This window comes from Streptomyces sp. NPDC045956 (assembly GCF_056430705.1).
Window position 1 is genome coordinate 1 of sequence record NZ_JBWKKZ010000016.1, and the last position, 57,040, is coordinate 57,040.

Below are 57,040 nucleotides of genomic sequence, written 5' to 3' on the forward strand. Positions count from 1 at the left end.
CGGGGACCAAGGTCCTGCTGGGCAACGCGGTCAAGACCGGCAAGCTCGGGCCGATGAAGGACGCTCTCGCCGCCCGGTGGACGGCGCCCGGCAGCAACCCCGTCCTGAACTGGGCGGGCACCAAGCTGGGCAACTACAACCCGCCGATCCGGTCACTGTCCGCCCCGGGCAGCTGGTTCCCCGGCCAGCTCGGCAACATGGCCTCCCGGAGCCCGACGTACCAGCGGGTCGCCAACGTCCCCCTGAGCTCGGGCTTCCTCGGCGACCGCTGGGGCGGCGGATGGGACATGCTGCGCCGACGCGGCTTCATGAACGCCAAGCTGCTGGGCGTCACTCCCAACCAGGCCATCAACTTCTTCGCCGGGTCGGACGACCTGGCCCGCATGTACGGCGGGCTGACCCACTCCGGGCAGGCCGTCACCCGCGCGGGACAGGCCAGCCTCATCACCGTGGGCAAGGCGGGAGGGTTCGGCGCGGCGGCGAAGACCGCGGGACTGTGGCGAGGGGCCGGAATCGTCGGATCGGCGGGGGCGACGGCGTTCTCCGTGGCCAACATCGCCACCATGGACCACGGGAAGGAGTGGGAGAAGAGCAAGGCCGGTTACCTGGCCAACTACGCGGAGGTCGGGTTCAACGCCTCCCTGACCGCCGCGATGGTCGCCCCCACCCCCCTCACCATCGGCCTCGCCGTGGGCACCGGCATCGTCTACGGAGGACTGAAGGTCGTCGAGCACTGGGACGACATCACGGAAGGCGCCGACAAGGCCGCCGACTGGGTGGGCGACAAGGCGAGCGACATCGGAGGCGACATCGCCGACGGCGCCAAGAAGCTGGGCAGCGCCCTCAACCCGTTCGACTAGCCCCTACGAAACGCCACGTAACCCCACGTAACCCCACGTAACCCCACGTAAGAAACGAGCCCCCGCCGCCATGGAGACGAGTAGCGAACCCCTGACGTTCGAGCTGGCGCCGTGCACCGACCGGCCCAAGAAGGCGTTGCCCACGACCGGCCTCAGGGGAGACGTGGGCCGCTTCGGAGCCGTGGTGGTGGAGCGCTGCCCGTTGCACCGGCCGCAGGCGAAGGGCATGGACACCGTCCGGCTGACCGGCCCCGCCTTCCCGGAGACGGTCTTCCGCGGCAAGCGCAGGTCGGGGATGCCTTCCCTCTTCAAGGCCGAACTCACCCTGGACGGCGGCCCCGCCGAGCTCCGCTTCAACCCCCGGGCCCTGCGCAAGGAGGATCGGGCACTGCGCATCGCGTACGACGGCCGGGAATACGTCTACTCCTTGGAGGGCCTGGGCAAGGCGAAGATCCTTGAGAGGGAGGGCGTCCGGGTCTCGATGCAGCCCGGCCGGTTCGTCCCGTCGGCCGGAACCGGCACCGCGGGCACCGCCGCCGGACCGGCCGACGCCGTGGACCTGGCCATCGCCATCGTGCTGGAGCAGGTGGACACCGACGTCCTCACCCTCGGCGGCGCCGCGCTGTCCTCCCCGTTCGCCCTGATGCAGCACTTCTCGGACCGGGCGGAATAGGCCACCTGACGGGCGCGTGATGCCGCTCCCCAGCCGCTCCAGGACGGGCTGGGGGCGCGCACGGCTACCGACTCAACTCGGTTCTGGCCTCACTGCGAACTCTTCGGCGGCCGGAAGCAAGTCGGTGATCATCCGCCAGACCTTCTTGGGCTCTACCCGGGCAAGCCTGAGCGTCGTGCCGTCCTCGACCTGGCCGGGCAAGATCGGCTCGGCCGGCAGTTCACGGTGCCAGTAGCCGAGCGGCCCGCAGTCCCACACGGCGAAGCCGCGCACCTGCGGGGCGGGAGCCCCTCCGTCGAGCCCTCGCCAAGCGGCGGTCATCCGCCAACTGCTACGCATCCCGGCCATCAGTGCGGCGAGCGTACCGAGCTGTGGCTGACCCGTGAGCCCGGCGCTCCTCAGGGCCTCCGCGATGCGGCCGATCCCCTCTTCGGCAGACAGGCCTGGAAGGCTTTCCAGAGTGCCCAGCCCTGCGTCGAGCACGGCCATGGTGGTCTCCACCACCGGGGTGGCAACCTCCGTGGCCTCGTCCCCCTGGAGGTTGACCATCCGTGCCAGTGCCCATACGAGCATGTTCGGCTCCAGCCGGACGTACTCCGACTCCGAGGAGCCCGGCCAAGACTCATGGGAGTACGCGTAGCCGTCGCCGATGGTCACGCCGTGGTGAAGGGTGCCGTTCGCCGCGAGTGCTTCCACATGGAGGATTACGGCAGGTGCGCGCAGCGTGTCGAGCAGCGGGCCCAGCGAGAAGTCGGGGTTCCCGTCCTCGTCCGTCAGTCCGGCCTCGCGCAGAGCGCGGTCGGCCTCAAGCAACTCTGAGGGCACCGGAGTTCCGTCGGTTAGGTGACGGAGAACGGCAAGGTGGCTTTCGGCGAGCCGGAACCGGCCCCGGCTGCTGTCATACGAGGGCATGGCGCATCGCTTTCGTAGGCGGCGGGAATGAGGTGAAGCCTCGGGCAGGCCGGAGGCATTACTGGAAAATCTCCAGCCAGCCCAGTGACCTGCTGAAAAATGCTCGTACCGCTCCGCCTCGGGTGAGATTACGGGTGTTGACGCCGCACATGACAGCGGCGAGAGCGAGATCGGTGGCGTCGGCTGGACCATGGACGGTGAAGACGGCCTTCTTCCTCACGCCCTTGCCCTGTCGGCTGGATCGGATCTCCACCCCATCCCGGACCAGGGTGCGGTCGCGGTGCCGGGCGGTGGTGGCGAGATAGTGGTAGTCCCGACCGGCAACCCGCATCCGAAGGGCCCGCCCGGCTCTGGTCTGAGCCCAGCGGTTCCGTTTGAGACGGATGCCGTCGCGGCCGACGCTGAGCCGTCCGTTGAAGAGCGAGGGCTTGCGCCCGTACGCCCACCCGTCGAACGACGTCGTGGGAACAGCGTCTCCCCTGACCTCCGTCACGTGACGGTCCCCGTGTCGTCTCGCCGGGTAGACCACCTCGATCTTCCCGAACTCTCCCGCCGTACCCCGATACCCGAACTTCCAGGTCAGCCGGTGACCCGAACGGTCCTCCCAGTGATCGAGCGTGTACGTGTTCCGCTGCATGCTTACTTCCCCTCGTGCTGCTCGGCGCGGATGTGTCGCGGTCCGCCGTCAGTCGAACGGATTGAGGGCGCTGCCCAGTTTCTTGGCACCGTCGGCAATGGCATCGCCGGCCTTTTCTGCCTTGTCCCCCACCCAATCCGCAGCTTCCTCGGCGCCTTCGCTGATCGCGTCCCAGTTGTCCCAGACCAGAGTCCCGGCGTAGACGAGTCCGGTGCCGACGGCCAGACCGACGGTGAGGGGGGTCGGAGCGACCATGGCCATGGTCATTGAGGCGTTGAAGGCTGTTCCCGACCAGTTCGAGAGGTACTTGGCCTTGTCCTCTTCCCACGCCTTGCCGTGATCCATGGTCGCCAGGTTGGCAACGCCCCATGCGGTGGCGCCGACCGAACCGACGATGCCTGCACCGCGCATCCAGCCCGCAGCCTTCGCTGCGTTGGCGAGTCCGCCGCGTTGGGCAACATTGAGCAGGTTTGACTCGGTGGCGGTGGGCAGGTAGAACGCACCTTTGCGCATGTACCCGGCGAGCATCGCCGCCTCGTCCGAGCCAGCGATTGCACTCGTCGGTACCCGGGTCAACCAACTTCCCACTTTGGGAACCCTGGACAATTTGCTCCAGTGATCGTTGATCAAGCGAGAAGTAAACGTGCCCGGCGCATTCAGCACCTTGGACTGTTTGAAATAAGAGATCAGGGATTTCCCGCCAAAGATCGCTGTCGTCGATGCGGTGAAGAAGGCGGAGAGGTTCGCTGCCCCTTCCACGTAGGACGCGACTGCCTTTCCCAGATCCTCATTTCCGGTGAGCTGCGTGACGGCATCGCCCTGAACCCTGACGAGCCAGTCGTCGAGAGTCTCACCGTCTTTCTTCTTCAGCCAGCCGTCGTCGAGTTCTTTGTTCGACGCGGTGGCGTTGGCGACCAGCAGGATGTCTGGAGGAAGGTCTTTGTTCTTGAGCTGCTCAGGGGTGAATCCGGCGAGCAGCAGGCCGGCCAGTGGATCGCCGTTCTCAAGGCGGGCATAAGCGGCCTTCTTGCGCAAGTTCGGCGCGGTATCCGCTATCCAGGACCGCATGGGCTGAATCGGGCTCAGTTTGTCCGACACCCCGAGGGTCGATGCCCGTGTGAGTGCCTCACCGAACCTGTCCTCCAGCCCGCCCCGCCCGTCGAACAACTTGGCGAGCTGTTCCAGGTCCTGTGGGTTCACCACTCTGTCCGGTTTGCCTGCCACGAAGCTCCTTCTGGTCATGAGAGTCGGCTCGTCCTCCGTGGGGATAGCACAGACGTGCGGATACCGTATCGGGGCCGAGGCGGGACTTGGAAAGCAGATGCCCTTAAATCTGCCGGGCTCGCGTTAGTGCATCCAGCAACGCCCTGCGGTCGTGGGTGGCGATCAGCAGCGATTCGCCCTGCACCGTCTCGACGACGATCTGGTCCATGCCCATAGGTACCGACCATCCGCCACCCATGAGCCGCGGCGGCTTGGTCGTACGGCTCTTGCGCCGCAACTCGGTGAGTTCCTCGCTCGACCGGGCAGACAGCGATGCGACGAACTCCGCGTCAGTCGGCTGCTCAGTGGCCTCTCGAATGGAATCGATCGTCAGTGAATCCACCGTGATCCTCTCCCTGCCCACCGTCAACCGCCCGTCCAGCAAAGTAATTCGCTGGTAGATACGCTTGGAGATCGGTACAGCGTTGAACACGATCGCCAGAACAGTCGAAAAACCGAGAATGACGAACCAGACCGTGCGGTCCTGGGGCAGTAGGACACTGCCCTGGTAGGCAACCCAGGCGACCAGGATCGCCGAGGTGGTGATAGACCAGCGCTTCGGCAACCTTTCCCGGTACACCACCGACCGGCCGAACGCGGCGTGCGTCGCGCCCGTTCCGGAACCGTCAGTACCTTTCATGGCTACTCCCTCAGGTCGTACCAGCCTCCGCTGGCGGTCAGGCTACCCACCAGCCGCTACGGGGCATGGGGCGGCAAGGTGCCCACCCAGGCCAAATCCTTGAGACGGGTGCTGCCGAAGCTCCTGGGCGCGTCTTCCTGCCTGGCCACTACTACCGTGCTTACCGGTTGACGGACTGGATCTCCTGGACCGTGACCGCCTGGGCGTTCCCGAAGGTCCCGTCGGGCAGGTCGCCGCCCGCGCCCCCGGAGCCGGTCCACGCGATGTCCCAGGTGATGGTGGCCTGGAGGTTGTAGGTCCCGTCGCCGGAGGAGCGCAGGTACTTGATTCCGCAGGGCGGGGTCTGGTCGGCCTTGCCCTTGGCGTACGGCTCTCCGATGGAGTCGTCGGCGTTGATCGTGCATTCGCCGGAGGCGGGGTAGGTCTCGGCGTCGGGTGTGCCCGGTTCCAGCTTCAGGGACACCGGCCTGGCGGTCGTCGTGGCCGTGAGGTCGAAGCCGGGAGCGGTGATCGAGGCGGTGGCCTGGACCTCGTCGAAGACGGCCTTGTCGAGCCACGCCCAGGTCGGCAAATTCACCTTCGTGGCCTGCTCGGGAGCGAGGCTGATCTTGGTGTCCGGCAGCTGCATGTGCTGGTAGGCGAGGGCGGCGAGGATCTCCGGCGTGATGGCTTCCTCGTGCTGGGGCGGCGGGGCCTCGCCGTTCTCCACCCAGAAGGGGAGGTCAGTGCAGGCACTGCGCTTGAGGATGTCCGGTTCATCGGGGTTCTCTACGCCGGCCCAGAACATGCCCTCGCCGTCCTTCTCGACGTTGTAGTCCTTGTAGCCGGGGGTGTCGGTCCAGCCGAACTCGTCCTCGTAGTGACTCTTCGTCTGGCCGATCGCCGCGCCCGCGTGTCCGGTCATACCGGGAGCGCTCGCTGCCTTCTCGAGGTCTGCGGACATCTTCTTCTTGAAGTCCTTGGCGCCGAGGTAGGGGGCGTACCAGCAGGGCGGAGGCGTCCAGTCGACGTCCGTGGATGTCACGTTGCCCTTGCCGCCGCCCTTGGCGACGGATCCTGAGTACTGGATGCGGGCGGCGGCGTAGATGCCGGTGTTGTCGCTGCCGGCCGTCTGTTCCGAGCCTCCGCCCTTGCCGGTGTCCACTGGTTCGGCGGCGGCGGTGGAAGCGGCAAGGAAGACGGCGGCAGAGGCCAGAGCGAGGGCGGTGGAGCCGCTGGTCAACAACCCCCGTCGAGCTTCATTCACTGGCACTTCTCGGCCTCCGTCTCGACGAACACCTGAGATGCCTGCCACAAGCTCTCACTGGTCGGGTACTTGACCATGATGATCTTGTAGTAGTTGAAATCCTTGAGGCTCGGTGACGTCTTGAGGACCTTGCCGGTCTCGACCTCTTTCCCGAAGAACTTTCCGGTGTCCGCGCAGAAAGCGACCTCCACGGACTTCCCGTTAGGGGTGGACCGCGTGGTGGCGTCGTAGTGACGTCGAGTGCCCGAACCGGTCCAGCCGCCCTTGATCCACTCGTTGATCTGCGTCTCTGCGTACTGAAGGCCCCCGCCCGTGGCGTAGGCACTCAGGGCCGCGTCCTGGGCCGTACGCTTATGCACCCCCCGGTAGATGGCTCGGAGATAGTTCGCGGCATCTTCCATCGCCGCGGCCTCGTTCTTGTTCTTCGGCTGCTCCCAGTCGAAGACAAGGTTCATGTCCTTGGGCAGGGAGACGTCCACGCCGTCCGGCTTGTCCGCGGCCGGGGCGCCCGACGGGCTGGGCGACTTCGTCGGCTGAGCCGAGTTCAGGTCCGCACCGTTGATCTTGTCGTTCCCGCCCGAGTCGTCGTCCCCTCCTCCGCAGGCCGTCAACAGCAGGGCTGCCGTCGCGGTGAGTGCGGCGGCAACGGGCAAAGAGCGGCGCTTCACTGTGGGCTCCCCGTGAGACAAAGGTTCAGTCAAGAGAACAGACGCTATCGGTGGGGTTCGTGGTTTCGCCAGAGCGAATCGTCCGAGGCCGGAGGCCGCCGTACGCGTTCCCGGCCCGGACCGGGAAAGGGGTCGGCGCGCGTCACCCCGGCCCGGGCCGGGAGGTGGACCGGCGTCCGTCACCCCGGCCCGGGCCGGCAGGTGCTCCGCGCGCCTCACCCCAGCTTGCGGTTCTGTGCGGTCACCACCGTGGGTGAGAGCTTCGCGTCGCTCGGACTGCGGTTGGCGATCGCCAGGCCGTCGACCGAGAAGTGGACGGCGAGGACGTCGCCGCCGCGGACGACCTCCGTGTGCAGGACGTGCGGGACACCCAGCGAGGTCATCGTGGCCCTGAAGCCGAGCGACTCGTCGCCGGCGGGCGTGACCTGCTCCGCGGTGACGGAGTCGTAGGGGGTCTTCGCCCCGTTCGCCTCGGCCGTGAAGCCGGCGCCGCACGACTGAACGGCCTTGCGTACGCCGGCGAAGGCGGACTGTGCGCCCCCGGCCCGGTAGGTGGTGAGGGTGATGTACGTGAAGCCGATGCCGTTCACCGTCTCGGTGCCCGGCGACCCGGTGTCCCGCTGTCCCGAGACCACCCGGGTGAGGTCCGCCTCGGGGTCGCCGAGCGGCAGTTGGTTCATGGCGAGGGCCAGCGGTGCGCAGACGGACTGGTCGAGCGTCACCTCGTCCGGGGTCCGGGCGAAGCGGAACTCGTCGTCGGGCTCCGCCACCCTGAGCCCCTTCACGTCGGACGTCGTGACCATAGTCCGGGCCAGGCGCTCCGCCGCAGTGGGTGCCTTCGTCGAGGGCGCCTTCGTCGCCGGGTCCGTGCCGGAGGCGGCGTCGTCCCCGGTGCCGGCGCAGGCGGTGAGCGCGGCGACCGCGAGCAGGGTCAGGGTGGCGAGCGCGGCCGAAGTGGCGCGATTCATGCGGGCGGCTCCTGCGTGGGGGGTGTCACTGGTCCGAGCGAAGATCTTGGCACGGTCGATCCGTTCCCTCGTGAGTGATTCGTGCAGGCATGATGGCGGCACCGTGACGGACCGCACGCCCGGAAGGCTCCCGGGACCCGTTCCTGAATTCGCACGCGCACAGTCGGACTGGTCGTACGCGGAGCGGTGCTCAACGGGGTTGCGGCCCTGCGAAGTTGCGGACGGGTAACGCCGGGTGGGGAGCGGTCCGGCGAGGTGGCCGTGCCTTGAGGGGCTTATGTGCTGCTGATACGGTGCCATGGCTTGACACTCGCCCCAGCGCTGGATATTCGCCCAGGTCGGACGGGTGCGTCAGGGGATGTCCCTGGACGTCACCGACCGGGCGGCGCGGGTGAAGTGTCCGAGAATGCAGGCGATTCAGATGATTCCGTGCGCCGAGTAGTGCGCGGAGACGAATCTTGGGTGTACGGGGAGCGGTTGCGTGAAGATCCAGGAGCGTACGGGGGCGGGCGCGGGACGTTCCGCGGCTCCGGCTCAGCCGTCGGTCGGTGACCGGCTTCCCAGCCCCCCTCGCGAGCGCAAACCGGCGCTGGCGGCGCTGGCGGTGCTGCTGATCCTGGTGGGTTCGCTGGGCGCCACGATGCTGGTTCTGCGTGCCGGGGACCGGATCGAGGCGGTCCAGGTCACCGCCGACGTCAAACCCGGTGAGTCCCTCACCGAGAAGAACATCACGGCCGTCATGGTCAACGAAGACTCCGGCGCCGACTTCGTGCGGTGGGAGCAGCGCGCGGGTCTGATGAAGCTCCAGGCGAAGTCCACGATCTACAAGGGCACGGTCGTCGTCGGCCAGATGTTCGCCGACAAGACGGGCATGGAGCAGGGCAAGGCCACGGTCGGCGTCTCCCTCAAGGAGGGGCAGTACCCGGCCGGCCTCGACTCGGGCGACAACGTGGCCGTCTACCGCGTGGGCAGCAAGGCCTCCTCCGGTGGCAGCGGGCAGAACGGCTCCTCGGGCTCCTCCGGCTCGTCCGGCGCCGACAGCTCCCTGCTGGTCGAGCGCGCGGTCGTCGTGTCCGCCGGGTCGTCCGACAGTGACGCGATCAGCAGCACCGCCCTGCCGGTCACGCTGACCGTGGACGCCGGCGACGCGGCCACCGTCGCGCAGGCCGCCTCCGCCGGCGAGGTCGCCGTCGTCCTCATCCCCGGCAACTAGAAGGCGACCCGCATCCCATGGCCCTCATCGCCCTCGCCGCCGACAAGGGTTCCCCCGGCGTCACCACCGCGGCCGTCGCCCTCGCGGCGGTCTGGCCGCGCCGTGTCCTGCTCGCCGAGACCGACCCGGCCGGCGGCGACCTGGTGTACCGCTCCGCAGCCGCGCACGGCGGACCGCTCAACCCGAACACCGGCATGCTGTCGATAGCGGCCACCGCCCGGCGCGGCCTCGTCCCCGACCAGCTCTGGGACCACGTGCAGCCGCTGAGCGGCGGTCTCGAGGTCCTCGTCGGGCTCGGCATCTCCGAGCAGGCCGCCGGTCTCGCGGGCCTGTGGCCCACCCTCGGCCGGGCCTTCGCCTCGCTCGCGGACTCGCCGAACGCCCCCGCGGACGTCATCGCCGACTGCGGCCGCATCAGCGGTGACTCGCCGGCCACCGAGCTGTTCCCGCACGCCGCGCTGGTGCTCCTCGTCTCCCGTACCGAACCGGAGGCCATCGCCCGGGTCCGCGACCGTGCCGCCGCCCTGTCCGCCAAGCTGCACGGCGGCCCGCGCGGTGCCGCGACCCTCGGTATGCCGATGATCGGCGTCGTCCTCGTCGCCGACACCAACGACGCGGCGAAGCTCTCCGGCCAGGTCAACGACATGCTCGTGCACGCCCAGACCGGCGCCCGCGTGGTCGGCACCATCGCCGACGACCCGGCCGGCGCCGACCAGCTGGCCGGCCGCAGGCGTGGCCGGCTGGAGAAGTCGCTGCTCATCCGCTCGGCCCGCAAGGTCACCTCCGACCTGTACCAGCAGTTCGGCGCGGCCTGGTCCGTGCCCGCCGGACCCGCCGGCACCGACCTGTCCGGTCACGCGGGGGCCGGCCGATGACCGCTGTCGACCACTCGCTGGTCAAGCGGTTCCGGCAGGACGCCGGCGACCGCATCGCCGAGCAGCGCCGCCAGGACCAGGTCAGCGGCGTCACGCCGATGTCCACCGAGGACGAGCGGCAGTACGCGCGCGCCGTCATCGCGCAGATCCTGGAGGAGTACGCCCGCGCCGAGATCAACGCCGGGCGTACGCCGCTGGACGCGGAGACGGAGGAGGCGTACGCCGCCGCCGTGCACGCGGCCCTGTTCGGCGTCGGGCGGCTCCAGCCGCTCCTCGACGACCCCGAGGTCGAGAACATCGACATCAACGGCTGCGACCACGTCTTCGTCGGCTACTCCGACGGACGCGAGGAGCGCGGTGAGCCGGTCGCCGAGACCGACGAGGAGCTGATCGAGCTGATCCAGATCCTCGGCGCCTACTCGGGTCTGTCGTCCCGCCCCTTCGACTCCGCCAACCCGCAGCTGGACCTCAGGCTGCCGGACGGTTCGCGTCTGTCGGCGGTCATGGACGTGGCGCGGCGCCCGGCGCTGTCCATCCGCCGCGCCCGCATGGGCAAGGTCTTCATCTCCGACCTGGTCGGCAACGGCACCCTCACCCCCGAGCTGGGCCACTTCCTGGCCTGCGCGGTCCGGGCCCGCAAGAACATCATGATCGCGGGCGCCACGAACGCCGGAAAGACGACGCTGCTGCGCGCCCTCGCCAACGAGATCCCGCCGCACGAGCGGCTCATCACGGTGGAGCGGGCGCTGGAGCTGGGGCTCGACACCTTCCCCGACCTGCACCCCAACGTGGTGGCGTTCGAGGAGCGGCTGCCCAACTCCGAGGGGCAGGGCACCATCAGCATGGCGGAGCTGGTCCGCCGCTCCCTCCGTATGAACCCCTCCCGCGTCATCGTCGGCGAGGTGCTCGGCGACGAGATCGTGACCATGCTCAACGCGATGTCGCAGGGCAACGACGGCTCGCTCTCCACGATCCACGCCAACAGTTCGCACGAGGTCTTCAACCGCATCTCGACGTACGCCCTCCAGGCCACCGAGCGGCTGCCCATCGAGGCCAGCCAGATGCTGGTGGCGGGCGCCGTCAACTTCGTCGTCTTCGTCCAGCGGCGCAACGACTTCCAGAGCGGCGGACGTCTCCAGCGCATGGTCACCTCGGTCCGCGAGGTCAACGGTGTCGACGGACGCGTGCTGTCCAGCGAGGTCTTCGCCGAGACGCCCGACGGCCGGGTGGTGCCGCACGCCCCCATAGCCTGCCTGGAGGAACTCATCGCCTACGGCTACCGGCCCAACGGAACCTGGGGGTGAGGGACATGACCACGCACCCGGCCGGTGTGCCGCTCGCGGCACTGGACTCCCTCGGCTCGATGGGCGGCCTGTTCTCCACCACCGTCCTGTACGCGCTGGGCTGCGGTGTCGCCGTCGGCGGCGGCCTCGCCCTCCTCCTCGTCGCCGTCCGCGGACTGCCCGCCAAGCCCGAGCACGAGAAGCGGCAGGCGGCCGAGCGGGCGAACGAGCTGATCCGCTGGGCGGGTCAACGGGGTTCCCTCGCCGCCATCGTCGGCCTCGCCGTGCTGCTCCTGACCCGCTGGGCGGTGCTGGGCATCGCGGCCGGCGTCCTCGTCTTCTTCTGGGACCGCCTCTTCGGCGGCGCCGGTGAGGAACGGGCCGCCATGAAGCGCGTGGAGGCCCTCGCCTCCTGGACGGAGTCGCTGCGCGACACCATCGCCGGCGCGGTCGGCCTGGAGCAGGCCATCCCCGCCTCGGCCCGTGCCGCCGCCCCCGTCCTGCGCCCGCACCTGGACGCCCTCGTCGACCGGCTGCGCTCGCGCACGCCGCTGCCCGAGGCGCTCCAGCACCTCGCCGACGAGATCGACGACGCGTCCGCCGACATCATCGTCGCGGCGCTGATCCTCAACGCGCGGCTGCGCGGCCCGGGCCTGCGACAGGTCCTCGGCGCGCTCGCCAAGTCGGCGCGCGAGGAGGTCGACATGCGCCAGCGCGTCATGGCGCAGCGCGCCTCGACCCGCCGGTCGGTCCAGATCGTCGTCGCGGTGTCGGTGCTGTTCGTCCTCGGCCTGTCCATCTTCAACCGGGACTTCGTCGAGCCGTACGGCTCACCCGTCGGCCAGCTCGTCCTGGCCTGCGTGTGCGGGCTGTTCGCGCTGGGCTTCTGGTGGCTGCGCAAGCTGTCGACGATCGAGACGCCGGAGCGCTTCCTGGTCCGGGACGGCTCCGACGTCCAGTTCGTGCGCCCCCGCACCGCGGAGCGCACGGGCGCCCAGGGCCAGCCCGCGCAGCGCCTGCCGCAACCGTCCCAGCCGTCGCAGGCGTCTGGGGACGAGGGGGTACGACGATGAACCTGACAATGCCGGTCCTGGTCGGCGCGGTCATCGGCCTGGGCGTCTACGCCCTGGTCCGCGCCCTGATGCCGAGCAGGCGCAGCCCGGTCCAGCAGGTCGCCCGGATCGACGCGATGCGCGCCCGCGGGACGGCGTACGAGTCGGCCCGGACGGTCCAGGACTCCGGCCGCCTCGGTTCGCTGCGCGCCCAGGTCGGCGCACGCGTCGCCGAGCTGTACATGCAGCAGGGCTGGGAGCAGCGCTCGCTGCGGGCGGACCTGGCGGTACTGGACCGCAGCTGGGAGAAGTTCCTGGCGACCAAGGCGCTGCTGGCGGCGGGCGGCCTGTTCTTCGGGCCGTTCCTGTTCGCGATCGTCTGGACGCTGGGCTTCGGCGACAGCCCGATCATCCCGGTCTGGCTGGCGCTGCTCTGCGCGGCGCTCTTCTTCTTCCTCCCCGACCTGGAGGTGCGCCGGGACGCGGCCGAGAAGCGCCGCGACCTGCGCCGCGTGATCGGCGCCTACCTGGACCTGGTCTCCATGAGCCTGGCCGGCGGGCGCGGTCTGCCGGAGGCGCTGATGGCGGCGGCGGAGGTGTCGGACGGCTGGGCCACCCACCGCATCCGCAACGCCCTGGCCGACGCGCGCATCACCGGCATCAGCCAGTGGCAGGCGCTGGGCCAGCTCGGCGAGGACCTCGGCGTCGAGGAACTCAAGGACCTGTCCGCCTCGCTGGCCCTGGTGGCCGACGACGGCGCCAAGGTCCGCGAGTCCCTCGCCTCCCGCGCCGAGACCATGCGCCACCGCGAACTCTCCGAGATCGAGGGCAGCGCGGGCGAGAAGTCCCAGTCGATGCTCGTGGCCCAGCTCCTGCTGTGCGCCGGGTTCCTGGTGTTCCTCATCTACCCGGCGGCGATGCGGGTGTTCCAGGTGTGACGCTCCGTCCCCGCCTACGCCTCCTTCGCCCCCTTCGACCCAGCAGCTCCGAGCCGCTTCGACCACAGAACTGATACGAGAGGACACAAGCCACCATGAACGGACGGAACCTCCGCACCGGCACCACGGGCATCGTGCCCGTGGACTTCCTGATCACCTTCCTGCGGGCCCGCGTGGACCGCGCCCGCTCCGGCGAGCTGGACCGCGGCGCGTCCGCGGTCGAGTGGGTCATCATCTCCGCGGTCGTCGTCGCGATCGTCGGCGTGGTGGCCGCCATCATCAACGCCGCGCTCAGCGAGGGCGCCAACAAGGTCGGCGACTGCATCAAGGGTGCGGACGCGGGCAGCACCTGCTGACCGCGGGCACGGGTTCCGCCGCGGCAGGCAGTACGGGAAGCAGGGGGATACGGGGTGTCAGTGCGCGTACGTGGCTGGGTGCGCCGACGCGTGGAGGCTGCCTCCGCGCGCGGTGACTCCGGCATGACCGCGATCGAGTTCGTGCTGCTCACGCCGGTCCTCTTCTTCATGATCTTCGCGACCGTGCAGTTCGGGCTGTACTTCTTCGCCGACCACGTGGCGCAGGCGGCGGCCCAGGCGGGCGCGCGCAAGGCCCGCGCCACGGCGCACGACCAGCCCGGAGGCTGGCGGGGCGAGGCCCAGGACGTGGTCGACAGCTACATCCGCCAGCTGGGCCCCCAACTGGTCCTCTCCCCTGACGTGAAGCTGCTCCAGCCGGAGCAGGACACGGTCGGTGTGGAGATCACGGCCCGCATCCCCACCGTCTTCCCGGGCCTGGACCTGACGGTGCACGCCCAGTCGATGGGGCCGGTGGAGCGGTTCGTCCAGGAGGGGGAGAACTAGATGGACGACTCCCGTCCGACCACCGGTGACGAGGGCCTGTCCACCATCGAGGTGGTGATCCTGGCCCCGGTGATGATCCTGTTCATCCTCGTCCTGGTGGCCTTCGGCCAGCTCGTGGACGGCCGCGGCGCGCTCGACGGAGCGGCCCGGGACGCCGCCCGCGCGGGCTCCATCCAGAAGGACCACGGCACGGCCCTCGCCGAGGCGAAGAAGGCGGCCGAGTCCAACCTGTCGGACGTCTGCGCCGGCCCGGTCTCCGTCGTCCAGAAGAGCGCGGGCTTCGAGCCCGACACCCTCTTCACGGTCGAGGTGAGCTGCGAGGTGCGGGGTCTGGCCTCCATCGGCCTGAACATCCCGACGACGCTGACGGCGAGTTTCAGCTCCCCGCTGGACCCCTACCGGAGGACGGCGTGAGGACCCCCGTACGCACCTGGCTCACCGACCGGCGCGCCCGCCTCGACGACCGCGGCTCGGGCGCCGGCGCGGTGATCATCTTCGCCCTCGTCTTCCTCTCCCTCTCGGCCTTCGTCATCGACGGTGGCATGTCCATCTCCAAGCGGGAACGCGCCGCGGACATCGCCGAACAGGCCGCGCGCTACGCCGCGCAGGACATCGACCGCGAGGCCCTCTACGACGACGTGGGCGGCCCCGCCCCCATCAACTACGAGAACTGCGACGCCCGGGTCAAGTCCTTCGCCGCGGAGATGGACATGACCGGCCAGGACATCGCCGCGACCCACTGCGTGACGGCCGACGTCGCCCAGGTCGAGGTCGAGGTCCAGCTGACCTACTCCCCGGTCTTCACGGGGATGTTCTACGGCGGCGACGTGGTCGTCCACGGGCAGGCGGTGGCGGAGAACGAGGTGGGCTGACCCGACGCCCTCCCTCCCCTCCCGCCCCGCGCCCCATCCCCCCACCGACGGAGGTACCACTCCCATGCGCACACGCCCGACCACCACCACCGCGGCCGCCGCCCTGACGGCCGCGGTCGCCCTCATGCTGTCCGGCTGCGGCGGCTCCGACACCGGGGACTCCGGCAAGGACAAGATCACGGGCGCGGACACGGGGGCTTCGTCCTCGGCGTCCCCGACGGCGTCCGCCGGCGGGGACGACATCGAGCGGCCGAAGATCACGCTGCCGTCCGATGTCGAGAACGTCTTCGAGGGCGGCTCCACGGGCGACGCGAAGAAGGACGTCGTACTGGCGGACAACGAGAGGCGCGTCAACTCGATCGACGAGGCGATCGTCGTGGATGCGGACAAGCATCCGGCGCTGGAGTTCTACTCGAAGGGCGACGCCCTCATGTCGGCCGCCACCTACATCAAGTCGTTCTACGACAATGACCGCAGCTTCACGGGCAAGACCCGCTACTACGACCGTGAGGTCACATTCGCGAAGGACGGATCGGCAACCGTCACGTACTGCATGGACGCGACCGGCACTTACCCGAAGAATCGCAAGACTGGCAAAGTGGACCGTTCGGTCGAGGCGTCGCCCAGCGACTACACCTTCTACAACACCCGGTTGGAGAAGAACGCCCAAGGCGTGTGGCAGACGACGAGTGTGTCCTCGACCGAGGCGGCCAAGAGGTGCATGTGATGCGAGCTGCCTTCTCCACGCGCCTGCTCCTGGTCCCCGTCCTCACCCTGGGAATCAGCGCTGTGCCGTCCGTGGCCGTGGCAGGTGGCGGCCGCGACGCCGGAGGTGGCACGGAGGCCAGCTCCAGCGCGTCCTCCCAGGACGGCGTCATCAGGGCGGAGACCAAGGTCACGACCACCGTGAACGGCAGTTCGCGGACTACCGGCACGGGGACACTCACGCCGGACAACAGCAACTGGACGCCGCCGGCCTGCTGGTACGAGCCCGCCTTCTCACCCAAGGAGATCGAGAACACCGTAAAGCTGTGGCGGAGTATTGACGGCTTGCCGTTCCTTGGCGGCGTCGGTGACTTCGTCGGTGACTCTCTGGATGCGTACTACAAGGACGGAGAGCCCTACAAGGACTACAACCTCGACAAGGAGGGCGAGGGAATGTTCTGGGCGGCGGTGAAGAACCCCAACCGCAAGGACGATCCCGCGGCCAACTCCTGCAGCAAGCAGCCCTTCTGGGTGGACGAGGGCGAAGTCCCCGAGGAGCCCTTGGCGCTCACCCCCAAGGTGCTCGCCGAATACGCCTACGACGAGTTGCCCGTCCCCGGCACCGAGATCACCATGGCCCCGGCCGGCTCCACCAAGGTGAACCTGCCGACCTGGATCTGGCTGGACAAGGCGAAGTTCAAGAAGGTCTCCGTCACCGCCGGCCTCCCCGGTACCGGGCTCTCCGCGACCACCACCGCCGAGCCCGTCTCCCTGCACATCGACCCGGGTACCGGCGACGCCCAGACGTACCCGGCCTCCGGCGACTGCGAGATCAACGGGGACGGCAGCATCGGTGAGCCCTACGCGGCCGGAAGGGCCGACGACACCCCGCCCTGCGGCGTCACCTACCTGCGCGCCTCCGGCGCCGACGGTGCGTACCCCCTCCAGGCGACCCTCACCTGGAAGATCTCGTGGACCAGCACCACGGGCGAGGGCGGCAACCTCCCGGAGGGCACGTTCGGCGCGACGCAGGACGTGACGGTCCAGGAGATCCAGTCGGTGAACCGCTGAGGCCGGCCGGCGGTCGGGGTGGTACCGCTCCGTCCGCCCCCTCCACGCTGTCGGTGCGAGTCCATAAGATCTCTGTAGGCTCAGCACACCCACATACCTGACGCACCGGTCACCCCTACCACCCCTGCCCACGCTCACACACGACCCAGGAAACCCGCCATGCCGCGACGCCGCACCCCCAGCTCGTCAAGCTCGACGGGAAGTTCGCCGGCCCCGAGAAACCGGACGCCTCAGCCGGTGCGGGTGCGGCGGCGGTCGTTCGGGGACTTCGTCAAGGCGTTCCTGGCCTTCGTGGCGCTGGCGGGGCTGGTCGTCGGGGTGCCCCTCGGGCTGGCCGTGACCGTCGGGTGGCCGTTCCCCGACGGTGCACCCGGTCTCGACTGGCTCCAGCGCGAGATCACCGTCGACACCTTCCTCAGCATCCTGACCGTCATCGTCTGGTTCGCCTGGGCGCAGTTCGCCGCCTGCGTGCTCGTCGAGGTCAAGGCCGCGCTGTCCGGCGTGGGGGTGCCGGGGCGGGTGCCGGGGGCCGGGCCCAGTCAGCTGCTGGCCCGGCAGCTCGTGGCCGCGCTGCTGCTCGTCGGCGCCACCGCGGCGAGCCTCACGCCGGGGCTCTCGCAGCTCGGGCACAGCCTGGAGGGGAACCAGAAGCCGTCCGTGGCGGCCGCCCAGCAGACGCCGGGGCTCTTCGCCCAGCAGCAGGAGCAGGCCGCCGGTGCCGCCGGCGCCCTCGCCGAGCAGGCCGGTCAGGCCGCGGCCCGCGCCGACGGAGCCTCCGCCGCGCACGGCGACACGAAGTACTACCGCATCCAGCCGCCCGAGGGGCGTCACCACGACTCCCTCTGGGAGATCGCCGACCGGCACCTCGGCGACGGGCGCCGGTACCACGAGATCTTCGAGCTGAACAAGGACCGCGTCCAGCCGGACGGTTCGAAGCTGTCCGAGGCCTCCCTGATCCGGCCCGGGTGGATCATGGAGATGCCCGGCGACGCCCGCGGTGGCGAGCTGGTCGAGATGCCCGACGAGGCACCGAAGGTCTCCGAGCAGGTACAGCAGCAGATCCAGGACTACGCGCGGACCGGGGACCAGGCGCAGGGGAGCGGCGGCGCCCGGGGCGGCGACGCCCACGTCTCCCTTCCCGAGCAGCGACCCGCGCCCGCGCCCGCCCCGAGTGCCGGGCCGGAGCACACCACCCCCGCCGAGGCCGGGCCGGGCGCGCAGGACGGCCGGTTCGGGGACTCCTTCGGGCTTCCCGAGTCCCTCCTCGCCGCTCCCCTCCTCGCCGCCGGCCTCCTCGGCGCCCTCGGCCGCCGGCGCCGGCAGGCGCTGTGGCAGTCGGCGCTCGGCGGCATCGGCGGACGGCGCGGCATGGAGCCGCCCACGCCGAGCGGCGACGCCCTGGACGTGCACGACGCGCTGCTGGTGGGCGCCGACCCGGAGGGCGTACGCCTGCTGGACCGGTCCCTGCGCGGGCTGGCCGGCGCGCTCGCCGCCGAGTCGCGGCCGCTGCCGGTCGTCTACGCCGCCTGGATGGGCGGCAACGGCGACCTGCACCTCCAGCTCGCGCAGCCCGCCGGGAAGCCGCCGGCGCCCTGGCAGGCCGGGCAGGACGAGACCTTCTGGCTGCTGGCCCGCGCCGACGCCGAGCGGTACGAGGACGTCGACACCGCGGCGCCGTACCCCGGGCTCGTCAGTCTCGGCACCATGGACGACTCCCGGCTGCTGCTCAACCTGGAGTCGGTGCCCGGCCTGGTCTCGCTCAGCGGTACGCAGGCCGACCGGGCCGCCGTCCTCGCGTCGGTCGCCGCCGAACTGGCCACCAACGGCTGGTCGGACCGCATGACCATCACCCTCGTCGGGTTCGGCGACGACCTCACGCCCCTCGCTCCCAACCGGATCCGGCACCTCGACGGCTTCGACGACCTCTTCGAGACCATGTCCGCCGAGACCCGGCAGCGCCGCGGCGCACTGGGCGCGGCCGGGCACGACTCCGTCCTCACCGGCCGCACCGGCCCCGCCCAGCACACGCGCTGGGCGCCGCACCTCGTGCTGCTCGCCGCCCAGCCGTCCGACGAGGACGCCCTGCGCCTGGCCGAACTGGCGGCCGACGCGAGCCGCCTCGGCATCGGCTACCTGGTCGGCACCGAGGGAGCGGAACTGCCGGGCGCGGCCTGGGAGATGGAGATCACCGTCGAGGGCAGGCTGCTCGCGCCGCTCCTCGGCCTGGAACTGGAGGCCCAGTTGCTGCCGGCCGCCCAGCAGCGGGCCGTCGTCGAGCTGTTCACCGACGCCGACCCGGAGCACGGTCCCGGGGGCCCCGGCGGGCCCACCAACACCCCGCCGTTCCTGGTCGACATCAGCGAGCAGGGCCGTCCGGCGGTGTACGCCCGCCTCGTCGGGTCATACGAGATCATCGGCCTGGAGGCGCCCGACGGCGAGCGCAGCGCCCAGCTGCACGAGGCGCTCGCCCTGCTCCTGCTGCACCGCGAGGGCGTCCACCCGCGCGTGCTGGCCTCCGCGCTCTGGCCGCGCGGAGTCACGCCGGACGTGCGCGACGCGCTGCTGGAGCGCCTGCGGGCGTGGCTGGGCACCGACCCCGACGGCACGCCGCGGCTCGGCACCGACGCCACCGGGCGGCTCACCCTCGCCCAGTCCGTCGTCTCCGACCTGGACGTGCTGCGCTCCCTCTACTACGAGGCCACCCAGGGCCGGGGTGTCGGCAGCCGCCAGGTGCGCGGCCGGCTCCTCACCGACGCGCTGGTGCTGGTGCGCGGGCCGCTGCTCGCCGACCGGCCCGAGGGCCGCTACCGCTGGCTCACCCACGAGATCGTCGACGCCCAACTGTCGCTGCTCGTCGCGGACACCGGGCTGGCGCTCAGCGAGTTCCACCTGGAGAAGGACCGCGCCGAGAAGGCGATCGAGGCACTGAACGCGGCCCTGCGCACCGCCCCGGCCGACGAGCGGCTGTGGCACGAGCTGCTGCGCGCCACGCACGCCACGGGCGACCCGGACCGGCTGCACGCCCTCGCCGCCGACCTCGTCGGGCGCAGCGGCGCGCGCGGTCTGCCGCCGCGCACCGAGGCGCTGCTCGACGAACTGCTGCCGACCTGGCGCGAAGGCGTCGCCGCCGCCGGATGAGCATCGACCTGCTGCTCGTCCTCGTCGCCGCGCTCTGGGGCGCGGCGACCGGCGCGCTCCTGCCCCGCGCGGCCTACCGCTTCTCCGCCCCCGCGGGGGAGGCGTGGCGCGAGCGCTGCCCGCGGGAGCACCCGGTCGCGGGCTGGCTCGGCCGCGCCCGGTGCGGGCAGTGCCCGGCGGGGGCGGCGTCCTACGGTCCCCGGGCGACCTCCCCGGCCACCGTCACCGCCCTCGTCTGCGCCGCCCTCGCCGCCGCCACCGGGACCCGTCCCGAGCTGGCCGTCTGGCTGCTGCTCGCGCCCGCCGCCGTCCTGCTCGCCGTGGTCGACCTGCGGGTACGGCGGCTGCCCGACCCCCTCACCCTGCCGCTCGCCGGCGCCGCCCTCGCCCTCCTCGGCCTCGCCGCGCTCCTGCCCGAGCACGCCGGCCACTGGACCACCGCCCTGCTGGGCGCCCTCGCGCTCGGCGCCGGCTACGGCGTGCTGTTCCTCGTCAACCCGGCCGGCATGGGCTTCGGCGACGTGAAGCTGGCCCTCGCGGCCGGCGCCGCGCTCGGCTGGTACGGCTGGCCGGCGGTCATGCTCGGCACCCTCGCCGGGTTCCTGCTCGGCGCGCTCTACGGCGGGGCGCTCGTCGTCGCCCGGCGGGCCGGCCGCAAGACCGCCATCCCCTTCGGGCCGTTCCTGCTCGCGGGCGCGTTCCTCGGCGTCCTGGCCGGGGCCGGTGCGGCCTGAGCGCGGAAGCGTGAAAGGCCTGGCGTACGCTGGGTCGCGTCCGTCCACAACCCTTACGAACTCTGCGAAAGGGACGCCGGTGACCGAGAAGGCCGACCTTCAGCCCATCCTCGACCGCGCCGCCGCCGGTGGGCGGATCACCCCCGAAGAGGCGCTCGACCTCTACCGGGACGCGCCGCTGCACGCGCTGGGCGCCGCCGCCGACGCCGTACGCAGGCGCAGGTACGCCGGTACCGAGCACATCGCGACGTACATCATCGAGCGGAACATCAACTACACGAACGTGTGCGTCACGGCGTGCAGGTTCTGCGCCTTCTACGCCGCGCCCAAGGACACCGCCAAGGGCTGGACCCGCGACCTCGACGACATCCTGCGCCGCTGCGCGGAGACGATCGAGCTGGGCGGCACCCAGATCATGTTCCAGGGCGGCCACCACCCGGACTACGGCGTCGAGTACTACGAGAAGCACTTCGCCGCCATCAAGAAGGAGTTCCCCGAACTCGTCATCCACAGCCTGGGGGCGAGCGAGGTCGAGCACATGGCGCGGATCTCGAAGGTGTCGGTCGAGGAGGCCATCACCCGCATCCACGCCGCCGGGCTCGACTCCTTCGCGGGGGCCGGCGCGGAGCTGCTGCCCGAGCGGCCGCGCAAGGCCATCGCGCCGCTGAAGGAGTCCGGCGAGCGCTGGCTGGAGATCATGGAGATCGCGCACAACCTGGGCGTGGAGTCCACCTCCACCATGCTCATGGGGACCGGCGAGACCAACGCCGAGCGCATCGAGCACCTGCGGATGATCCGGGACGTGCAGGACCGCACCGGCGGCTTCCGCGCCTTCATCCCGTACACCTACCAGCCCGAGAACAACCACCTGAAGGGCCGTACGCAGGCCACGCTCTTCGAGTACCTGCGGATGATCGCCATCGCCCGGCTGTTCATGGACAACGTCGCCCACATCCAGGGCTCCTGGCTGACCACCGGCAAGGAGGTCGGCCAGCTCTCCCTGCACTACGGCGCCGACGACCTCGGTTCGATCATGCTGGAGGAGAACGTCGTGTCGTCGGCCGGTGCCAAGCACCGCTCCAACCGGCTGGAGATCATCGACCTGATCCGCAAGGCGGGCCGCGTCCCCGCGCAGCGGGCCACGACGTACGAGCACCTGGTCGTGCACGACGACCCGGCGAACGACCCGGTCGACGAGCGCGTCGTCTCGCACATCTCGTCCACGGCGATCGAGGGCGGCACGGCCCACCCCGAGCTGAAGCTGCTCGCCTCCAACTGAGGCCGCCGTGCTGACGATCCACGTCTGTGAAGCCTCGCCCGAGGCGGCCGTCGTCGTCGACGGCGCACTGCTCGCCGCCGTCGGCCCGTACGAGGCGCTGGCCGCCGGCCACCCGCGGGCGCGGGTGCGCCGGTGGCCCGGCATCCTGACGCCCGGCCTGCTCAACCCGTACGGTCCGGAACTGCTGGAGCAGGCCTACCACCCCGACCCGCGCGAGGCGGACCGGCTGGGCACCGAGCCGGTCTTCGGGCAGCGCGCGCTCGCACTCCTCGGCGCGGATCCGTCCGCGCGGGGCGCCAGCGCGCGCCGAGGGGTGCAGCGCATGCTGGCGCACGGCACGGTAGCCGTCGCCGGAGAGCTGCGGAGCCGCGCCGTCCTGGACGCGGTGCGCGGCGCGGGGCTCGCCCTGGCGGGGCGTCCGGCAACCCTGCCCGGGCCCGCGTCCCTCTCGCCGAAGCCGCTGGTGCTGCTCCCCGGGCTCGCTCCCGGGAAGCCCGCCCGCTTCGCGGTGTTCGACGTGCCCGACCGGGCCGCGCTCGTGCGGGACGGCGCGGCCACCTGCGTGGCCACCGTCGTGGGCGGCCGCCTGGTGTACCGGGGGCGCTGAGCGCGCGGATCCGGGGGCGCCTCCGGCCGGTCCTACGCGCCGAACGCCGCCCCGAACGCCCCGTCCTCCTGCTCCACCCCGCTGCACGTGGTCAGCGCGTCGGCGGCCGACGCCTCCTCCCCGCACCGCCGGTCCCGGAAGGCGGCCCACACCGACACCCACGCGAGGCCCTTCTCCTCGGCGAAGGCGCGCACCTCCGCCGCGTCCGCCAGGGTGAAGGTCTCGCCGGCGACGTCGTTGACGCCGAGCATCGAGGTGAGCGCCATGCCGCGCCAGGCGCCCGCGTCCGAGGTGCCGAAGACCTCGCGGAGCTGCGGGTGCGCGGCCCGGGCCGAGGCGAGGGCGTACGCGCCCATGTCACCGTCGTACGACTCGCCGTAGTTCATGGTCATGAGGTTGACCGTGGAGACCCGGGCGCCGTGGTCGTTGGCGGAGGCCAGCAGGGCCAGGCCGTCGGTGTCCAGGCCGGAGGGCATCACCGGGAGGGTGAAGGAGACCTCCAGGTCGCTCCGCTCCTCCTGGAGCAGCGCGATCGCCGCCGAGCGCAGGGCGACGGAGTCCGCGTCGGTCAGGTCGTCGCCCTCGATGTCGAAGTCCGCGCGCGTGGCGCCGGCCGCGTCCAGGGCCGCGCCGTAGGCGTCCGCCAGGTCCGAGGCGCTGTCGCAGGCCGCCGCCAGCTCCGTCCCGGAGGCGCCGCCGAAGGAGACGCGGACGTCGGCGCCGGACTCCGTCAGCCGCGCGACGCGCGAGGCGACGGCGGGGTCGTCGATGTCCTGGACCCCGTTCCAGCGCGGGACGCAGTCGTCACCGGAGGAGAGGACGAACGCCAGGTTGTACGTCGCCGGGGACCCGCCGGAGTCGGTCGCGGAGGCCGTGGTGGCGCTGACGTAGGGGGCGTAGGCGGTGACCGGCGCGGACGACCCGGAGGGTGCCGTGCCGGCGCCGTCGTCCGTGCCGCCCGCGCCCTCGTCCTGTCCGGCGCAGCCCGCGGTGGCCAGGGCGAGCAGCAGGGCGCACCCTGCCGCCGCCTTCCGGTATGCCCTCATGTGCGGCACGCTCCCGTTCTCGTCGTCGGACGAGTGAACGTCTCACGCGTTGCTGGGACTTTCCTGAGGAAAGGGGCCGTGCTCCCGCCCTCCCACAGGACGCGCACAGGCTGCGGCGCCTTTCATCGGAATCCCACACCGCGGTCCGAGCTCGCGCCGGGCAAAGCTCCCTAGCGTCCGGGGAATGCACACCGAGCCTGCCCTCCCCTCCCGCGCCGCCCCCCGCGGTCGCCGTCGCAAGCGTGGCAGCGGACCCGCGCAAGGGCCCGTCTTCGTCGACGGTTCCGGACGCCGGGCCCGGCTGCTGCGCCGGCTGGGCCTCCTCGTCGGGGCGGCCTGCCTCGGCTACGCGGCCGTCCTCGGCCTGGCCTTCATGGGTGTCGGCACCTCGGTGAACCCGTCCTCGCTGCTGCCCTTCGGAGGCGGACAGGACGCCGGTCCGGGACCCGACGGCGGCACGCGCCCGCAAGGCGGCCCGGCCTCCACGGGGGCCCCGCCCACCGGCACGGCCGGGGCCCCCACCGCCACGTCCGGCGCCACCGCTCCCGGCGCCGCCACCACCGACTGACCGGGAACGCCCTCACCCCATGACCACGCCCCCACCCCCCTCCCCGCCCGCCCGGCGCCGCCGCCGCGCCCCCTCCCGCATCGAGCGGGCCGCCGGCCGGGCCGCCGCGCTGCAACGCCCGCGCGTCCTCCTCGCCCTGCTGCTCCTGCTCGCGCTGACCTGCGTGATGCTGCTCGACGGCTATCTGCGCGCCGAGGTCGGCGGCGACCAGCGCGTCCGCACCGGCGCCAGTGCGAGCGACGTACCCGAGGAGGTCCTCGACGGCGGGCCGATCCTCACCTTCCCCGGCGGACAGGCCACCACCGTCTCCGTCCCGGACAAGACGATCGCCCTGACCTTCGACGACGGCCCCGACCCCACCTGGACGCCGCAGGTGCTGGAGATCCTGGAGAAGTACGACGTGCCCGGCACGTTCTTCCTGGTCGGCTCGATGATCGCGCGTTACCCGGGCATCGTCGAGGACCTGGTCGAGCAGGGCAACGAGGTGGGCGTCCACACCTTCACCCACATCGACCTCTCCTACCAGAGCGAGTCCCGCGTCACCCGGGAGATCGAGCAGACCCAGCTAGCCCTCGCGGGCGCGGCCGGCATCACGACCACCCTGTTCCGGGCGCCCTACTCCTCCCAGACCGACGCCATCGACAACTACAGCTGGCCCGTCTACGAGCAGCTCGGCGAGGACGGCTACACCAGCGTCTTCATCGACACCGACAGCGACGACTGGAAGCGCCCCGGCGTCTCGAAGATCGTCGAGTGGGCGACTCCGGAGGACGACGAGGGGGCCTCCGTCCTCTTCCACGACTCCGGCGGCGAGCGGTCGCAGACGATCGAGGCGCTGCCGAAGTACATCGAGAAGATGCAGGCGAAGGGCTACACCTTCACCACCATCAGCGGCGTCATGGCGGAGCAGCAGCCCGCCGCCGGGCCCGCCGGGCAGGCGGGCGGCGCGTCCGGTCCCGGGGGCGGCGGCCTCCAGGCGGCCCACCACGAGGCCACCGGCACCACCCTCTACGAGGGCAAGGCGCTCGTCGCGGCCGTCGCCGTCGCGGAGTGGGTGGTGCCGGCGCTGTCGGCCGGACTCGTCGTCGTGGGCGTGGCCGTCCTGGGCCGCTTCGGGCTGATGCTGCTCCTCGCCCGCCGCCACCACCGGCAACGCAACAGACGCCGCTTCAGCTGGGGCCCGCCGGTGACCGGTCCGGTGAGCGTGATCGTGCCGGCGTACAACGAGAAGGAGTGCATCGCGGCCACCCTCCGCTCCCTGGCGGCCAGCACCCACCCGATCGAGGTCGTCGTCGTGGACGACGGCTCGACGGACGGCACCGCCGAGATCGCCGAGTCCCTGGGCCTGCCGGGCGTGCGGGTCGTCCGGCAGGCGAACGCGGGCAAGCCGGCCGCCCTCGACAACGGCGTGCGGCACGCCCGGTACGACATCGTCGTGATGATGGACGGCGACACCGTCTTCGAGCCGGACACCGTACGGCACCTCGTGCAGCCCTTCGCCGACCCGGCCGTCGGCGCGGTCGCGGGCAACGCCAAGGTCGGCAACCGGCGCACCCTCATCGGCGCCTGGCAGCACATCGAGTACGTGATGGGCTTCAACCTGGACCGGCGCATGTACGACCTTCTGCGCTGCATGCCGACCATCCCCGGTGCGATCGGCGCGTTCCGTCGCGAGGCGGTGCTCCGGGCCGGCGGCATGAGCGACGACACCCTCGCCGAGGACACCGACATCACCATCGCCCTGCACCGCGCCGGATGGCGGGTCGTCTACCAGGAGCACGCCCGGGCCTGGACGGAGGCGCCGGGCTCTTTGAAGCAGCTCTGGTCGCAGCGCTACCGCTGGTCCTACGGCACCATGCAGGCGCTGTGGAAGCACCGCGGCTCCCTGACCGACAAGGGGCCGTCGGGCCGCTTCGGGCGGGTCGGCATGCCGCTGGTCGTGCTCTTCCAGGTCGTCACGCCGGTCTTCGCGCCGCTCATCGACGTGTTCACCGTCTACTCGATGCTCTTCGTCGACTTCCGGGCGGCCCTGCTCGCCTGGCTGGCGGTCCTCGCCGTGCAGCTCGGGTGCGCGGCCTACGCCTTCCGCCTCGACCGGGAGAAGTACCGGTACCTACTGATGATGCCGCTCCAGCAGCTGGCGTACCGGCAAATGATGTACCTCGTCCTCATCCACTCCTGCGTCACCGCCCTCACCGGCGGCCGGCTGCGCTGGCAGAAGCTGAAGCGGACGGGCGAGGTGGGGACGCCGGCCGGGCCCTCGGGAGCCCGGTGATGGGCGCGCACGGCAAGGGGGCGGCCCGCCGCGCCCCCGCCGCGGACGCGCCGCCCGCCACCGACGTAGGGCAGACCGTCGTACCGCCGACCGCGACCGCCGTGCGACCCCCCGCGACCGGCGCCCGGGACGGCTGCTTCGACGCCCTGCGCGCCCTCGCCCTCGTCCGGGTCGTCGCCTACCACGCCTTCGGCTGGCCGTGGGCCGGGCTGGTGTTCCCCTCCATGGGCGTCATGTTCTGCCTGGCCGGCACCCTGATGGCCCGGTCGCTCCGGCGTCCCGCCGCGACGGTGGTCCGGGCCCGGCTGCGCCGCCTGCTGCCGCCGCTGTGGTGCTGGGGGGTCTTCGTGGTGGGCGCGATGCTGGTGCGCGGCTGGATGCCGGGGTGGCAGATCGTCTTCTGGGTCGTGCCGCTCGGCGACCCGCCGGGCAGCGCCTGGGCCGAGCAGGCCTGGGAGATCCTCTGGTACCTGCGGACGTACCTGTGGCTGGTGCTGCTCTCCCCGCTCCTGCTGCGGGTGTTCCGGCTCGCTCCGGTGCCGGTGCTGCTGCTGTCCCTCGCCCCGGTCGTCGCCTTGCAGTGCGTGGGGCGGCCGCCGGACGACCGCCTCGGGACCGGGCTCCTCGACCTCGCGACGTACCTCTTCTGCTGGCTCCTGGGCTTCGCGCACCACGACGGGGTGCTGGGGCGCCTCAGGCCGGCCGCGGTCGTCGCCCTGTCCTGCGCCGCCCTCGCCTGCGGCGGCTGGTACGCGTTCGCCCACCGCGCGGAGTACGGCACGTACGACCTCGACGACATCCCGCTCGCCCAGGCCTTCTGGTCGGCCGGGTTCGTGACGCCGCTGATGTACGCGAGGGCCCGCCTCGGCACCCGCCGCCGCGCCCGGCTCACCCGGTGGCGGTGGCGGTGGCGGTGGCCCGCCCGGCTGGTGGGGCTCCTCAACGCGCGGGCCGTCACGGTCTACCTCTGGCACGAGATCGCCCTGGTGGCCGCCGTCCCGCTGATCGACCGGCTCTGGGACGTGCCTGCCTTCGAGGCGTACCTGCCCCTGGACAGCCAGTGGTTCCTGCTGGGGGTGGCCTGGGCCCTCATCGCGGTCTTCGTGCTGCTGTTCGGCTGGGTCGAGGACGTCGCCGCGCGGAGGAGGCCGCGCCTGCTGCCCTGAGCCCGTGCTGCAACAATGGGCCCGTGACCCGCGCTTCCCTGAACAAGCAGCCGCACGAAGTCGCCTCGATGTTCGACCACGTCGCGCAGCGGTACGACCTGACGAACGCCGTGCTCTCGCTCGGCCAGGACCGGGCGTGGCGCAAGGAGGTCGCCAGAGCCGTCGACGCCCGCCCCGCGCAGAAGATCCTCGACCTCGCGGCCGGCACGGCGACGTCCTCCCTGCCCTTCGCCCGCACGGGGGCCTACGTCGTCCCGTGCGACTTCTCCCTCGGCATGCTCCAGGTCGGCAAGGAGCGGCACTCCTGGCTGCCGTTCACCGCGGGCGACGCGACCCGGCTGCCGTTCGCGGACGACGCCTTCGACGCGGTCACCATCTCCTTCGGGCTGCGCAACGTGCAGGACACGGACGCCGCGCTGCGCGAGATGTACCGGGTGACGCGGCCGGGCGGCCGGGTCGTCATCTGCGAGTTCTCGCACCCGACCTGGACGCCGTTCCGGACCGTCTACACCGAGTACCTGATGCGCGCCCTGCCGCCGGTGGCCCGCGCGGTGTCGTCCAACCCCGACGCGTACGTCTACCTCGCCGAGTCCATCCGCGCCTGGCCCGACCAGCCTGCACTCGCCCGGCTCCTGGGCGAGGCCGGCTGGTCCAGGGTGGCGTACCGGAACCTGACCGGCGGCGTGGTGGCGCTGCACCGCGCCTTCAAGGAGAGCTGAGGCCGCGCGGCGCGGCGGGCCGGCCACGCCCCTGCTTCAACTGCGACGCTGTGACACGCCCTGCGGCAGGTCACCGGCGTCGTCCGTCCGCGGCAGGGGCAGCCGGTAGCAGTGCCCCTGGCGCGCGGAGACCGGCGTCGTGAAGACCTCGGAGAGCCGCATGCCCAGCCGCTCCGTGACCGCGATCGACCGGGCGTTGCGCGCGTCGACCATCGCCACGACCTCGGCCACGCCCGCGGCCCGCACCCGCTCCAGCGTCTGCCGGGCCGCCGCCGTGACGTACCCCTTGCCCCAGTGCTCCCGGCCGAGGCGCCAGCCGATCTCGATCTCGCCCTGGGGCCCCCATTCCCCCGGCCACGGCTGGGCGCCGGTGAAGCCGACCACCCGGCCGTCCTCGTCCACCATCGTCCACAGGCAGAAGCCGTGCTCGGCGTCGTGCCGGCGCTGGCGGGCGGTGAGCTCCTCGTAGACGGACAGCTCCGCGGACCTCCCGCCGTGGAACTCCATGACGTCCGGGTCGTCGAAGATCCGGTGCCAGGCGAAGGCGTCCTCGTCGGTGGGGACGCGCAACCGTACAACGGGCAGAGCTCGGTTCACTGGGCAGCCCTTCAGCCGGGTGATCGGTGACGCTGAATAGACTGCCCATGTCCAGTGCCCGCCGGCACGCAGATTCCGAATCTCTGGGGAGATCCCGCCGTGACCGAGCCCCTCTCCGACCACACCGCCGATGTGATCGTCGTGGGCGCGGGGCCAGCCGGCTCCACGACCGCGTACCACCTGGCCAAGGCGGGACTCGACGTCCTCCTGCTGGAGAAGACCGCCTTCCCACGGGAGAAGGTCTGCGGCGACGGCCTCACCCCGCGCGCGGTCAAGCAGCTCGTCGCCATGGGGATCGACATCTCCGAGGAGGCCGGCTGGCTGCGCAACAAGGGCCTGCGCATCATCGGCGGCGGCTCCCGCCTCCAGCTCGACTGGCCGGATCTGGCCTCCTTCCCCGACTACGGGCTCGTCCGCAAGCGCGACGACTTCGACGACCAGCTCGCCCGGCAGGCCCAGAAGGCCGGCGCGCGTCTGTACGAGCGCTGCAACGTCGGCGCCCCGATCGTCGACGACCGCACCGGCCGCATCACCGGCGTCCACGCCAAGCTCGGGGAGGAGAAGCGCGAGGCCACCTTCCACGCGCCGCTGGTCGTGGCCGCCGACGGCAACTCCACGCGGCTGTCCCTGGCGATGGGCCTGCACCGCCGCGAGGACCGCCCGATGGGCGTCGCGGTCCGCACGTACTTCACCTCGCCCCGCCACGACGACGACTACCTGGAGTCCTGGCTGGAGCTGTGGGACCGCCGGGGCGCACAGGACCGCCTCCTGCCGGGCTACGGCTGGATCTTCGGCATGGGCGACGGCACCTCGAACGTGGGCCTCGGCGTGCTGAACACCTCCTCGTCCTTCAAGGAGATCGACTGGCGCGAGATCCTCAAGGCCTGGTGCGCCTCCATGCCGGAGGACTGGGGCTACACCCCGGACAACATGACCGGCCCGATCCGCGGCGCCGCCCTGCCCATGGCCTTCAACCGCCAGCCGCACTACACCAAGGGCCTGCTGCTCGTCGGTGACGCCGGCGGCCTGGTGAACCCCTTCAACGGCGAGGGCATCGCCTACGCCATGGAGTCCGGCCAGATCGCCGCCGACGTCATCGTCCAGGCCCACGCCCGGGCCACGCCGGCCCAGCGCGAGATCGCCCTCCAGCGCTACCCGCGCGTCCTGAAGGACACCTACGGCGGCTACTACACGCTGGGCCGCGCCTTCGTGAAGCTCATCGGCAACCCGAAGGTCATGCAGATCGCGACCCAGCGCGGCCTCACCCACCCCATCCTGATGAAGTTCACCCTCAAGATGCTCGCCAACCTGACCGACCCGACGGGCGGCGACGCGATGGACCGCATCATCAACGGGCTGAGCAAGGTCGCGCCGAAGGCGTGATCAGCCCCGGGGCGGGCGGGGCCGGGTGAGGTCCCCGGCCGCCCCGTCGAGGGCGCGGGCGTGGGCGGCCCGGCGGGCGAGGACCTCCTCGCGCCGGTCCGCCGACTGCCGCAGCGCCGCCTTCCGGTCGCGCGCGGAGAGCCGGTCCACGTAGACGTGCCCGTCCAGGTGGTCGGTCTCGTGGGCCAGGCAGCGCGCGAAGTACCCGGTGCCCTCGACGAGGAGCGGGGCGCCGTCCCTGTCGAGGCCCCGGACGACGGCCCGGTCGGGCCGCGGGACGCTCATCGTGGCGCCCGGCACCGACAGGCAGCCCTCGCCCTCGTCGAGCAGCCGCCGCGCGGCGGGACCGAGGGGGTCCGGCACCGGATTGACGATGTGCCCGACATGTCGGACACCGTCGTCGTCCAGGCAGTCGTAGACGAACAGGCGCAGGCCGACGCCCACCTGATTCGCCGCCAGGCCGGCCCCCTCCGCCACGTACATCGTGCGGAACATGTCGTCGACGAGCGCGGCGAGGTCAGGACCGAACTCGGTGACGTCCCGGCACGGCTTGTGCAGCACCTCCTCGCCGAACTCCGTGATCCGCCGCACCGACCCACGCAGGGCCTCCGGTGCGAGCGGGGGACAGGACGCGACGGGCCGCCCCTGTACGAACACACTGGGCATGACGTTCTCTCCTTCGGCTCGCGGACGGGCCGGGGGGAGCCGGCCCGCGCCGAGCATGCCAGGAGAGCCCGAAGGGCCGCAGCCCCCGAGCGGCTGCGGCCCTTGCGGTACGTGCTGTGCGGCGTCCGGCTACAGGACGCGGACCGCGCCGCTCGGCGGGTCGTACGACAGCGACGCCTTGACGACGCCGGTGGAGGAGTTCTGCGCGCCGACGAACATGCCGTCGCCGACGTAGATGCCCACGTGGTACGCGCTGCCCGCGCCGCCCCAGTAGAGGATGTCGCCGGGCTGGAGGTTGTCGAGGCCCACCTGGGTGCCGGCGGTCGACTGGTCCTGGGAGACCCGCGGGAGGCTGATGCCCACCTGCTTGAAGGCGGCCTGCACGAGACCCGAGCAGTCGTAGGCGGACGGCCCGGTGGCACCGGAGACGTACGCCTTGCCGACCTGGGCCTGCGCGAACGCGACGACCGCGGCGGCGGAACCGGTGGCCGTGGACGTGCTGGTGCTGCCGGCGCTGGTGCTGCCCGTGCTGTCCGAGGACCCGGTGTCCGCGGAGGCGCTCAGGGTGGCGCGCTCGGCGCTGCGGGCGGCGCGCTCGGCGGCCGCCTTGCGCTCGGCCTCCTCGGCCTTCTTCTTCTCCTCCGCGGCCTTCTTCTTGGCCTGCGCGAGGTCCGCCTTGGCCTGCTTCGCCGCCTTCGCGGCGGCCGCGTCGCGCTCGGCCACCAGCTCGTAGTTCGCGGCCGCCTGCTGCGTGGCGTCCGCGGACTGGGCGACCTGAGCGGCCAGGTCGGCCGTCAGGGTGGGCAGTTCGAGGGTCTGCGTCACCGGTTCTGCCGCGTGGGCCGAACCCGACGCCCCGGCCACTGCCAGGGTGCTGAGGACGCCACCGGCAACTCCGGCCCGCATCGCGATGGTCGACGCGCTGCGGCGGGGCTTCCGGTGGCTGCGTATGTGAGCGGTGTGGGACATAGGGACAACCGGTATCAGGAGCTCCTCCATACCTTCAAGAAACGTGGGCTGCGCCACAGTTGTTCAATCGGGCCCCGAATCCCGGGCGTGTCGCTCCTTATTGACGCCCTAACGGACATTGCGGGCGGTCCGTAACCGGCCTGTGATCACGGCCTTTGATCGTTACGCCCGAATTGCCCCGCGCTTACCACTGGTTGAGGCAGTTGGCCAAGCCCGGTTCTCAGACGCCTCTCATGGATGTGGCACAGGTCACGGAACGGTTGCCCCGCCTGCCGCGTCCGTGGCGCGCGTCTCGCGTGTCGCGGAGTTCGTGAACGCGTGCACGTGTCCACATCGCACCGGCTCCTCCCTCTCATGTGTGAACGCGTCCTCTATCAAGTGATCGTGTCCGGCGCCAGTTTGCATGCAAGGGAAGCATCTTGATATGGAGACGCCCACTCGCGCACCCCTCTGGCCAGCGGCGACGATCGAAATTGTCACCTCTGGTGATCACCTGAACGCTTCTTGTGTGAAGATCACCGCTCATCCGACTTCATGATCCTTCGTCAGGTGGTGGAGATCACAAAGCTTGTGCAATACCCCGTGTCGCAGATCACAGAGCGGCAGGCATAGGATGCGAGGCAGTTGGGCTTGTGACCTGCTTCACATGTTCGCGATCTTCGCCGGGACGGGCGGGGCTCGTGCGGCTGACGGGGCGGCTGTGAGTCCAGTGCAACCGCCAGCAGTCAGTGCCGACTGAGAGGAGCGAGGAGCGGTGAACGCGTATGCGCCCATCCTCGTACTGGGAGCCCTCGGGGCAGGCTTTGCGATCTTCTCCGTGGTCATGGCCACGCTGATCGGTCCGAAGCGGTACAACCGGGCGAAGCTCGAGGCCTACGAGTGCGGCATCGAGCCGACCCCCACGCCGGCCGGCGGCGGGCGCTTCCCCATCAAGTACTACCTGACGGCGATGCTCTTCATCATCTTCGATATCGAGATCGTCTTCCTCTACCCCTGGGCCGTCACCTTCGACGCCCTGGGGATTTTCGGGCTCGTGGAGATGCTGCTCTTCGTGCTCACCGTCTTCGTCGCGTACGCGTACGTATGGCGGCGCGGCGGCCTGGAATGGGACTGAGGGGCCATTGACATGGGACTCGAAGAAAAACTGCCGAGCGGCTTCCTGCTGACCACCGTCGAGCAGGCCGCGGGCTGGGTGCGCAAGTCGTCCGTCTTCCCCGCCACGTTCGGCCTCGCCTGCTGTGCCATCGAGATGATGACCACCGGCGCCGGCCGCTACGACCTGGCGCGCTTCGGCATGGAGGTCTTCCGCGGATCGCCGCGGCAGGCGGACCTGATGATCGTCGCGGGCCGGGTCAGCCAGAAGATGGCGCCGGTGCTGCGGCAGGTCTACGACCAGATGCCGAACCCGAAGTGGGTGATCTCCATGGGGGTCTGCGCCTCCTCGGGCGGCATGTTCAACAACTACGCGATCGTCCAGGGCGTCGACCACATCGTCCCGGTCGACATCTATCTCCCCGGCTGCCCGCCGCGGCCCGAGATGCTGATGGACGCCATCCTCAAGCTCCACCAGAAGATCCAGGGCTCCAAGCTCGGCGTGAACGCCGAGGAAGCGGCCCGGGAGGCGGAGGAAGCGGCGCTCAAGGCCCTGCCCACGATCGAGATGAAGGGGCTGCTGCGGTGAGCGACGCGAACAACACCGCGGGTGACGCGGAGGGGGTCAACCCCGAGAAGGAGCTGTCCGCGGAGAACCTCCCGGGCCAGCGCGGCCAGGGCGGCGAGGAGATCCGCGTCCAGCGCGGGATGTTCGGCGCGGACAACGGCGGCGACACCTCCGGCTACGGCGGCCTGGTCCGCTCGGTGCGGCTGCCCGGACCGGCGAGCAGGCCCTACGGCGGCTGGTTCGACGAGGTCGCCGACGAGCTGGAGGGCGCGCTGGAGGAGCAGGACCTCCTGCCCGCCAACGCGATCGGGAAGACGGTCGTCGACCGGGACGAGCTGACCTTCCACATCGAGCGCGAGCACCTGGTCCGCGTCGCCCGCACCCTGCGCGACGACCCGGCCCTGCGCTTCGAGCTGTGTACCGGCGTCAGCGGCGTCCACTACCCGCACGACAAGGGCCGGGAGCTGCACGCCGTCTACCACCTGCGCTCGATCACCCACAACCGGCTGATCCGCCTCGAAGTCAGCGCCCCCGACAGCGACCCGCACATCCCGTCGCTGGTCCCCGTCTACCCGACGAACGACTGGCACGAGCGCGAGACGTACGACTTCTTCGGCATCGTCTTCGACGGTCACCCGGCCCTGACGCGGATCATGATGCCGGACGACTGGCAGGGCTTTCCGCAGCGCAAGGACTATCCCCTCGGCGGCATCCCCGTCGAGTACAAGGGCGCCCAGATCCCGGCTCCGGACCAGCGGAGGTCGTACTCGTGAGCAGCACACAGTCAGCGTCCGCGGCCTCGGCGCGCGAGACCACCGAGGGCACCGTCTACACGGTCACCGGTGGCGACTGGGACGAGGTCGTCCAGTCCGCGGCCCGCGCCGACGACGAGCGCATCGTCGTCAACATGGGCCCCCAGCACCCGTCCACCCACGGCGTGCTCCGCCTGATCCTGGAGATCGACGGCGAGACGGTCACCGAGGCCCGCTGCGGCATCGGCTACCTGCACACCGGCATCGAGAAGAACCTCGAGTACCGGACCTGGACGCAGGGCACCACGTTCGTGACGCGCATGGACTACCTGACGCCGTTCTTCAACGAGACGGCGTACTGCCTGGGCGTCGAGAAGCTCCTCGGCGTCGAGGACCAGATCCCGGACCGGGCCTCGGTCATCCGGGTCCTGCTGATGGAGCTGAACCGGCTCTCCTCGCACCTGGTCTGCATCGCCACCGGCGGCATGGAGCTGGGCGCCACCACAATCATGATCTACGGCTTCCGAGACCGCGAACTGATCCTCGACATCTTCGAGCTGATCACCGGCCTGCGGATGAACCACGCGTTCATCCGGCCGGGCGGACTCGCCCAGGACCTGCCGCCCGGCGCGGTGGACCAGATCCGCGAGTTCGTGAAGACGATGCGGAAGAACCTCCCGGAGTACGACAAGCTCGCCACCGGGAACCCCATCTTCAAGGGCCGCATGCAGGACGTCGGCTACCTGGACCTGGCCGGCTGCATGGCCCTCGGCGCCACCGGCCCGGTCCTGCGCTCCACCGGCCTCCCGCACGACCTGCGCAAGAGCCAGCCGTACTGCGGCTACGAGACGTACGACTTCGACGTCCCGACCGCCGACACCTGCGACTCCTACGGCCGCTTCCTGATCCGGCTGGAGGAGATGCGCCAGTCGCTGCGGATCGTCGAGCAGTGCCTGGACCGGCTCCAGCCCGGCCCGGTCATGGTCGCGGACAAGAAGATCGCCTGGCCCGCCCAGCTCGCCCTGGGCCCGGACGGGCTCGGCAACTCCCTCGACCACATCAAGAAGATCATGGGCACCTCCATGGAGGCCCTGATCCACCACTTCAAGCTGGTCACCGAGGGCTTCCGCGTACCGCCGGGACAGGCGTACACGGCGGTCGAGTCGCCCAAGGGCGAGCTGGGGGTGCACGTCGTGTCCGACGGCGGCACCCGCCCCTTCCGGGTCCACTTCCGCGACCCGTCCTTCACCAACCTTCAGGCCATGGCGGCGATGTGCGAGGGCGGCCAGGTCGCCGACGTCATCGTCGCCGTGGCATCCATCGACCCCGTGATGGGAGGCGTCGACCGGTGACCACCTCTTCTTCGGAGCGGGGCGTCAGCCTGGGCATGCCGGAACTGCCCGCGCCCGCCTACCCGGACGACGTCCGGGCCCGGCTGGAGACCGACGCGCGCGAGGTCATCGCCCGCTACCCGGACTCCCGGTCCGCCCTCCTGCCCCTGCTGCACCTCGTGCAGTCGGAGGAGGGCCACGTCACACGCACCGGCATGCGGTTCTGCGCGGACGTGCTCGGCCTCACCACGGCCGAGGTGACCGCGGTCGCCACCTTCTACTCCATGTACCGGCGCCGGCCGAGCGGCGACTACCAGGTCGGCGTCTGCACCAACACGCTCTGCGCGGTCATGGGCGGCGACGCGCTCTTCGAGTCCCTCCAGGAGCACCTGGGCGTCGGCAACGGCGAGACCACCGAGGACGGCAAGGTCACGCTGGAGCACATCGAGTGCAACGCGGCCTGCGACTTCGCACCGGTCGTGATGGTGAACTGGGAGTTCTTCGACAACCAGACCCCGGCGAGCGTCCGGCGCCTCGTCGACGACCTGCGCGCGGGACGGACGGTCACGCCCACCCGGGGCGCACCCCTGTGCACCTTCAAGGAGACCGCCCGCATCCTGGCGGGCTTCCCCGACGAGCGGGACGGCGCCGTCGCGGCCGGCGGCAGCGCGGGTCCCGCCTCCCTGGCCGGGCTGAAGCTGGCCAGGGGAGAGGCGACCGCCGCGCGCGTGGTGCACCCGCGGGACGGCGGGCCGCACGACGCGTCGCAGGACCGTGCCCCGCACGACCCGTCCCCGACGGAACACCTCAGCTCGCACGACGCGCCGCAGGACACATCGGCGTCCGACCCTTCCCACCCGGCAGGGCCCACCGCCGAGGAGGGGGAGTGATGACCGTGGCAGCCGAGATCAAGGACACCAGCCCGGAGAAGCTGCTCGCACCCGTGCTGTCGGCCTTCTGGGACGAGGACGAGTCCTGGACCCTGGACGTCTACCGGAGGCACGAGGGGTACGAGGGGCTCCGCAAGGCGCTGGCGATGTCGCCGGACGACCTGATCGCGTACGTCAAGGAATCAGGTCTGCGCGGACGCGGCGGCGCCGGCTTCCCGACGGGGATGAAGTGGCAGTTCATTCCCCAGGGGGACGGCAAGCCCCACTATCTTGTTGTCAACGCCGACGAGTCGGAGCCGGGGACCTGCAAGGACATCCCGCTCCTCTTCGCGAACCCGCACAGCCTCATCGAGGGCATGATCATCGCGTGCTACGCCATCAGGTCGTCGCACGCCTTCATCTACCTGCGTGGCGAAGTCGTCCCCGTACTGCGGCGGTTGCACGAGGCCGTGCGCGAGGCCTACGCGGCCGGCTTCCTCGGCGAGAACATCCTGGGCAGCGGACTCGACCTCGACATCACCGTGCACGCGGGCGCGGGCGCGTACATCTGCGGTGAGGAGACCGCACTGCTCGACTCGCTCGAAGGCCGCCGGGGTCAACCGCGGCTCCGTCCCCCCTTCCCCGCCGTGGCCGGCCTCTACGCCTGCCCCACTGTGGTGAACAACGTCGAGTCGATCGCGTCCGTTCCCGCGATCCTCAACAAGGGCAAGGACTGGTTCAGGTCGATGGGCAGCGAGAAGTCCCCGGGCTTCACGCTCTACTCGCTCAGCGGCCACGTCGCGGGCCCCGGCCAGTACGAGGCGCCGCTCGGCATCACGCTGCGCCAGCTCCTCGACATGAGCGGCGGCATGCGCCCCGGCCACCGGCTGAAGTTCTGGACCCCGGGCGGCTCCTCGACGCCGATGTTCACCGACGAGCACCTCGACGTCCCCCTCGACTACGAGGGAGTGGGCGCCGCGGGCTCCATGCTCGGCACCAAGGCGCTCCAGTGCTTCGACGAGACGACCTGCGTCGTGCGCGCCGTCACCCGCTGGACCGAGTTCTACGCCCACGAGTCCTGCGGCAAGTGCACGCCCTGCCGCGAGGGCACCTACTGGCTCGTCCAGTTGCTGCGCGACATCGAGGCCGGCAAGGGCGCCATGTCCGACCTCGACAAGCTGAACGACATCGCCGACAACATCAACGGCAAGTCCTTCTGCGCCCTCGGCGACGGTGCCGCCTCGCCGATCTTCTCCTCGCTCAAGTACTTCCGCGAGGAGTACGAGCAGCACATCACGGGCCGCGGCTGCCCCTTCGACCCGGCCAGGTCGACGGCCTGGGCGGACCACCGTACGGAGGTGAACGCATGACTGTGACCACCAGCTCTCCCTCCGGCGGGGGAGAGGCGGCGGTCCCGCCGGAGGACCTCGTGTCGCTGACGATCGACGGCGTCGAGATCAGCGTGCCCAAGGGCACCCTGGTCATCCGGGCCGCCGAGCAGCTCGGCATCGAGATCCCCCGCTTCTGCGACCACCCCCTCCTCGACCCGGCCGGCGCCTGCCGCCAGTGCATCGTCGAGGTCGAGGGCCAGCGCAAGCCCATGGCGTCCTGCACCATCACCTGCACGGACGGGATGGTGGTGAAGACCCACCTCACCTCGCCCGTCGCGGAGAAGGCACAGCACGGTGTGATGGAGCTGCTCCTCATCAACCATCCGCTGGACTGCCCGGTCTGCGACAAGGGCGGCGAGTGCCCGCTGCAGAACCAGGCCATGTCCCACGGCCAGGCCGACTCCCGCTTCGAGGGGAAGAAGCGGACCTACGAGAAGCCCGTGCCGATCTCCACGCAGGTGCTCCTCGACCGCGAGCGGTGCGTGCTGTGCGCCCGCTGCACCCGGTTCTCCAACCAGGTCGCGGGCGACCCGATGATCGAGCTGATCGAGCGCGGCGCGCTCCAGCAGGTCGGCACCGGCGAGGGCGACCCCTTCGAGTCGTACTTCTCCGGCAACACCATCCAGATCTGCCCGGTCGGCGCGCTCACCTCGGCGGCCTACCGGTTCCGCTCCCGCCCCTTCGACCTGATCTCCTCGCCGTCGGTGTGCGAGCACTGCTCCGGCGGCTGCGCGACCCGCACCGACCACCGGCGCGGCAAGGTCATGCGGCGCCTCGCGGCCGACGACCCCGAGGTCAACGAGGAGTGGATCTGCGACAAGGGCAGGTTCGGTTTCCGGTACGCGCAGCAGCGGGACCGGCTGACGACGCCCCTGGTGCGCAACGCCGAGGGCGACCTGGAACCGGCCTCCTGGCCGGAGGCGTTGCAGATCGCCGCGCAGGGACTGCTCGCCTCGCGCGGCCGGACCGGTGTGCTGACCGGCGGCCGGCTCACCGTCGAGGACGCCTACGCGTACAGCAAGTTCGCGCGCGTGGCGCTCGACACCAACGACATCGACTTCCGCGCGCGCGTGCACAGCACCGAGGAGGCGGACTTCCTGGCCTCCCGGATCGCCGGCCGCGGCCTGGACCTCGACGGTACGGGCGTCACGTACACCGCGCTGGAGAAGGCCCCCGGTGTCCTGCTGGTCGGCTTCGAGTCCGAGGAGGAGGCGCCCGGCGTCTTCCTGCGGCTGCGCAAGGCCTGGCGGGGACACGGGCAGAAGGTGTTCGCCCTGGCCACCCACGCCACGCGGGGACTGGAGAAGGCCGGCGGCACGCTGCTGCCCGCCGCTCCCGGCACCGAGACCGAGTGGCTGGACGCGCTCGCGAGCGGGGCCGGTCTCGCGGACGACGGAGCACGGGCCGCCGAGGCGCTGCGCGCCCAGGGGGCCGTGATCGTGGTCGGCGAGCGGCTGGCGTCCGTGGCCGGCGGTCTGACCGCCGCCGTACGGACCGCCGCCGCGACCGGCGCCCGGCTGGTGTGGATCCCGCGCCGGGCCGGTGAGCGCGGTGCCGTCGAGGCGGGCGCGCTGCCGTCGCTGCTGCCGGGCGGGCGCCCGGCGACCGACCCGCGCGCGCGTGAGGAGGTCGCCGCCGTCTGGGGCCTGGCCGACCTTCCGCACCGCTACGGGCGCGACACCGGCGAGATCGTCGAGGCCGCCGCCCGGGGCGAGTTGCAGGCGCTGCTGGTGGCGGGCGTGGAGGTCACCGACCTGCCCGACCCGGCACGTGCGCGTGCGGCCCTGGCCGAGGCCGGGTTCGTGGTGTCGCTGGAGCTGCGGCCCAGCGAGGTCACCGCCCTCGCCGACGTCGTCCTGCCGGTCGCGGCGGTCGCCGAGAAGGCCGGGACCTTCCTGAACTGGGAGGGCCGGGTGCGCTTCTTCGAGGCCGCGCTCAAGCCCGACCAGATGACCCGCCGCCTCGCGCCCACCGACGCCCGCGTCCTCCAGATGCTGGCCGACGCCATGGACGTGCACCTGGGCCTGCCGGACCTGCGCACCACGCGCGCGGAGATCGACCGGCTCGGTCCCTGGGGCGGGCCGCGGGCCACCGAGCCGCTGCATACCGCGGGCGCGCTGCCCCGGCCGGCCGCCGGAGAGGCCGTACTGGCCGGGCACCGGTTGCTGCTCGACCAGGGTGTCCTCCAGCAGGGCGACGAGGCGCTCGCCGGCACCCGGCACGCCGCCCGCGCGCGCCTGTCGGCCGCCACGGCCGCCGAGGCGGGCGTCAAGGACGGCGACCTCCTGGCGGTGACCGGCCCCGCCGGGGCCGTCGAACTCCCGCTCCAGGTCACCGAGATGCCCGACCGCGTGGTCTGGCTCCCGCTGAACTCGGCCGGCTCCGGCGTCGCCTCGGACGCCGGGGCGCTGCCCGGCTCCCTCGTCCGCATCGGCCCGGCGACGCTCGCGGGCACGGCCCCCAAGGAGGTGGAGGCATGAGCCCGTACCTCGCCGCGGAAGACCTCTCGATGTTCGGCACCGACCCCTGGTGGCTGGTCGTCGTCAAGGCGGTGTTCTGCTTCGCCTTCCTGATGATCACCGTGCTGTTCTCCATCGTGTGGGAGCGCAAGGTCGTCGCCTGGATGCAGCTGCGCATCGGCCCGAACCGGCACGGGCCCTGGGGCATGCTCCAGTCGCTCGCCGACGGCATCAAGCTGATGCTCAAGGAAGACCTCGTCGTCAAGCGCGCGGACAAGGCCGTGTACGTCCTCGCGCCGATCGTCGCGGCCATCCCGGCCTTCATGGCGATCGCCGTGATCCCCTTCGGCCCGGCCGGCAACGAGGTCTCGGTCTTCGGCCACCGCACCGCCATGCAGCTCACCGACCTGCCGATCGCGATGCTGTTCATCCTGGCGGTCGCCTCGGTCGGCATCTACGGCATCGTGCTCGCGGGCTGGAGCTCCGGCTCGACGTACCCGCTCCTGGGCGGCCTGCGGTCCTGCGCGCAGATGATCTCCTACGAGATCGCGATGGGCGCCGCGTTCGCCTCGGTGTTCCTCTACTCGGGGTCGATGTCGACCTCGGAGATCGTCTCCCAGCAGACCGACCGCTGGTACATCCTGCTGCTGCCGGTCTCCTTCATCCTCTACATCGTCACGATGATCGGCGAGACCAACCGCGCCCCCTTCGACATGCCGGAGTCCGAGGGCGACCTGGTGGGCGGCTTCAACACCGAGTACTCGTCGATCAAGTTCGCGATGTTCATGCTCGCCGAGTACGTGAACATGGTGACGGTCTCGGCGGTCGCCACCACCCTCTTCCTCGGCGGCTGGCGGGCCCCCTGGCCGGTCAGCACCTTCTGGGAGGGCGCCAACCACGGCTGGTGGCCGCTGCTCTGGTTCGTGGTCAAGGTCCAACTGCTGCTGTTCTTCTTCATCTGGCTGCGCGGCACGCTCCCCCGGGTCCGCTACGACCAGCTGATGAAGCTCGGCTGGAAGGTCCTCATCCCGGTCTCCCTGGTCTGGCTGATGCTGGTCGCCACGGTCCGGGCGCTGCGCAACGAGAACTACGACTTCGCCGAGATCGCCCTCTACATCGGCGGCGGCGTGCTGGTCCTGCTGCTGCTCTCCTTCGTCGTGGACATGTACCGCGACAAGGGCGGTAAGGGCGAGGGCCCCGACGGGGGCGAGGCCGGGGAGCCGGCCGGCTTCGACCCGATGGCCGGCGGGTTCCCCGTACCGCCGCTGCCCGGACAGGAGTTGCCGCCGGTGCCCAGGCGCCGTCCGCGCCGGGAGCGGGAGCTGATTGTCAGTGGCGGGCCCGATACTCAGAGTGACGCATCTCTGGGCGGATCTACGGATGGAAAGGAGGCGTCCGATGGCTGAGGAACCGAAGGAGACCACCCCCGGTTTCCAGAACCCCGTGGCCGGCTTCGGCGTGACCTTCAAGGCCATGTTCAAGAAGCGGCTGACCGAGCAGTACCCGGAGCAGGAGAAGACCACCGCTCCGCGATTCCACGGACGGCACCAGCTCAACCGCCATCCGGACGGCCTGGAGAAGTGCGTCGGCTGCGAGCTGTGCGCCTGGGCGTGTCCCGCCGACGCCATCTACGTGGAGGGCGCGGACAACACCGACGAGGAGCGCTACTCGCCGGGCGAGCGGTACGGCCGCGTCTACCAGATCAACTACGCCCGCTGCATCCTGTGCGGCCTGTGCATCGAGGCGTGCCCCACGCGTGCGCTGACGATGACCAACGAGTTCGAGCTGGCCGACTCCAGCCGCGCCAACCTCATCTTCACCAAGGACCAGCTGCTCGCCGGTCTGGAGGAGGGCATGGTCGACTCGCCCCACGCCATCTACCCGGGCACGGACGAGCAGGACTACTACCGCGGCCTGGTCACCGAGGCGGCCCCCGGCACCGAGCAGCAGGTGGCGCACTCCAAGGGCGAGGTCGTCCAGGAGGGCGACTCGACCTTCGGCGGGACCGAACCGGCGTCGGAGGGGGTGGTCCGCCGATGACCGGTCAGCTCGCCGCCGCGGCGACGCTCTCCGCCGGCACCTCCACCGGAGAGGCCGTCCAGTTCTGGATCCTCGGCACCGTCGCGGTGATCGGCGCCCTGTGCACCGTCTTCATGCGGAAGGCCGTGCACAGCGCGCTCTGCCTCGCCGGGACCATGATCGTCCTGGCGGTGTTCTACCTCGCCAACGGCGCCTACTTCCTCGGCATCGTGCAGATCGTCGTCTACACCGGCGCGATCATGATGCTGTTCCTCTTCGTGGTGATGCTCGTCGGCGTCACCGCGGCGGACTCCCTGAAGGAGACCATCAAGGGCCAGCGCTGGCTGGCCCTGCTGTCCGGGCTCGGCTTCGGCATCCTCCTGATCGGCGGCATCGGCAACGCGTCCGTCTCGGAGTTCACCGGCCTCGCCCAGGCGAACGCGAACGGCAACGTGGAGGGCATCGCCTCCCTCATCTTCACCAAGTACGTGTTCGCCTTCGAGATCACCGGCGCCCTGCTCATCACGGCCGCCGTCGGCGCCATGGTGCTCACCCACCGGGAGCGCACCGAGCGGGCCGCGACCCAGCGCGAGCTGTCCGAACGGCGCGTCCGCGAGGGCACGCACCTGCCGCCGCTCCCCGCCCCCGGCGTCTACGCCCGGCACAACGCGGTCGACATCGCGGGCCTGCTGCCCGACGGCACCCCGTCCGAGCTCACCGTCAGCAAGACGCTGCGCGAGCGGGGCCAGATCCGCGACGTGTCCACGGAGGCGCTGAGCGATCTGAAGGCCCTGGAGCAGCGGGCCGAGGAACGCCTGGAGCGCAGGCCGGTCGAGCCGGCCGACGGCAAGCGGTCGGAGGAGGCGTCGAAGTGAACCCCGTCAACTACCTGTATCTCGCGGCCCTGCTGTTCACCATCGGCGCCACCGGCGTGCTGATCCGGCGCAACGCGATCGTGGTCTTCATGTGCATCGAGCTGATGCTCAACGCCTGCAACCTCGCGTTCGTCGCCTTCTCCCGCATGCACGGCAACCTGGACGGCCAGATCATCGCCTTCTTCACGATGGTCGTGGCCGCCGCGGAAGTCGTGGTCGGGCTCGCGATCATCGTGTCGCTGTTCCGTTCCCGCCACTCGGCCTCGGTCGACGACGCCAGCCTGATGAAGCTGTGAGGGGTCGCTGAATCGTGGAAAATCTGATTGCGCTGCTGGTGGCGGCGCCCTTGCTCGGAGCGGCGGTGCTGCTGTGCGGCGGACGCCGGCTGGACGCCGTCGGCCACTGGATCGGCACCCTGCTGGCCGCCGCGTCCTTCGTGATCGGCGTCGTCCTCTTCGCCGACATGCTCGGCAGCGGCGCCGAGGACCGCACCCTGACGCAGCACCTGTTCAGCTGGATCCCGGTGGAGGGTTTCCAGGCCGACGTCGCCTTCCGGCTCGACCAGCTGTCGATGACGTTCGTCCTGCTGATCACCGGCGTCGGCTCGCTGATCCACCTGTACTCGGTCTCGTACATGGAGCACGACGAGCGGCGCCGCCGCTTCTTCGGCTACCTGAACCTGTTCCTCGCGGCGATGCTGCTGCTCGTCCTCGCCGACAACTACCTGCTGCTGTACGTCGGCTGGGAGGGCGTCGGTCTCGCCTCCTACCTGCTGATCGGCTTCTGGCAGCACAAGCCGAGTGCCGCGACCGCCGCGAAGAAGGCCTTCCTGGTCAACCGCGTCGGTGACATGGGCCTGTCCATCGCGATCATGCTGATGTTCCTGTGGTTCGGCACCTTCGCCTTCGGGCCGGTGCTCGGCGGCCACGGGGAGGCGGGGCTCGCGGGCTCGGCCGACGAGGGCAAGCTGACCGCGATCGCCCTGATGCTGCTGCTCGCCGCCTGCGGCAAGTCCGCGCAGGTCCCGCTCCAGTCCTGGCTCGGGGACGCGATGGAGGGCCCGACCCCGGTCTCCGCCCTCATCCACGCCGCGACCATGGTGACGGCGGGCGTGTACCTGATCGTCCGCTCCGGCGCGATCTTCAACGGCGCGCCCGACGCCCAGCTGGTCGTCGTCATCGTCGGCGCGGTCACGCTGCTCTTCGGTGCGATCGTCGGTTGCGCCAAGGACGACATCAAGAAGGCGCTGGCCGGGTCGACGATGTCGCAGATCGGCTACATGGTGCTGGCGGCGGGCCTCGGTCCGATCGGCTACGTCTTCGCGATCATGCACCTGGTGACGCACGGCTTCTTCAAGGCCGGGCTCTTCCTCGGCGCCGGCTCCGTCATGCACGGCATGAACGACGAGGTCGACATGCGCCGCTACGGCGGCCTGCGCAAGTACATGCCGGTCACCTTCGTCACCTTCGGCCTCGGCTACCTCGCCATCATCGGCTTCCCGGGCCTGTCCGGCTTCTTCTCCAAGGACATGATCATCGAGTCGGCCTTCGCCAAGGGCGGCACCGAGGGCTGGATCCTCGGCGGCGTGGCCCTGCTGGGCGCGGCCATCACCGCGTACTACATGACGCGCGTGATGCTGATGACGTTCTTCGGCGAGGAGCGCTGGCGCCAGGCTCCGACGCCGTCGCCCGCGGCCCCCGACGTGGAGCCCGCGGCGGAGACCCGCGGCACGTACACGCCGCCGCACCCGCACGAGTCGCCGAAGCTCATGACGATCCCGATGATCGTCCTGGCCGTCGGCTCGGTGTTCGGCGGCGCGTTCTTCAGCATCGGCGACCGCTTCGTGCACTGGCTGGAGCCCATCACCGGGCACGACCACGGGCACGCGCCGATCAGCGCCCTGACGGTCACGATCTCCACGGTCGCCGTGATGGTCATCGGCGTGGCGGCCGCCTGGGCGCAGTACGGCCGCCGTCCGGTCCCGGCCGTCGCCCCGCGCGGTTCGCTGCTCACCCGGGCCGCGCGGCGCGACCTGCTCCAGGACGACTTCAACCACGTCGTCCTGGTCCGCGGCGGCGAGCACCTCACGCGCTCGCTGGTCTACGTCGACCACACCCTGGTCGACGGGGTCGTCAACGGCACGGCGGCCTCGGTCGGCGGCCTGTCCGGGCGGATGCGCAAGCTGCAGAACGGGTTCGCGCGCAGCTACGCGGTCTCGATGTTCGGCGGTGCGGCGGTCCTCGTCGCCGCGACCCTGCTGATGAGGGCGGTCTGATACCGATGTCCTTTCCCCTGCTGACGCTCACGGCGGCGCTCCCGGCCGTCGGCGCCATCGCCACGGCCGCCGTGCCGGCCGCGAAACGCACGGTGGCCAAGTGGCTGGCGCTGCTCGTCTCGCTGGGCACGCTGGCGCTGGCGATCGCGGTGCTGGTCCGCTTCGACCCCGGCGGCGACCGGTACCAGCTCACCGAGTCCCACTCCTGGATCGCCGACTTCGGCGTCCGGTACGAACTGGGCGTGGACGGCATCGCGGTGGCGCTCATCGCGCTGACCGCCCTGCTGATCCCGTTCATCATCCTCGCGGGCTGGCACGACGCCGACCCCCTGGAGACCGGCAGCAGCCGGTGGCGGCCGACCCAGGGCTTCTTCGCCCTGATCCTGGCCGTCGAGGCGATGGTGATCATCTCCTTCGAGGCCACCGACGTCTTCCTCTTCTACATCTTCTTCGAAGCCATGCTGATCCCGATGTACTTCCTCATCGGCGGCTTCGGGGACCGGGCCCACGAGCACGGGGAGAAGACGGCGGCGACGCAACGGTCGTACGCGGCCGTGAAGTTCCTCCTCTACAACCTGGCCGGCGGACTGATCATGCTGGCCGCGGTGATCGGGCTGTACGTGGTCGCCGGGAACTTCTCCCTCACCGAGATCGCCGCGGCCCGGGCCAGCGGTGAGCTGGACATGGCGACCAGCACCGAGCGGTGGCTGTTTCTCGGCTTCTTCCTCGCCTTCGCGGTGAAGGCGCCGCTGTGGCCGCTGCACACCTGGCTGCCCAACGCCATGCAGGAGTCGACCGCGCCGGTCGCCGTGCTCATCACGGCCGTCGTCGACAAGGTCGGCACCTTCGCGATGCTCCGCTTCTGCCTCCAGCTCTTCCCGGAGGCGAGCAAGTGGGCGACGCCGGTGATCCTGGTCCTGGCGGTCATCAGCATCATCTACGGCGCGCTGCTCGCGGTCGGCCAGCGCGACATCAAGCGGCTGATCGCCTACGCGTCGATCTCGCACTTCGGCTTCATCATCATGGGCATCTTCGCGATGACCAGCCAGGGCCAGTCCGGCGCGACGCTCTACATGGTCAATCACGGGATCTCCACCGCCGTGCTGATGCTGATCGCCGGCTTCCTGATCTCCCGGCGCGGCTCGCGGCTCATCGCCGACTACGGCGGAGTGCAGAAGGTCGCCCCGGTGCTCGCGGGCACCTTCCTGATCGGCGGTCTCGCGACGCTCTCCCTGCCGGGCCTCGCGCCCTTCGTCAGTGAGTTCCTGGTCCTGGTCGGCACGTTCACGCGCTATCCGGTGATCGGCATCATCGCCACCTTCGGCATCGTGCTCGCCGCGCTCTACACCCTCGTCCTCTACCAACGGACGATGACGGGCCCGGTGAAGCCCGAGGTGAGCGCCATGCCCGACCTGCGGGTGCGGGAGCTGGTGGTCGTGGCGCCGCTGGTGGCGCTGCTGATCTTCCTGGGCGTCTTCCCGAAGCCCCTCACGGACATCGTCAACCCCGCGGTGGAGCAGACCATGTCCGACGTACACAAGAAGGACCCCCAGCCTGAGGTGGAGGCGGCCAAGTGAGCGCAACAGCCGTCCACAGCCTGTGGACAACGGCGGCCGATCCGATCTCGAAGATCGACGCGCCGAAGATCGAGTACGGGCAGCTGTCGCCCACCCTGATCATCATCGGTGCGGCGATCGTCGGCATCCTGATCGAGGCCTTCGTACCGCGCAGGTCCCGCTACCACGTGCAGACGTTCGTGGCCGCCGTGGCGCTCGTCGCCGCGTTCGCCGCGGTCGTCGCCCTCGCGGCCGGCGGATACGGCACGACCAAGGCCGGCATCGCGGCGATGGGCGCCATCGCCGTCGACGGACCGGCCCTGTTCCTCCAGGGCACCATCCTGCTGGCGAGCCTGGTGGGCCTGTTCACCTTCGCCGAGCGGCGGCTCGACCCGGAGGCCCACGGCAACCGCGTCGACTCCTTCGCCGCGCAGGCCGCGGCCGTGCCGGGCAGCGAGAGCGAGCAGAAGGCGGTGAAGGCCGGGTTCACCACCACCGAGGTCTTCCCGCTGCTGATGTTCGCCGTCGCCGGCATGCTGGTCTTCCCGGCGGCCAACGACCTGCTGACCCTCTTCGTGGCCCTGGAGGTCTTCTCCCTCCCGCTGTACCTGCTGTGCGCGCTGGCCCGCCGCAAGCGGCTGATGTCGCAGGAGGCCGCGGTCAAGTACTTCCTGCTCGGCGCGTTCGCCTCCGCGTTCACCCTGTTCGGCATCGCCCTGCTCTACGGCTACGCGGGCTCCATGTCGTACGGCACGATCGCGCAGGTCGTCGACGGCACCGTCCAGAACGTCACCCCGGCGCTCGCCGACACCATGGGCAACGACGCGCTGCTGCTGGTCGGCGCCGCGCTGATCGTCATGGGCCTGCTGTTCAAGGTGGGCGCGGTGCCGTTCCACATGTGGACCCCGGACGTGTACCAGGGCGCGCCGACGCCGGTGACCGGCTTCATGGCGGCGGCCACCAAGGTCGCGGCCTTCGGCGCCCTGCTCCGCATCCTGTACGTCGTCCTGCCCGGCCTGCGCTGGGACTGGCGGCCGGTGATGTGGGCGGTGGCGATCGTCACCATGCTGGCCGGCGCGATCGTCGCCATCACGCAGACGGACATCAAGCGGCTGCTGGCGTACTCGTCGATCGCGCACGCGGGCTTCATCCTCGCCGGCGTCATCGCGACCACGCCGGACGGCATCTCGTCCGTCCTCTTCTACCTGGCCGCGTACTCCTTCGTGACGATCGGCGCCTTCGCGGTGGTCACGCTGGTGCGCGACGCGGGCGGCGAGGCGACGCACCTGTCGAAGTGGGCCGGGCTCGGGCGCAGGTCGCCCCTGGTGGCGGCCGTGTTCGCGGTGTTCCTGCTGGCCTTCGCGGGCATCCCGCTGACCTCCGGTTTCTCCGGGAAGTTCGCCGTGTTCAAGGCGGCGGCGGAGGGTGGCGCGGCACCGCTGGTCGTGATCGGTGTGATCTCGTCGGCGATCGCGGCGTTCTTCTACATCCGCGTGATCGTGCTGATGTTCTTCAGCGAGCCCCGGCCCGAGGGCCCGACCGTCGCGGTGCCGTCACCGCTGACGATGACGGCGATCGGCGTGGGCGTGGCGGTCACGGTGGTGCTCGGTGTCGCGCCGCAGTACTTCCTGGACCTGGCGGGACAGGCGGGCGTGTTCGTCCGCTGACCCGGCGCCCCCGGTACGGAGACGGCGGCCAGGTCCAGGTCCATCGGGAAGGGGGCGCTCACCTTCATGCGTTCACGGAAGATGCCCACGCTGGTGTAGGCGCCGGTGGCGGGCTCCAGCTCGAAGGCGTGAACGACGGCGAGGCCCTTCTCGTTCTCCACCCGCCAGTAGTGGTTGATGCCGGCGCGGGCGTACTTGAGGGGCTTGGTCTCGCGGTCACGGGAGAGAGAGTCCGGCGAGACGACCTCGACGGCCAGTACGACAGCTGAGGACGGTACGCGCTTCTGATCGAGACTCGTCAAAGCTGCTTCCCGCAGGACCATCACATCGGGCTCGAGCCCGTTCTGCCGGTCGATGTCCGTGCTGAACCCGCACAGCACGTCGAGTCCCGGCGTGACGACCATCGAGAGCTGTCGGCCGAAGAAGCTGGTCGCCCGCGCGTGAAAGGCCGACTGAGGGCAGGGGAAGACAAGCCCGGCGTCCAGCAGCTGTGTGTGGGGTGGCAGGGCGGAGAGGCGGTCCAGATCGTCAGCGGTCCATCCCCCGTCAGGGGGGACCGGCCAGTTGACGTGCGAAGCCTCGCGGGCAGTACTCATGGGTCCCCGGCCGTCGAAGCGGATTTCGCACCAGGTCACCGGCCGAGCACGGACAGCAAGGGGTGAAGCCTGTGGATAACTCCGGGACTGTCGGCGCGGCCCCCTATCGTGGAGGCAGTGGTCGGGGCAGGACGGGCCAGACGGGCGAGGCAGGGCGTACGGGGGACAGGACGATGGGCGGGACGGGCGTGATCGGCGAGATGGCAGAGACGGCACAGGCGACGGGCGTGGGCGGCGAGGCGCTCGCCGCCCTGCACCGGGTCTTCGGGTACGAGGCCTTCCGCGGCGAGCAGGAGGCGATCGTCGAGCACGTGGTGGCGGGCGGCGACGCCGTCGTGCTCATGCCGACCGGCGGCGGCAAGTCGCTCTGCTACCAGATTCCGTCCCTGGTCAGGCCCGGCACCGGCATCGTGGTCTCGCCGCTGATCGCGCTCATGCAGGACCAGGTGGACGCCCTGCGCGCACTCGGTGTGCGCGCCGGGTTCATGAACTCGACGCAGGACTTCGACGAGCGGCGCGTGGTGGAGGCCGAGTTCCTCGCCGGCGAGCTGGACCTGCTGTACCTGGCACCCGAGCGGCTGCGGTTGCAGGGCACCCTCGACCTGCTCTCCCGGGGCAAGATCTCCCTCTTCGCGATCGACGAGGCGCACTGCGTCTCACAGTGGGGCCACGACTTCCGGCCGGACTACCTCGCCCTGTCCCTGCTCGGCGAGCGCTGGCCCGACGTGCCCCGGCTGGCGCTGACGGCGACGGCCACGCACGCGACGCACCGCGAGATCACCGAGCGGCTGAACATGCCGACGGCGCGGCACTTCGTGGCCAGCTTCGACCGGCCCAACATCCAGTACCGCATCGTGCCCAAGAGCGACCCCAGGAAGCAGTTGCTGAGCTTCCTGCGCGAGGAGCACGCGGGCGACGCGGGCATCGTCTACTGCCTCTCGCGCAACTCCGTCGACAAGACCGCCGAGTTCCTCTGCCGCAACGGCATCGAGGCGGTGCCGTACCACGCGGGGCTCGACGCGGGCACCCGCGCGGCGCACCAGTCGAGGTTCCTGCGCGAGGAGGGCCTGGTGGTCGTGGCGACCATCGCCTTCGGCATGGGCATCGACAAGCCGGACGTGCGCTTCGTCGCCCACCTCGACCTGCCCAAGTCGGTCGAGGGCTACTACCAGGAGACGGGCCGTGCCGGCCGGGACGGGCTGCCGTCGACGGCCTGGATGGCCTACGGCCTCAACGACGTCATCCAGCAGCGCAAGATGATCCAGTCCGGAGAGGGCGACGAGGCGTTCCGCCGCCGCGCGCAGTCCCACCTGGACGCGATGCTCGCCCTGTGCGAGACCGCCCGGTGCCGCCGGGGCCAGCTCCTCGCCTATTTCGGCCAGGAACCGGACCCGGCCGGCTGCGGCAACTGCGACACCTGCCTCACCCCGCCGCAGACCTGGGACGGCACGGTGGCGGCGCAGAAGGTGCTGTCGACGGTGGTGCGGCTGAAGCGGGAGCGCGGGCAGAAGTTCGGCGCGGGCCAGATCATCGACATCCTGCTGGGCAAGCGCACCGCCAAGGTGATCCAGTTCGACCACGACCAGCTCTCCGTGTTCGGCATCGGCGAGGAGCTGACCGAGGGCGAGTGGCGGGGCGTCGCCCGGCAGTTGCTGGCCCAGGGCCTGCTCGCCGTCGAGGGCGAGTACGGCACGCTGGTGCTGACCGAGGACAGCGGGTCGGTGCTGCGGCGCGAGCGGGACGTGCCGCTGCGCAAGGAGACCGCGAAGCCGGCCGCGGCCCGGGCGGCGGGGGGCGGACGCGGCGACCGCAAGGCCAAGGCCGCGGCCGCCGAACTGCCCCAGGAGCTGGTCCCCGCCTTCGAGGCACTGCGCGCCTGGCGCGCGGAGCAGGCCCGGGAGCAGGGCGTTCCGGCGTACGTCATCTTCCACGACGCGACCCTCCGGGAGATCGCCACCGCCTGGCCCACCTCGGTCGAGCAGCTCGGGGGCGTCAGCGGGGTCGGCGAGAAGAAGCTGGTGACGTACGGGGAGGGCGTGCTCGCCGTGCTGGCCGGCCTCCAGGGCCCGGACGCCGCCGCGGCGCCGGCGGCCCCCGAGGCCGACCGGTCGGCGGACGGCTCCCGGCCCGCCGCGGACGACTGGCCCGAGACCGAGCCGGAGCCGGAGCCGGACGACTGGATATAGACGACCGGACACCGGTGCCGTGCGGTGGCGGCCGGCCGGCGCGGCTCGGCTACAGCGCCCTGGCCGCGTAGGCCCTGACGTCGGCGTCGGAGTCGGCCGTCACCGTGGCGAGCGCGGACCGGGCGTCCCGGCTGGTCGCCGTGTGCCGGGTCAGGGCCAGGACCGCGGCCTTGCGGACGTCCGCGTTCGGGTCGGCCAGGGCCTCGGCCAGGGCCGGGACCGCGATCCCGGCGGCCGCGGCCGACAACGCGGTGGCCGCGCCCGAACGCACCTGCCAGGCGGGGTCCCCCAGCGCGTGGGCGGCCCGCGCGGCCGACCGGTCCGGGCAGCCCGACCGGGCGAGGGCCGCGAGGGCGGAGCCCCGGACCAGCGGGTCGGCGTCCTCGGCCAGCCGGTCGAGGGCACCGCCCGGGAGCGGCTCCGCCCGCAGAGCCCCGAGGGCCTTGGCCACGGTCACCCGGACCTCGCGGGACGGGTCGGGGGCGGCGCCCGCGATCAGCTCGGCGGCGTCCAGGGACACCAGGCCGCGCACCGCTTCCACCCGGACGGTGGAGTCAGGGTCCTCCAGCGCTGTCGTGAACGTGCCGGCGTCGCCCAGACGCAGCGCGCGGAGCAGGTCGAGGGCGGTGGCGCGGACGAGGGGATCGGGCTGGGCCAGCGCCCGGGCCAGGGAGTCGCCCAGCGCGGGTCCCGGGGCCAGCGTCTCGGCCAGTTCGCGCAGGGAGGCCGCCGCAGCCTCCCGCACCTCGCCGTCGGGGTCGCAGAGCAGCGTGGCCAGCGCCGGGCCGGTGCCGTCCGGCACGGTCTCGGTGAGGACGGTGACCGCGGTGCGCCGGACGCCGGGCAAGGGATCGGACAGGTAGGGCCGAAGGGCGGTGAGCGGGGGTTCCCCGTCGGCCAGGGCGAGGAGTTCCAGCAGCCGCGGTGAGGCCGGGGCCGCCGGTTCCCGGTCGCCGAGGCCCGTGTCACCGCCACCGGTCGCGGCCGGCGGCACGGGGGCGACCGGCGCCACGTCGCGGGCACCGGCCGTGGAGACCTGCTCCGGGTGCACCTCGCCGAGGTGCCGGGAGGGGCCGCCGACCGGGGTGAACTCGTCGATCGGCACCAGATACGGAGCCACGGGACGGGCCGTGAACTCCATCGCGCCGGAGGGGGACTTGTGCAGGTCGAGATGGTGGAACCAGGAGACGTCGTCGCGGCCGGGATGGTCGAGGCGCTCGTGGTAGAGCCCCCAGCGGGACTCCGTACGGGCCAGGGAGGCCCTCGCGGCCATCTCCGCGCAGTCGCGGATGAAGGTGACCTCGGCGCAGCGCATCAGCTCGTGCGGGGTGCGGGCACCCATCGCGGCGATGTCCGCGCGCATCCGCTCGAACGCCTCCAGGGCCAGCGAGAGCCGGGCACCGGACTTCGGCGGGGCCACGTAGTCGTTCACGAAGCGGCGCAGCTTGTACTCGACCTGGGGCTGCGGTGGCCCCTCCGGGTTGCGCAGCGGGCGGTACACCAGCTCGTGCGCGGCGTGCAGCTGGTCGGCGGGCAGCTCTCCCTCGTAGGGGCGGTACCGCGCGGCGTCCGCGCCGGCCAGGTCACCGAAGACGAACGCGCCGATCATGTAGTTGTGCGGCACGCAGGCCAGGTCACCGGCGGCGTAGAGGCCGGGGACCGTGGTGCGGGCGTGGTCGTCGACGCGGACGCCGGAGGCGGAGTGGCCGCCGCACAGGCCGATCTCGGAGATGTGCATCTCGATGTCGTGCGTGCGGTAGTCGTGTCCGCGGCCGGCGTGGAAGGTGCCGCGGGTCGGCCGCTCGGTGGAGTGCAGGATGCCCTCCAGGGCGGCGACCGACTCCTCCGGGAGGTGGCTGAGCTTCAGGTACACCGGCCCGCGGTCGCTGGCGACCTCCGCCGCGAACTCGGCCATCATCCGGCCCGACCAGTAGTCGGAGTCGACGAAGCGTTCGCCGTTCCGGTTGACCTGGTAGCCGCCGAAGGGGTTGGCGACGTAGGCGCAGGCCGGCCCGTTGTAGTCCTTGATCAACGGGTTGATCTGGAAGCACTCGATGCCGGTGAGTTCGGCTCCGGCGTGGTAGGCCATGGCGTAGCCGTCACCGGCGTTGGTGGGATTCTCGTAGGTGCCGTACAGGTAGCCGGAGGCGGGCAGGCCGAGTCGGCCGCAGGCCCCGGTCGCCAGGATGACGGCGCCCGCGCGGACGGTCACGAACCGCCCCGTGCGGGTGTGGAAGCCGGCCGCGCCCACGGCCCGGCCCCCGGCGGTCAGCACCCGGACCGGCATCACGCGGTTCTCGATGCGGATGCGCTCCCGCATCTCGCGCCGGCGCAGTTGCCGGTAGAGGACCTTCTTGACGTCCTTGCCCTCGGGCATGGGCAGCACGTAGGAGCCGGACCGGTGCACCTGGCGGACCGCGTACTCGCCGTGCTCGTCCTTCTCGAACTTGACGCCGTACGACTCCAGCCGCTGCACCATGGCGAAACCGCGGTTCGCGGTCTGGCGGACGGTGGACTGGTCGACGATGCCGTCGTTGGCGCGGGTGATCTCGGCGACGTAGTCGTCGGGTTCGGCCCGGCCGGGGACGACCGCGTTGTTGACGCCGTCCATGCCCATGGCGAGGGCCCCGGAGTGGCGGACGTGCGCCTTCTCCAGCAGCAGTACGTTCGCGCCGTGCTCGGCGGCGGTCAGTGCCGCCATGGTGCCGGCGGTGCCGCCGCCGATGACGAGGACGTCGCAGGAGAGTTCTTCGGCGTCGGTGAGGGCGGGGATCTCCACCAGAGGGCCTTTCAGGTGCCGAGGGAGGGGCCGAGGGAGGCCAGGACGTCACGACGCAGCGCCAGGCGCGCCGGGTCGCCGTGGGCCGCCCGGTCCCGGGGGCGGGGCACGTCCCGTACGGCGGTGAGGTGTCCGGCGCCGAGCAGGGCGACCCGGTCGCCGAGGAAGAGGGCCTCGTCCACGTCGTGGGTGACGAAGACGACGGTCGCGCCCGTGCCGTGCAACACCTCCACCAGGAGGTCCTGCATGCCGGAGCGGGTCTGGGCGTCCAGGGCGCCGAAGGGCTCGTCCATCAGGACGGCGCGGGGGCGCCCGGCGAGGGCGCGGGCGAGCTGGGCGCGCTGGCGCTGGCCTCCGGACACGCGGTGCGGCACCTGCCGTGCCTGTGCGCCGAGGCCGACCCGGTCGAGCCAGGCCGCCGCCTGCTCCCGGCGTTCCGCGCGGGGCACGCCCTGGATGGCCAGGGGGAGTTCGACGTTGGCGCGCAGGGTGCGCCAGGGCAGGAGGGCGTCCTCCTGGAAGACCAGCGCGCGGTCCGCGGCCGGCCCGCTGATGGGCTGTCCGTTCTGTTCCACCGCCCCGGCCAGCGGCGGCAGCAGTCCGGCCAGCGTGCGCAGCAGCGTCGACTTCCCGCAGCCCGAAGGGCCGGTGACGGTGAGGATCTCACCGGGGGCGACGTCGATGTCCATGCCGGTCAGGGCGGGTGCGTCGGGGCGGCCGAGGGTCGCGTCGCGCAGGGTCAGCCGGTTGCCGCGCGGGGAGGTCCGTTCCCCGGCGTGCGGGCGGGTCCCGGGTTCAGTCCCGGACGAGGTGCTCATCGCGTGCCTCCTCGGTGGCGTGGCCCGCAGGTGCGGCGGCGGCGTGGGCGGGCGGGGCGGGAGTCGCGGCGCGGGCGGGCTTCGCGCGGGCGGTGGCGGGGACGTACGAGGTGCGCGGGAGCCAGCGGGTCAGCCGGCGGCCGAGCAGTTCCACGGCGGTGGAGGTGAGCCAGCCGAGCACACCGATCGTGACCATGCCGACGAACACCCCCGGGTAGTCGACGACGGTGTAGTCCTGCCAGGTGCGGTAGCCGACGCCGTACTGGCCGGAGATCATCTCCGCGGAGATGACGCAGATCCACGAGACGCCGATGCCGACCGACAGCCCGCCGAAGACGCCGGGCAGCGCACCCGGCAGGACCACGGAGGCCAGCACCCGCCACCGGCCGCCGCCCATGGTCCGTACGGCCTCCTCCCACACGGGGGCGAGCGCGCGCACCGCGTGCCGGGTGGAGACCAGGACCGGGAAGAAGGCCGCCGTGCAGGTGATGAAGACGATGCCCTGCTCGTTGGAAGGGAAGAGGAGGATGGCGACGGGGACCAGGGCGATGGCCGGGACGGGCCGGACCACTTCCAGCACCGGACCCAGCAGGTCCTCCGCCAGCCGCGAGCGGGCCACGAGCACGCCGGCGCCCACGCCCAGGACGGCGGCGAGGAGGAAACCGGTGAGGATGCGGGTGAGGCTGTCGGTGAGGTCCGTCCAGTAGTCGGACCCGGCCAGCCGGCCGGTGAAGGCGTGCGCCACGTCGGTGACCGTCGGGAACTGCGAGAAGCGCAGCCACAGGTCGATGTCCCGGCCGGTCAGGAGTTGCCACAGGCCGAGGGCGAGGCCGAGCGAGGCGACGCGCAGCGCGTAGCGGGTCATGACGCCCGCTCCAGTGCCTGGTCGTACGTGATGATCCGGGCCCCGCCGTGTCCGGCCAGGTACGCCTGCGCGGTCTCCGGGGCGACGAACGGCAGGAGCGCGGTGCCGTCGGCCACCCACACCGCCCGGTCGGCGAACCACAGGGTGCCGGTCGTGGCGTCGGGGACGTAGGCGGCGCGCACCGCGTCGCGGTGCCCGGCCACGTGTTTCAGCAGGGCGGTGGGTGAGGCGAAGGCCAGGGTCTCGCGCGCGCCCTCGGGCCAGACCTCGCCGGCCGGTTCCGGGGGGCCGGCGGCGAGCCGCTCGGCGTACTCGGCCGGCCCCAGCGCCTTCCTCACGTACCCGTCGTCCACGAAGGCGTCCACGTCCACGTCGCCGGTCAGCCCGGCGTCCTTGAGGATCGCCACGTCCTCCTTGAGGGCCGCGACGAGCTGGGGCCTGATCGCCGGGTCGAAGGTGGCGATGCCCTGGGCGCCGTTGTAGAGGTACACGGCCTCGGCGGGCAGGCCGGTGGCCTTCGCGACCTTCTCGGCGGCGGTCACGGGGTGCGAGCGGAGGTAGTCGGTCGCCTGGGCCTGCGCCTTCAGGAACGCCTCCAGCACGGCCGGGCGCCGCTTCGCGAAGTCCTCCCGGGCGGTCACGCCGTGGAAGGTGGGCAGGTCGAGCCGCGCGCCGTCGTACAGCGCCTTCGCCTTGCCCTGGTGGGCGAGGAGGCCGGGCCAGGCGACGAACTGCGACAGGGCGTCGGCGCTGCCCGACGAGAGGGCCGAGGCGCCGACGGCGGGCTCCTGGTTGAGCTTCTCGATGTCCTCGGCCGGGTCGAGGCCGGCGCGCCGCAGGGCGCGGACGAGGGTGCCGTCGGCGGCCGAGCCCACGCTCGTCGAGACCTTCTTTCCCTTGAGGTCCTCCAGGGAGGTGAGCCGTGAACCGGGTGCGGTGACGATGGTGTTGAGGCCGCCGCGCAGGTTGTAGCCGGTGACCGACACCAGGCGGGTCGGCTTGCCGAGCTGCTTGCCGCGGGCCGCGTTGATGAGGAGGGGGAAGTCGCCCATCGAGCCG

At 71.3% G+C, this 57,040-nt stretch carries 51 protein-coding genes and 2 pseudogenes (1 of these 53 cut by a window edge); 37 read left to right on the forward strand and 16 right to left on the reverse strand.

Going from position 1 to position 57,040, the window contains the following annotated elements; translation table 11 throughout:
- Positions 1 to 860 (forward strand): annotated as a pseudogene (locus AC07FV_RS32285) (PE-PGRS family protein); the annotation flags it as partial.
- Between the two features lie 70 nt (positions 861 to 930).
- Positions 931 to 1,533: a hypothetical protein gene (locus AC07FV_RS32290; protein WP_479091154.1), complete on the forward strand. Its 603-nt coding sequence runs from the start codon at positions 931 to 933 to the stop codon at positions 1,531 to 1,533.
- A gap of 72 nt (positions 1,534 to 1,605) precedes the next feature.
- On the opposite strand, the gene AC07FV_RS32295 is transcribed toward AC07FV_RS32290, so the two are convergent.
- The 7 genes from AC07FV_RS32295 to AC07FV_RS32325 all read right to left on the reverse strand — a co-directional run bounded on the left by AC07FV_RS32295 (position 1,606) and on the right by AC07FV_RS32325 (position 7,867).
- Positions 1,606 to 2,445, reverse strand: a complete 840-nt coding sequence (locus AC07FV_RS32295) for a hypothetical protein (protein WP_479091155.1) — start codon at positions 2,443 to 2,445, stop codon at positions 1,606 to 1,608.
- Positions 2,446 to 2,503: 58 nt separating this feature from the next.
- Positions 2,504 to 3,082: a hypothetical protein gene (locus AC07FV_RS32300; RefSeq protein ID WP_479091157.1), complete on the reverse strand. Its 579-nt coding sequence runs from the start codon at positions 3,080 to 3,082 to the stop codon at positions 2,504 to 2,506.
- 48 nt (positions 3,083 to 3,130) lie between these two features.
- Positions 3,131 to 4,306, reverse strand: a complete 1,176-nt coding sequence (locus tag AC07FV_RS32305) for a hypothetical protein (protein ID WP_479091158.1) — start codon at positions 4,304 to 4,306, stop codon at positions 3,131 to 3,133.
- Between the two features lie 103 nt (positions 4,307 to 4,409).
- The gene (locus AC07FV_RS32310) at positions 4,410 to 4,985 is read right to left on the reverse strand and encodes a hypothetical protein (RefSeq protein ID WP_479091159.1); all 576 of its coding nucleotides are present in this window, start codon (positions 4,983 to 4,985) and stop codon (positions 4,410 to 4,412) included.
- Between the two features lie 160 nt (positions 4,986 to 5,145).
- On the reverse strand, positions 5,146 to 6,231 hold the full coding sequence (locus tag AC07FV_RS32315; protein WP_479091160.1) for a hypothetical protein: 1,086 nt from the start codon (positions 6,229 to 6,231) through the stop codon (positions 5,146 to 5,148).
- Positions 6,228 to 6,899 (reverse strand): hypothetical protein, encoded by a 672-nt coding sequence (locus AC07FV_RS32320; protein ID WP_479091161.1) that lies wholly within the window; start codon positions 6,897 to 6,899, stop codon positions 6,228 to 6,230. Before AC07FV_RS32320 ends, AC07FV_RS32315 begins: the two co-directional genes overlap by 4 nt.
- Positions 6,900 to 7,114: 215 nt before the next feature.
- Positions 7,115 to 7,867, reverse strand: coding sequence for a hypothetical protein (locus AC07FV_RS32325; RefSeq protein WP_479091163.1), 753 nt, complete (start codon positions 7,865 to 7,867; stop codon positions 7,115 to 7,117).
- A 481-nt stretch (positions 7,868 to 8,348) separates the two neighbouring features.
- Here AC07FV_RS32325 and AC07FV_RS32330 point away from each other — a divergent pair, with 481 nt between their 5' ends.
- The 15 genes from AC07FV_RS32330 to AC07FV_RS32400 all read left to right on the forward strand — a co-directional run bounded on the left by AC07FV_RS32330 (position 8,349) and on the right by AC07FV_RS32400 (position 22,494).
- Positions 8,349 to 9,080, forward strand: a complete 732-nt coding sequence (locus tag AC07FV_RS32330; RefSeq protein ID WP_479091165.1) for a hypothetical protein — start codon at positions 8,349 to 8,351, stop codon at positions 9,078 to 9,080.
- A 17-nt stretch (positions 9,081 to 9,097) separates the two neighbouring features.
- Positions 9,098 to 9,955 (forward strand): hypothetical protein, encoded by an 858-nt coding sequence (locus tag AC07FV_RS32335; protein ID WP_383646936.1) that lies wholly within the window; start codon positions 9,098 to 9,100, stop codon positions 9,953 to 9,955.
- Positions 9,952 to 11,259 (forward strand): TadA family conjugal transfer-associated ATPase, encoded by a 1,308-nt coding sequence (locus AC07FV_RS32340; RefSeq protein ID WP_383646938.1) that lies wholly within the window; start codon positions 9,952 to 9,954, stop codon positions 11,257 to 11,259. The genes AC07FV_RS32335 and AC07FV_RS32340 overlap by 4 nt, the downstream gene beginning before the upstream one ends.
- Positions 11,260 to 11,264: 5 nt before the next feature.
- Positions 11,265 to 12,311 carry a type II secretion system F family protein gene (locus tag AC07FV_RS32345; protein WP_479091166.1) on the forward strand — a complete coding sequence of 349 codons (1,047 nt, stop codon included), beginning with the start codon at positions 11,265 to 11,267 and terminating at the stop codon, positions 12,309 to 12,311.
- Entirely contained in the window at positions 12,308 to 13,228 is a 921-nt protein-coding gene (locus AC07FV_RS32350) for a type II secretion system F family protein (RefSeq protein ID WP_383646941.1), read from the forward strand. Before AC07FV_RS32345 ends, AC07FV_RS32350 begins: the two co-directional genes overlap by 4 nt.
- 95 nt (positions 13,229 to 13,323) lie before the next feature.
- Positions 13,324 to 13,584 (forward strand): hypothetical protein, encoded by a 261-nt coding sequence (locus AC07FV_RS32355; protein ID WP_043381290.1) that lies wholly within the window; start codon positions 13,324 to 13,326, stop codon positions 13,582 to 13,584.
- Positions 13,585 to 13,638: 54 nt separating this feature from the next.
- Complete coding sequence (locus tag AC07FV_RS32360) at positions 13,639 to 14,088, forward strand: TadE family protein (RefSeq protein ID WP_063482782.1); 450 nt, start codon at positions 13,639 to 13,641, stop codon at positions 14,086 to 14,088.
- The gene (locus AC07FV_RS32365) at positions 14,089 to 14,502 is read left to right on the forward strand and encodes a TadE/TadG family type IV pilus assembly protein (protein ID WP_383646944.1); all 414 of its coding nucleotides are present in this window, start codon (positions 14,089 to 14,091) and stop codon (positions 14,500 to 14,502) included.
- Entirely contained in the window at positions 14,499 to 14,960 is a 462-nt protein-coding gene (locus AC07FV_RS32370) for a TadE/TadG family type IV pilus assembly protein (RefSeq protein WP_479091168.1), read from the forward strand. The genes AC07FV_RS32365 and AC07FV_RS32370 overlap by 4 nt, the downstream gene beginning before the upstream one ends.
- A 64-nt stretch (positions 14,961 to 15,024) precedes the next feature.
- Positions 15,025 to 15,687 carry a hypothetical protein gene (locus tag AC07FV_RS32375; protein WP_479091170.1) on the forward strand — a complete coding sequence of 221 codons (663 nt, stop codon included), beginning with the start codon at positions 15,025 to 15,027 and terminating at the stop codon, positions 15,685 to 15,687.
- Positions 15,687 to 16,736, forward strand: coding sequence for a hypothetical protein (locus AC07FV_RS32380; RefSeq protein ID WP_479091172.1), 1,050 nt, complete (start codon positions 15,687 to 15,689; stop codon positions 16,734 to 16,736). Before AC07FV_RS32375 ends, AC07FV_RS32380 begins: the two co-directional genes overlap by 1 nt.
- 159 nt (positions 16,737 to 16,895) lie before the next feature.
- A complete protein-coding gene (locus AC07FV_RS32385; RefSeq protein WP_479091174.1) occupies positions 16,896 to 19,874 on the forward strand; it encodes a BTAD domain-containing putative transcriptional regulator in 2,979 nt (992 codons plus the stop codon).
- Positions 19,871 to 20,608: a prepilin peptidase gene (locus AC07FV_RS32390; protein ID WP_479091176.1), complete on the forward strand. Its 738-nt coding sequence runs from the start codon at positions 19,871 to 19,873 to the stop codon at positions 20,606 to 20,608. Before AC07FV_RS32385 ends, AC07FV_RS32390 begins: the two co-directional genes overlap by 4 nt.
- Positions 20,609 to 20,687: 79 nt before the next feature.
- Positions 20,688 to 21,887 carry a cyclic dehypoxanthinyl futalosine synthase gene (gene mqnC / locus AC07FV_RS32395; protein ID WP_383646955.1) on the forward strand — a complete coding sequence of 400 codons (1,200 nt, stop codon included), beginning with the start codon at positions 20,688 to 20,690 and terminating at the stop codon, positions 21,885 to 21,887.
- Between the two features lie 7 nt (positions 21,888 to 21,894).
- On the forward strand, positions 21,895 to 22,494 hold the full coding sequence (locus tag AC07FV_RS32400; protein WP_479091178.1) for a hypothetical protein: 600 nt from the start codon (positions 21,895 to 21,897) through the stop codon (positions 22,492 to 22,494).
- A 32-nt stretch (positions 22,495 to 22,526) separates the two neighbouring features.
- On the opposite strand, the gene AC07FV_RS32405 is transcribed toward AC07FV_RS32400, so the two are convergent.
- A complete protein-coding gene (locus tag AC07FV_RS32405; RefSeq protein WP_479091180.1) occupies positions 22,527 to 23,540 on the reverse strand; it encodes a chitinase in 1,014 nt (337 codons plus the stop codon).
- A 184-nt stretch (positions 23,541 to 23,724) separates the two neighbouring features.
- Between AC07FV_RS32405 and AC07FV_RS32410 the strand changes: the two genes are divergently transcribed.
- The 4 genes from AC07FV_RS32410 to AC07FV_RS32425 are packed head-to-tail and all read left to right on the forward strand — an operon-like array spanning position 23,725 to position 28,268.
- On the forward strand, positions 23,725 to 24,108 hold the full coding sequence (locus AC07FV_RS32410; RefSeq protein ID WP_479091181.1) for a hypothetical protein: 384 nt from the start codon (positions 23,725 to 23,727) through the stop codon (positions 24,106 to 24,108).
- A gap of 19 nt (positions 24,109 to 24,127) precedes the next feature.
- Positions 24,128 to 26,383: a bifunctional polysaccharide deacetylase/glycosyltransferase family 2 protein gene (locus tag AC07FV_RS32415; RefSeq protein WP_479091183.1), complete on the forward strand. Its 2,256-nt coding sequence runs from the start codon at positions 24,128 to 24,130 to the stop codon at positions 26,381 to 26,383.
- Complete coding sequence (locus tag AC07FV_RS32420) at positions 26,383 to 27,549, forward strand: acyltransferase family protein (RefSeq protein ID WP_479091185.1); 1,167 nt, start codon at positions 26,383 to 26,385, stop codon at positions 27,547 to 27,549. The genes AC07FV_RS32415 and AC07FV_RS32420 overlap by 1 nt, the downstream gene beginning before the upstream one ends.
- Before the next feature lie 23 nt (positions 27,550 to 27,572).
- Positions 27,573 to 28,268: a demethylmenaquinone methyltransferase gene (locus AC07FV_RS32425; protein ID WP_479091186.1), complete on the forward strand. Its 696-nt coding sequence runs from the start codon at positions 27,573 to 27,575 to the stop codon at positions 28,266 to 28,268.
- 36 nt (positions 28,269 to 28,304) lie between these two features.
- Here the strand turns inward: AC07FV_RS32425 and AC07FV_RS32430 are convergent, their stop codons facing one another.
- Positions 28,305 to 28,865 carry a GNAT family N-acetyltransferase gene (locus AC07FV_RS32430; RefSeq protein ID WP_479091188.1) on the reverse strand — a complete coding sequence of 187 codons (561 nt, stop codon included), beginning with the start codon at positions 28,863 to 28,865 and terminating at the stop codon, positions 28,305 to 28,307.
- Positions 28,866 to 28,964: 99 nt separating this feature from the next.
- On the opposite strand from AC07FV_RS32430, the gene AC07FV_RS32435 reads away from it, so the two are divergent.
- Complete coding sequence (locus AC07FV_RS32435; protein WP_383646975.1) at positions 28,965 to 30,248, forward strand: geranylgeranyl reductase family protein; 1,284 nt, start codon at positions 28,965 to 28,967, stop codon at positions 30,246 to 30,248.
- Here the strand turns inward: AC07FV_RS32435 and def are convergent, their stop codons facing one another.
- Together def and AC07FV_RS32445 are read right to left on the reverse strand one after the other, a co-directional pair.
- Positions 30,249 to 30,914 carry a peptide deformylase gene (gene def / locus AC07FV_RS32440; RefSeq protein WP_479091190.1) on the reverse strand — a complete coding sequence of 222 codons (666 nt, stop codon included), beginning with the start codon at positions 30,912 to 30,914 and terminating at the stop codon, positions 30,249 to 30,251.
- Between the two features lie 129 nt (positions 30,915 to 31,043).
- The gene (locus AC07FV_RS32445) at positions 31,044 to 31,883 is read right to left on the reverse strand and encodes a C40 family peptidase (RefSeq protein WP_356609232.1); all 840 of its coding nucleotides are present in this window, start codon (positions 31,881 to 31,883) and stop codon (positions 31,044 to 31,046) included.
- A gap of 754 nt (positions 31,884 to 32,637) precedes the next feature.
- Between AC07FV_RS32445 and AC07FV_RS32450 the strand changes: the two genes are divergently transcribed.
- Genes AC07FV_RS32450 through nuoN form a run of 14 tightly spaced genes read left to right on the forward strand, consistent with a single transcriptional unit; the run spans position 32,638 to position 48,737 of the window.
- On the forward strand, positions 32,638 to 32,997 hold the full coding sequence (locus AC07FV_RS32450) for an NADH-quinone oxidoreductase subunit A (RefSeq protein WP_003974383.1): 360 nt from the start codon (positions 32,638 to 32,640) through the stop codon (positions 32,995 to 32,997).
- A 12-nt stretch (positions 32,998 to 33,009) separates the two neighbouring features.
- Positions 33,010 to 33,564 carry a NuoB/complex I 20 kDa subunit family protein gene (locus AC07FV_RS32455; protein ID WP_005313804.1) on the forward strand — a complete coding sequence of 185 codons (555 nt, stop codon included), beginning with the start codon at positions 33,010 to 33,012 and terminating at the stop codon, positions 33,562 to 33,564.
- Positions 33,561 to 34,316 carry an NADH-quinone oxidoreductase subunit C gene (locus tag AC07FV_RS32460; protein WP_479091191.1) on the forward strand — a complete coding sequence of 252 codons (756 nt, stop codon included), beginning with the start codon at positions 33,561 to 33,563 and terminating at the stop codon, positions 34,314 to 34,316. Before AC07FV_RS32455 ends, AC07FV_RS32460 begins: the two co-directional genes overlap by 4 nt.
- Complete coding sequence (locus AC07FV_RS32465) at positions 34,313 to 35,647, forward strand: NADH-quinone oxidoreductase subunit D (protein WP_479091193.1); 1,335 nt, start codon at positions 34,313 to 34,315, stop codon at positions 35,645 to 35,647. Before AC07FV_RS32460 ends, AC07FV_RS32465 begins: the two co-directional genes overlap by 4 nt.
- Complete coding sequence (nuoE, locus tag AC07FV_RS32470; protein ID WP_479091194.1) at positions 35,644 to 36,516, forward strand: NADH-quinone oxidoreductase subunit NuoE; 873 nt, start codon at positions 35,644 to 35,646, stop codon at positions 36,514 to 36,516. Before AC07FV_RS32465 ends, nuoE begins: the two co-directional genes overlap by 4 nt.
- On the forward strand, positions 36,513 to 37,865 hold the full coding sequence (gene nuoF, locus AC07FV_RS32475) for an NADH-quinone oxidoreductase subunit NuoF (RefSeq protein ID WP_479091195.1): 1,353 nt from the start codon (positions 36,513 to 36,515) through the stop codon (positions 37,863 to 37,865). The genes nuoE and nuoF overlap by 4 nt, the downstream gene beginning before the upstream one ends.
- Complete coding sequence (locus AC07FV_RS32480) at positions 37,862 to 40,366, forward strand: NADH-quinone oxidoreductase subunit G (protein WP_479091196.1); 2,505 nt, start codon at positions 37,862 to 37,864, stop codon at positions 40,364 to 40,366. The genes nuoF and AC07FV_RS32480 overlap by 4 nt, the downstream gene beginning before the upstream one ends.
- A complete protein-coding gene (gene nuoH / locus AC07FV_RS32485) occupies positions 40,363 to 41,751 on the forward strand; it encodes an NADH-quinone oxidoreductase subunit NuoH (protein WP_479091198.1) in 1,389 nt (462 codons plus the stop codon). Before AC07FV_RS32480 ends, nuoH begins: the two co-directional genes overlap by 4 nt.
- A complete protein-coding gene (gene nuoI / locus AC07FV_RS32490; RefSeq protein ID WP_383646998.1) occupies positions 41,744 to 42,385 on the forward strand; it encodes an NADH-quinone oxidoreductase subunit NuoI in 642 nt (213 codons plus the stop codon). Before nuoH ends, nuoI begins: the two co-directional genes overlap by 8 nt.
- The gene (locus tag AC07FV_RS32495; RefSeq protein ID WP_479091199.1) at positions 42,382 to 43,239 is read left to right on the forward strand and encodes an NADH-quinone oxidoreductase subunit J; all 858 of its coding nucleotides are present in this window, start codon (positions 42,382 to 42,384) and stop codon (positions 43,237 to 43,239) included. Before nuoI ends, AC07FV_RS32495 begins: the two co-directional genes overlap by 4 nt.
- Positions 43,236 to 43,535 (forward strand): NADH-quinone oxidoreductase subunit NuoK, encoded by a 300-nt coding sequence (nuoK, locus tag AC07FV_RS32500; RefSeq protein WP_003974374.1) that lies wholly within the window; start codon positions 43,236 to 43,238, stop codon positions 43,533 to 43,535. The genes AC07FV_RS32495 and nuoK overlap by 4 nt, the downstream gene beginning before the upstream one ends.
- A gap of 14 nt (positions 43,536 to 43,549) precedes the next feature.
- On the forward strand, positions 43,550 to 45,514 hold the full coding sequence (gene nuoL / locus AC07FV_RS32505) for an NADH-quinone oxidoreductase subunit L (RefSeq protein WP_479091200.1): 1,965 nt from the start codon (positions 43,550 to 43,552) through the stop codon (positions 45,512 to 45,514).
- A 5-nt stretch (positions 45,515 to 45,519) separates the two neighbouring features.
- Positions 45,520 to 47,091: an NADH-quinone oxidoreductase subunit M gene (locus AC07FV_RS32510; protein ID WP_356609212.1), complete on the forward strand. Its 1,572-nt coding sequence runs from the start codon at positions 45,520 to 45,522 to the stop codon at positions 47,089 to 47,091.
- Positions 47,088 to 48,737 (forward strand): NADH-quinone oxidoreductase subunit NuoN, encoded by a 1,650-nt coding sequence (gene nuoN, locus AC07FV_RS32515; RefSeq protein ID WP_479091201.1) that lies wholly within the window; start codon positions 47,088 to 47,090, stop codon positions 48,735 to 48,737. The genes AC07FV_RS32510 and nuoN overlap by 4 nt, the downstream gene beginning before the upstream one ends.
- A gap of 20 nt (positions 48,738 to 48,757) precedes the next feature.
- Here nuoN and AC07FV_RS32520 read toward each other — a convergent pair.
- Positions 48,758 to 49,333 (reverse strand): annotated as a pseudogene (locus tag AC07FV_RS32520) (Uma2 family endonuclease); the annotation flags it as partial.
- A 173-nt stretch (positions 49,334 to 49,506) separates the two neighbouring features.
- On the opposite strand from AC07FV_RS32520, the gene recQ reads away from it, so the two are divergent.
- On the forward strand, positions 49,507 to 51,519 hold the full coding sequence (recQ, locus tag AC07FV_RS32525) for a DNA helicase RecQ (protein WP_479091203.1): 2,013 nt from the start codon (positions 49,507 to 49,509) through the stop codon (positions 51,517 to 51,519).
- Between the two features lie 49 nt (positions 51,520 to 51,568).
- Here recQ and AC07FV_RS32530 read toward each other — a convergent pair whose 3' ends face one another.
- The 4 genes in view from AC07FV_RS32530 to AC07FV_RS32545 are tightly spaced (at most 11 nt apart) and all read right to left on the reverse strand, a layout consistent with a single transcriptional unit that may run on beyond the window.
- Entirely contained in the window at positions 51,569 to 54,298 is a 2,730-nt protein-coding gene (locus AC07FV_RS32530) for a fumarate reductase/succinate dehydrogenase flavoprotein subunit (RefSeq protein WP_479091204.1), read from the reverse strand.
- Between the two features lie 11 nt (positions 54,299 to 54,309).
- A complete protein-coding gene (locus tag AC07FV_RS32535) occupies positions 54,310 to 55,116 on the reverse strand; it encodes an ABC transporter ATP-binding protein (protein ID WP_479091205.1) in 807 nt (268 codons plus the stop codon).
- Positions 55,094 to 55,981 (reverse strand): ABC transporter permease, encoded by an 888-nt coding sequence (locus AC07FV_RS32540; protein ID WP_479091206.1) that lies wholly within the window; start codon positions 55,979 to 55,981, stop codon positions 55,094 to 55,096. Before AC07FV_RS32540 ends, AC07FV_RS32535 begins: the two co-directional genes overlap by 23 nt.
- Positions 55,978 to 57,040: the 3' portion of an ABC transporter substrate-binding protein gene (locus tag AC07FV_RS32545; protein WP_479091208.1), read on the reverse strand. Its footprint extends 299 nt past the window's final position; only the last 1,063 of its 1,362 coding nucleotides appear in the window; its start codon lies beyond the right edge, outside the window; its stop codon occupies positions 55,978 to 55,980. The genes AC07FV_RS32540 and AC07FV_RS32545 overlap by 4 nt, the downstream gene beginning before the upstream one ends.

Excerpts from the sequence above, each read along its gene's own strand:
- AC07FV_RS32540 (WP_479091206.1), bottom strand. The coding sequence starts at position 55,981 with ATGACCCGCTACGCGCTGCGCGTCGCCTCGCTCGGCCTCGCCCTCGGC.
- AC07FV_RS32405 (WP_479091180.1), bottom strand. The coding sequence starts at position 23,540 with ATGAGGGCATACCGGAAGGCGGCGGCAGGGTGCGCCCTGCTGCTCGCC.
- AC07FV_RS32335 (WP_383646936.1), top strand. The coding sequence starts at position 9,098 with ATGGCCCTCATCGCCCTCGCCGCCGACAAGGGTTCCCCCGGCGTCACC.
- AC07FV_RS32495 (WP_479091199.1), top strand. The coding sequence starts at position 42,382 with ATGACCGGTCAGCTCGCCGCCGCGGCGACGCTCTCCGCCGGCACCTCC.
- AC07FV_RS32445 (WP_356609232.1), bottom strand. The coding sequence starts at position 31,883 with ATGTCCCACACCGCTCACATACGCAGCCACCGGAAGCCCCGCCGCAGC.
- AC07FV_RS32390 (WP_479091176.1), top strand. The coding sequence starts at position 19,871 with ATGAGCATCGACCTGCTGCTCGTCCTCGTCGCCGCGCTCTGGGGCGCG.
- AC07FV_RS32380 (WP_479091172.1), top strand. The coding sequence starts at position 15,687 with ATGCGAGCTGCCTTCTCCACGCGCCTGCTCCTGGTCCCCGTCCTCACC.
- AC07FV_RS32410 (WP_479091181.1), top strand. The coding sequence starts at position 23,725 with ATGCACACCGAGCCTGCCCTCCCCTCCCGCGCCGCCCCCCGCGGTCGC.
- AC07FV_RS32345 (WP_479091166.1), top strand. The coding sequence starts at position 11,265 with ATGACCACGCACCCGGCCGGTGTGCCGCTCGCGGCACTGGACTCCCTC.
- AC07FV_RS32310 (WP_479091159.1), bottom strand. The coding sequence starts at position 4,985 with ATGAAAGGTACTGACGGTTCCGGAACGGGCGCGACGCACGCCGCGTTC.
- AC07FV_RS32375 (WP_479091170.1), top strand. The coding sequence starts at position 15,025 with ATGCGCACACGCCCGACCACCACCACCGCGGCCGCCGCCCTGACGGCC.
- AC07FV_RS32415 (WP_479091183.1), top strand. The coding sequence starts at position 24,128 with ATGACCACGCCCCCACCCCCCTCCCCGCCCGCCCGGCGCCGCCGCCGC.
- nuoI (WP_383646998.1), top strand. The coding sequence starts at position 41,744 with ATGGCTGAGGAACCGAAGGAGACCACCCCCGGTTTCCAGAACCCCGTG.
- def (WP_479091190.1), bottom strand. The coding sequence starts at position 30,914 with ATGCCCAGTGTGTTCGTACAGGGGCGGCCCGTCGCGTCCTGTCCCCCG.
- nuoH (WP_479091198.1), top strand. The coding sequence starts at position 40,363 with ATGAGCCCGTACCTCGCCGCGGAAGACCTCTCGATGTTCGGCACCGAC.
- AC07FV_RS32510 (WP_356609212.1), top strand. The coding sequence starts at position 45,520 with ATGTCCTTTCCCCTGCTGACGCTCACGGCGGCGCTCCCGGCCGTCGGC.
- AC07FV_RS32340 (WP_383646938.1), top strand. The coding sequence starts at position 9,952 with ATGACCGCTGTCGACCACTCGCTGGTCAAGCGGTTCCGGCAGGACGCC.
- AC07FV_RS32455 (WP_005313804.1), top strand. The coding sequence starts at position 33,010 with ATGGGACTCGAAGAAAAACTGCCGAGCGGCTTCCTGCTGACCACCGTC.
- AC07FV_RS32480 (WP_479091196.1), top strand. The coding sequence starts at position 37,862 with ATGACTGTGACCACCAGCTCTCCCTCCGGCGGGGGAGAGGCGGCGGTC.
- AC07FV_RS32290 (WP_479091154.1), top strand. The coding sequence starts at position 931 with ATGGAGACGAGTAGCGAACCCCTGACGTTCGAGCTGGCGCCGTGCACC.
- AC07FV_RS32325 (WP_479091163.1), bottom strand. The coding sequence starts at position 7,867 with ATGAATCGCGCCACTTCGGCCGCGCTCGCCACCCTGACCCTGCTCGCG.
- AC07FV_RS32300 (WP_479091157.1), bottom strand. The coding sequence starts at position 3,082 with ATGCAGCGGAACACGTACACGCTCGATCACTGGGAGGACCGTTCGGGT.
- recQ (WP_479091203.1), top strand. The coding sequence starts at position 49,507 with ATGGGCGGGACGGGCGTGATCGGCGAGATGGCAGAGACGGCACAGGCG.
- AC07FV_RS32420 (WP_479091185.1), top strand. The coding sequence starts at position 26,383 with ATGGGCGCGCACGGCAAGGGGGCGGCCCGCCGCGCCCCCGCCGCGGAC.
- AC07FV_RS32535 (WP_479091205.1), bottom strand. The coding sequence starts at position 55,116 with ATGAGCACCTCGTCCGGGACTGAACCCGGGACCCGCCCGCACGCCGGG.
- AC07FV_RS32365 (WP_383646944.1), top strand. The coding sequence starts at position 14,089 with ATGGACGACTCCCGTCCGACCACCGGTGACGAGGGCCTGTCCACCATC.
- AC07FV_RS32385 (WP_479091174.1), top strand. The coding sequence starts at position 16,896 with ATGCCGCGACGCCGCACCCCCAGCTCGTCAAGCTCGACGGGAAGTTCG.
- AC07FV_RS32295 (WP_479091155.1), bottom strand. The coding sequence starts at position 2,445 with ATGCCCTCGTATGACAGCAGCCGGGGCCGGTTCCGGCTCGCCGAAAGC.
- AC07FV_RS32350 (WP_383646941.1), top strand. The coding sequence starts at position 12,308 with ATGAACCTGACAATGCCGGTCCTGGTCGGCGCGGTCATCGGCCTGGGC.
- AC07FV_RS32355 (WP_043381290.1), top strand. The coding sequence starts at position 13,324 with ATGAACGGACGGAACCTCCGCACCGGCACCACGGGCATCGTGCCCGTG.